This window comes from Pseudomonas sp. A1230 (assembly GCF_044218825.1).
Taxonomy (GTDB): domain Bacteria; phylum Pseudomonadota; class Gammaproteobacteria; order Pseudomonadales; family Pseudomonadaceae; genus Aquipseudomonas; species Aquipseudomonas iridis.
The window spans coordinates 1589879-1646855 of record NZ_CP162582.1 but is presented as its reverse complement, the minus strand read 5'-3'; the positions used below and the strand labels follow the sequence as shown (position 1 = coordinate 1646855).

The window sequence follows — 56977 nt, the reverse complement described above, 5'->3', positions numbered from 1 at the left end:
GGCTGAGGATCCGGCGGTGTCGCGACATTGGCGGCAATGCCTTGCAGAAAACCCAAAAAGTCTTCTGGCGTGGCCACCGGAAAGCCGTCGAACGAGTGCGCCACGATATCGGTGAACTCGCCGTTCGGCAGAGCAAAACGCACTGCCACCCCCTTAGGACTGGCCATTGGATCGCCGTCAGCGGTAGCCGGTACGCCACTGAAGTTGGAGAACCGCAGCACCACCGGCACCGTTTGCCCTTGCAAGTGGGCTGCCCGGCTGATCGAACCGGCGATGCGCGTAGCCGTGAATGTGCCGTTCACCAGCAGACCCTTGGCATGGGTTGCCCTGAATCCGGGGTGACGGCCAAATGTTGCAGTGAGCGCATCGAGCAACGCATCGTACAACCGCTCCTGGGGCATAGCGTTTTTCCTTGTTTCAGTGGCGAACAGGAGCGGGGACGTTGTCAGCGTCCCGGCCAGCACCGCCCCGATCATTAAGCGCTGCAATCGCATCGCGGTCATACCTGGCGCAGACCGGGATTGAGCGCGATGTGTTTGTACTCAATGAAATCGTCCATGGCCGCCACCCCATTGAGCCGCCCCTGCCCCGATTGCTTGAAACCGCCCTCCTCGAACTCGTCGAATACCATGGCCCAGTCGTTGACCCAGACAGTGCCGGCCTCCAGCTCGCGTGCGACTCGCAGGGCGCGATCGACATCACGGGTCCAGACGCTGGCGGCCAGGCCGAACTCGCTGTTGTTGGCCAGTTCAATCGCCTCGGCCTCAGTGTCGAACACCTGCAATGTCAGCACCGGGCCGAAGGTTTCGCGCTGGACAATTGCCATGTGCTGATCACTGACGCGCAACAGCGTCGGCCGATAAAACGCGCCTTTGGCCAGCGGCCCTTCAGTGACCGGCCCGCCGCGCACGATGACTTGCGCACCGGCAGCCATCGCCTCTTCGACCACTTGGTTGACGCGTTGCACATTGGCTTTGTCGATCAACGGTCCCATTTCACTGGTCGGATCCGCCGCCGGCCCCACGCGCACGGCCTCAAGGCGTGCAGCCAGACGTTCGATCAGCGCGGGCGCAATATCGCGCTGGACCAATAGCCGTGAACCGGTCATGCAGAACTGCCCGGCGAACACCGTCAGGGCCTTGAGCAACACCGGCACCGCCACCTCAAGATCGGCATCGTTGAATACCAGCATCGGGGTCTTCCCGCCCAGCTCCAGACCGAAGCGCTTGAGGTGTTGCGCCCCCGCCGCCGAGATCGCCCGGCCAGTGCCGGTGCTGCCGGTAAAGCTGATCACCGGCACCTTGGGGGACTCGACCAGATGGATGGAACCCGCCGCCCCCAGTTCGCTGTACAGATTGATGACCCCGCGAGGCAAAGACCGCGCCTCGCTCATGATCCGTGCCAGTAGCGCGTTGGTCTGAGCGGTCTGCCCCGGCATTTTGACGACCGTGGTGCAACCGGCGGCCAGCGCCGGCGCCAACGATCGAATCATCAATACCACCGGTGAATTCCACGGCACGATGATGCCCGCCACACCCACGGCCTGACGCAGCACCATGGAAATCCTGCCGGGTTTCGGCTCTGCCGCTCGGCCATACTCGGCACGCGTCATTGCCGCGTAATAGCGCAATTTGGACGGCACCATCCGCACTTCAAATTCGGCTTCAGGGCGGATCTTGCCGTTTTCCAGCGCCAACGTGTCGATCAGTTCTTCGGCATTACGCTCGAAAGCTTCCGCCAACTCCAACAGCACCGTGGCGCGCAGGGTGCGATCATCTTTCCACGGTGTTTGGGCGAACGAGCGTAACGCCGCTTCAATGCCCTGCTGCGCTTCATGGGCCCCGCCCTCGGCGTATCGCCCGATTCGCTCAGACGTCGCAGGGTCGATGGAGTCTTTGTAAACACCCGAATCGAGCCACAGGCCATCGATCCAGTTCAAAACCGGTGTGTTGTTCATAGTCATTAAAAACCTCAAGTCAGGCGTAGAGCGCGGCGATTTTTTCCGCAACGGCAATCACAGTGATGTTGGTGGCGACCGATGGCACATCCGGGAAGATTGATGCGTCGACCACGCGAATCCCTTGCAGGCCAATGACACGAGCCTGCAAATCGACCACTGCGCCGGTATCACCCGGCTTGCCCATGGGCGCGGTTGAGGTCGGGTGGTGATAAGTGTCCAGGCTCGCCCGCACGCTCGCCAACAGCGCTTCATCCGACTCATTGCCCGCCCCCGGATTGAGCTCGGAGTGGATAAACGCGTTCAACGGCGCTGTGGCGCCGATTTTGCGCGCCAGGCGAATACCCTCCAGCAGACGCAGGCGATCCTCAGGTTCGGCGAGAAAGTTCAGGTCAATATTGGGCGCCACCAGCGGATCACGACTCGCCAGCGTGACGCTGCCGCGCGATTGTGGCCGGGTGAGTGCGACCGCGAGCACGAAGCCGACACCAGTCGGACTCTGCTCGTGAGGAAACAGGTGCGTGGCGGTGATATGCAGATCAAGCTCACCTTTGTCGGCGCTGCGGCTGTGTGTCCACAGCTTGGCCCCGATGGCCGGTGATTGCCGACCGATCACATCCGCACGGGCGGCATAGGCGTTGTAGTAGAACGGGTGATCCACCAAACGGCGACCCACCGGCAGATCCGCAACCAGCGGAATCTGCAAAGCGTCCAGATCAGCGGCCGGGCCAATGCCGGAGCGCAGCAGAATCGCCGCACTGCCATAACTGCCTGCGCACAGGATCACCTCACCGGCCAACAGTTGCGTGCCATCACTCATTTGTACGCCTATGGCACGCTGGCCATCGAACAGCACTTTGTCGACCAGACGGCTCGCCTGGATCTGCAGGTTGCTGCGCGCTCGCACCTGTTCAGTGAGATAGGCCATGCCGGTGTTGATGCGCACGCCGTCGACGATATTCATCGGATAGGGGCCGACGCCGTTGGCATCAGCGCCGTCAAAGTCATCAATGATCTTGTAACCGTAAGCAAACGTGGCCTGAATAAACGCCCGCTGCATCGGTGTGACGTCCAGATTGCTCAGTTGCTTGACCGGCAGTGGCCCATCATGGCCGTGCAAGTCGCTTGCACCACGGCTATGGCTCTCCAGTTTCTTGAAAGCGGGCAGCACGTCTTCATAACTCCACCCTGGCAGATCCCAGCGCTGGAAATCACTGGCACGGGCGCGGATCGCTACGGCGCCATTGATCGCCGAACTGCCCCCCAATACCTTGCCGCGCAAGGCACCGATGGGATGGTCGATGTAGCCGGGGCGGGTTTTGTAACCCCATTCGAACGCTGGATCAGCGTTGGCTCCGACAATGTCGCTGCTGGCCACGAAGTCCGGATACTCGTTGGGTAAAAAGCTTTTGCCTGCCTCCAGCAGCAACACTTGACGCTGGTTGTTCTCACTGAGTCGGCGCGCCAGTACCGCGCCAGCCGAACCGCCGCCGACTATCACCACGTCGACTTTATCAAGGGTGTTGTTCATGCATGTCTTCCTTGTCAGGCGCTCGAGATGGCGCCTTTCAGGGAAAGCTTAAGGAACGGCAAGAAGGCCCATAAGCAGGCAAAAAGCGAATCGGCGTTTCGTGAATTACGAACGACTCAGCCCGCTTGTCGCGCGTGCGTGGCAAGCATCTGCTCCCACTCTGGCGGACTGCCGATCTGCTCAGTCAGAAAGCTCACCAAGGCTTGCAGCTTGGGCGAAGCGCGCAGTGATTGCCGGTACACCGCCGAGATATTGCCACCGCGCGGAGCATAAGGCGCCAGCACCTCCTGCAACTCGCCGGAAACAATCGATTGCGCGGCCAGAAACGTTGGCAGAATCGCCAGGCCCATGCCTGCCTTGGCCGCTTCCATGAGTTGGTGAGCATTGTTGGTACGCAGTCGACAACGGACACGAAACGATTCCAGCGCATTGTTCACGGGCAACGTCCACATGCCGTGCGGTTCGCGGTTCACGTAAAGCATCGCAAAGTGTCGCGACAGTTCCTGAGGGGTTTGCGGCGTGCCATGCGCCGCCAGATAGTCAGGACTGGCGCAAATGATGTGGCGATTGGGCGTGATGGTTTTCGCCACCAGCGAGGAGTCTGGCAGTTCACCGATCCGGATGGCCGCGTCGTAGCGCTCTTCGTGCAGATTGACATGGCGGTCGTCAAAATCGACGTCCAGTTGCAACTGCGGATAACGCACCGCGAACGACGACAGAATCGGCGTCAGATAACGAATACTGAACGCCATCGGCGCGGCGATTCGCAGGCTCCCGTGCAGGCTCGACTGCAGCGTCTGAACGGCGCCTTCGGCGTCGTCGACCTCCGCCAGGATACGCACACAGTACCGATAGAACACCTCGCCCGATTCGGTCAGGCGCGCATGCCGGCCGCGCTCCAGCAAAATACTGCCCAACCGCTTTTCCAGTTGCTGGAGACGTTGACTGACCATCGATTTGGCAACCCCCATGCGCCGCGCGGCTTCGGAAATACTGCCGGTGTCGACCACCGTCACGAAAGAATGCATCTCACAGAGTTTGTTCACGTTATAGATCCAGAGAAACAGCAAAAACTGCGCAGCCAGTGCGCAGGGCTGACGGTTCAGGCGGATGCCGGGGCGGTCATTCAACAGCCGCAATCTAAAGCCCCGGTTGGCGGGCGCGGTAGTCGCAAAAAACGGGTTGCTGATTCCCATACAAGGGACGATCAGCCTTGTATAGTTGGCGCCTTCTGACTGAATGGAATTCGACTGTGCTGGATCTCAATGACCTTCAGTACTTCGTTATGGTGGTGGACCACGGCGGTTTCGCGCCGACCGCACGTGCGCTGGGTATTCCCAAATCCAACCTGAGCCGGCGCATCGCGCAGCTCGAAGAACGGCTGGGTGTGCGCCTGATCATCCGTAACACCCGAAACTTCTCGGTGACGGAACTGGGGCAAAGCTATTACGACCATTGCCGCGCCATGCTCAAGGAGGCCGAAGCCGCAGAAGCGGCGATCGCCATGACCCACACCGAGCCGGGCGGCGTGCTGCGTGTTACCTGCCCGACTGCGCTGCTGGAGGAATGCGTTGGCGCAATCATCACGCGATTCATGGCCATGCACCCGCGCATGGAAGTGCATCTGGAAGCCAGTGATCGCCAGGTCGATGTGGTTGCCGAGGGCGTCGACCTGGCGTTGAGGGTTCGCCCCATGCCGCTTCAGGACTCCAATCTGGTCAGCCGCGTCATGTCGCAACGGCCACAATGCCTGGTTGCCAGTCCAGCACTTTTGAACCGTTTGGGCACACCCGATGGACCGGAAGATCTAGCGCGCTATCCCAGCGTTCATCACGGCAGCCCACAACGCGATTACAGCTGGACGCTATTCAATGAAGATGGCCGCGAATTCACCCTGCAACATCGACCGCAGCTCATTACCAAGGGCCTGCCGATGTTGCGTTGCGCGGCTATCGACAGCATCGGCGTCGCACAAATGCCCATGTCACTGGTACACGACTACATCGAGCGCGGCGAACTGGCCGTGGTTTTGCCGGACTGGAAACCCCGAACAGAAATGATTCATGCGGTATTTGCGACACGGCAAGGGATGCTGCCGTCAACGCGGTTACTGCTCGATTTCATGCTTGAGCAGTTTCGTCTGCTGGATGATCCGCTGCGAGGCATGAGAAACAGGCCGCTTGCCTGAAGTACCGTTCATTCACAGCCTCTGAAAAAAATCGAACGCTCGCCGCAGTCCCTCCTCCAATGGTTACACCCACGGAGGTCAACGATATGAACAGCAACGACAGCAAAACCCCGAACGCCCCGCCTACCGATACGTCCGGTAAACCGGTCAATGTGGTCGAGCGCGATCTTGCGGACAGGGACGATGACACCAAGGCTGTGGACGAGGTCATCACGCCTTCTTCCACCCGCGTCAAAGAGCAGGACGCCGAGACGTTGCAGCGCAAGGTCGATGAGATTGAGCGCAAGGTCGCGGATGGCAATTGAGTTTGTGTAGTGTCAGCGGGATTTACCCCCTCACCCCGACCCTCCCGAAACGTCGGACCGCCCCCAAGGGCGCGAGGGGGAAAGGGAGCAGATAATCCCGGCTCTGGACTCAACACTTTGCTCCCGCCAGTTTCCAGCCTCAACGCACGTTGCGGTAGAGCATAATCCTGGCGCTTTCGTGCAAGCCTCGGGTCAGTTCCACCAACCGCTGATATTCCTGCGGATTTTGCTCGGCGACGTTTTCCAGTGGGGTTAGCGAGCGCAGGTCGTGCAGGGTCGGATTGCTCCCGTCGTGCTGCATTTGCAGCAGATGATGGCGGGTCACGCCACCGATCAGCGGGAATGTGCCCTCGCGCAATACCAGCGGCACCACACGCTCACCTTCTGGTGGCGGTTGCTGAATATCGCGCCCCATCGCGCCATTGGTGAACGGGATGCCGGCCATGCCCGCAACGGTGGGCAGCAGGTCCGCCAACCCCACGGCCTGGTCGATCACCTTGGGTTTGAGCACCCCCGGGGCGTGAATGAGCATCGGCACATGATTGCTCTCCAGCCCCAGCTGCTCGAAGGCCGGCGGCATGTGCGGGATCTGGCTGATGCGGGTGTTGTGGTCACCAAAGAACACAAAAATCGTGTTGTCGTAGTAGCCGCCGGCCTTGGCCAGCTCCATCAATTTGCCGATGTTGAAGTCCAGCAGCCGCACGGCGTTGTATTGCTCGACGCTACGTGACCCGGCGGCCTGCACCTGTTCCAGCGACAGGTTACTGACCTGAAAACCGTCGTTGTTCTTGGGAATGGTGAACGGCCGGTGGTTGCCCGAAGTTTGCACGTAAGCGAAGAACGGCTGATCCCTAGGCAGATCGCGAAGTATCCGGTCGCTTTCCTTGAACAGATCCAGATCGGAAATGCCCCACACATCCACCAGCGGCGCGCGCCAGTCGCTTTCCTGATACAGACGCACGCCCTCGATGCTTTGCTGGATCAGCGCATTGATGTTGGCCCACCCCGCGTTGCCACCAATCATGTAGAGCTTGCGGTAATCGGTGAAGGCATTGATCAGCGTGTGTTGGCGGGTGATCAGCGGATGGCGGGTTGCCGTTTCCTGACGGGTGACGTCGGGAACCCCGGTGATGCTCGCCCATACGGTTTTCGCGGTGCCGGTGACCGGGACGTAGAAGTGCTTGAAGAACCAGCTCTGGGTCGCCAGTTGATCGAGATTAGGCGTCGGGTTGAGCGGGTTGCCGTAAGCCCCGACTGCGCTGGTGCCAAGGGACTCGAGCATGACGAACATCACGTTCGGCGTACCTGCGACCCGGTACGGCTGCACGCCCTGCTGGCGATCAAAGGTCAGCCTTTGTGCGTCCGGACGATCCACGCCCAGATAGCGCGCAACCGCCGGGTAATGCTCGCGTACCTGAGCCTCGTCAAACTGCGCCTGCCCTGCCTTGAGCGTGTCGTACAGAAACAACACCGGATTGAGCCCTAACGCCGCCGTCTGCGCGTTACCGGAGAAAAATGCATCGCTCCAGCGCAACGGCACCGGGTTTTCCAGGTTGAGATTTTCCACTCGTCCGAGCAGTGCCAGCAGCACGACGATCAATCCGGCCCCGGTGCCGATGGCGAGCGAGGTGCGTCCGATGGCCCGAGGCTCACGCGTCAATGTCAGCTTTTCAAGACGCAAGAATCCGCAGAACCACAGGCCCAGCACCGTCAGCCAGCCTAGGGCAATCCACAGCACCGGATAGGTTTCCCGAACCATCTGCTGCGAGATCTGCGCATCCTCCAGATAACGCAAGATCGTGGCGTTGATCCGCACCCCGAGGTAGGCGTAATGGCCAAAATCGATGATGTACACCAGGCCAACAATGCCCAGCGCCAGCAGCCAATAACCTCGAGCAACAGCACGCAACAACGGCACTCGTATCAGGTTCCAGCGTGGCAGCCAGGCGAGCACGGCCAGTGGCAACATCAGCAACACGGCCAGCCGCAGATCAAAACGCAGGCCGATGCCGAGGGTCTCGCGCAGCTGCGGATTATCGACAAACTCGCTGAGCGCAATGCCGGAAAAACCCAGCACAAACACCAGCCTGAGCAGAGCGAACAGCAAAAATGTCAAACCTGCCGCACCCACGCCGTAGCGCAGGCGTCGCGATTGCAAGCAGCCCATCGTTAACCCCTGAGTCATTCGTTTAGATAGAAGATGCCGCGACAGCTGACGTGCGGCGTAAACGCAGCCAGATCGATTTGAGGCAAAGCATCGCGCCGGCCACCAGGCAGTAGCCAACCAGCAGCGGATCGATCAGGTAATCCCAGTAGTTTTCCGAAGCCTTGAGCCTCAGCGCAAAGGCCAGCGTGCCAAGCGCGAGCATCCACACCGCCAAGCCATTGCGCAGCCATACCAACGCCAGCGTCAGCAGGCCGATGCAGACGATCATCGGCTGCGGATTGAAACCCCAGCGGTAAGGGTCGACATAAGTCAGGCCCATTGTCGCCGGGTACAACACCGCGGCCAGCAGGCCAAACACCAGCAACATTTGCATGCGCACCACAGGTTTCACCGGCTGGACGACGCCCAGGCGCAACAGGCTCGCCCAGCCCAACAACACCAGCGTGGTGATCGCCAGATCATCGGTAAAACTGCGTACATACGCGGCCAGCGGCAGGTGATTGACCGGGATGAAACTGACCAGCGCCAATAGCGGCAACAGCCACGGGCGCCAGCGCCGGGTGCCGCGCAATGACCCCAACAGGACAAAACCCAGCAGGATAAAACTCAAATGGGCTTGCCATGGAAAAAGCATCACAGGCGCTCCTCCAGCCAGGCTTCATTGAAACTGACATGTTTGATGAAGGTGTTATTCCACGAATACACCAGGTGATAGAGGCCGTCGGTGCCACGGCTGAAATAGGGGTATTCGTATTCGAAATCACAGCCTTGCGGCTTGCACACGCGGTAATCCAGATTGCTCAGGAAACGTTGTTCCAATGGCAGCCGGCGCGCGCCGCTGGAGGCGCGAAAACCTTCGCCAATGATCGCCTTATAAGCTTCGGGCGAGAACGGCTGACCGAGCGGATCCGGTGACTGGTCAAGTTCGATGACGCTGCGCCAGTCTTTGAAACTGGCATCAGTGCCGTACAGGCTCAGCTTGAACCGACCATCGCGCAGATCGTTCAATGCCACCAGCAGACCATCGTCAGCGGTGCCCACGGCGGCCAGCGAAGAGTTGGGGTTGGCCGGTTCCAGCGGATACGGCTCGCTCCATGTTTGCCCGGCGTCTTCGGTGCGGCTGGCGAGTACACGATGATGGGTGTCACCGGCATAACGCAGCATCGCCACGGCGCGGCGGGCGTCCAGGGGCACGATGGTGGGTTGCAGCGAGTTTTTGCCGCGGCTGATGCGGAATTTATCGATGACCGCGCCGTCTGCGCTCAGGTACAGGTATTCGGCAAATTTGCCCATGAATTCGTGATACACCGGCAAACCGATTGAGCCGTCGGCATGGAACACCGGCGCGGCGCGCACCAGCGTGCTGATGTTGAAGAATGGCGAGGTGATCAACTGCCGTGGCGCCGTCCAGTTACGCCCCATGTCATTGGAGACCATCACGTTGATCGCGCTGGTGGCCCAGCCGCCCACGGACACTGAAACGTAGAACATCCACAGACGTTGATCCGGCGCCAGGGCAATCACCGGGTTGCCGAGTTTGCGGATATATCGACGCGTGCCGTCGCGGGTCGATTCACGGGTGGCCAGCACGTGTTCGGCGCCCCACTCCGCGCTGTCGGCGTCATAGCGCGCGGTGCGGATCTGCACATCAGCGGCGCCTTCGCGCGAGCCGGCAAACCACACAGCCATCAGATCCCCGCCGGGCAACGCCGTGACCGAGGAGGAATGCACAAAGTCTTTCAGTTCAGAGGAAACGAAACGGCTGCTGTACTTCGGTTCGGGGGCTGGCAGCGCGGCGTCGACCGGGGCTGTTGCGACCGCGAACGGCGCCAGAACATGGGTTGGATGGCTGCGCCAAGCAGCCAGAAAAACAAGGCACACGGCCAGACTGGCAAGTATAAATTTCAGGCGTAGAGATAACGCACGCATAGTCAACTCGCGGCAAAGGCAGGATGGGTGGCAATCGGCAAAAAATCCTTGTCAGCGCGTCGAATCGTCCGGCAATCGGCGACGCCGTCCGGTGAGCATCGACAACGGCAAGTTGTCGCGAACCTGAAAGCTTTCAAACACGGCGGCGGCGATGTGGATGCAAACCAACACCAGCAGGCCATCGGCTGCGGTTTCATGAACCCGAAGTGGCCAATCGGCGCCCCACAAGGCATCAATCTCTTCCATGGCCCAACCGCTGAGGCCGACAGTCAACAGCGCCAGCAGCATCAGAATCATCACCAGCGCACCCAGCGGCGAATGCCCAAGGCGATGTTCGGGTCGCCCGGCCAGCAATGAACGCGCGTGGCTGGCAAGTCGCGACGGCGTCGGCCAGAAGTCCGCCCAACGCGCACTGCGTGGCCCAATGAATCCCCACACCATTCGCACCAGCAGCCAGGCTACGGCGTAGTAGCCGAGCCAGACATGCCAGTCATCGCCGGCCTCATTGAAGAAGTAGTTGGCGACGAAGACACCCGCGATGGACAGATGAAACAGCCGTACCACGGGATCCCACAGGCGCAGGGACTCGCTCGGCATCAGCCCTTGATCTCGGTCTTGATCGCTTTGCCGCTGACCGGATCGTGGTAGATCTCGACCTTGCGCTTGTCTTTGTCAAAGCCGTAGATCTCATAGCAATTGCCATCAGTGACTTTGAACTTGCTGATCTCGTAGCCCTGGCCTTTCAGTTTCTCCTGAAACGCCTTCTCGTCTTGCCATTGCGAACGCTCAGCGGTGGTGCATTGCGGGCCGGCAAGCGCCATCGGGCTGGCGACAATCAGGGACAACAGCAGAAGTTTACGCATGGAAACACTCTCGCTCGATGAGGAAGGCCTCACTGTGCAAAAGCAACCTTAGTGAAAGCTTAGTTGGCAACGAGTCGTTACATCTTTCCCGTCGGCCGGACTGCCACGGCTGGCCGTACAGCGGCATGATGCCGCCGATCAAACGCCCTATTTCCTACAGAGAACCGTCCATGCGCCTACTTCTGGTCGAAGATGATCGCGCCCTCGGGCAAGGCATTCGCGTTGCGTTGAGCAACGAAGGCTACACCCTCGACTGGTTGCAGGATGGCATCAGCGCCTTGCATGCATTGCGCAGTGAAAGCTTCGATCTGCTGTTGCTCGACCTCGGCCTGCCACGGCTCGACGGTCTGGCGCTGCTGCAACAACTGCGCGGCGGGCAGCAGGACTTGCCGGTCTTGATCCTCACCGCCCGCGACGGCACCGCCGAGCGCATTGCCGGGCTGGATGCCGGCGCCGATGACTACCTGATCAAGCCGTTCGATGTCGACGAGTTGAAGGCACGCATCCGTGCCTTGCTGCGCCGCAGCCAGGGGCGTGCGCAACCGGTGCTGGAGCATGCGGGCGTGTGCCTCGATCCGGTCAGCCAACAGGTGACCTGGCACGGTAACGACGTCGTGGTGACACCGATGGAATACCAGTTGCTCCATCAGCTGTTGGTCCGCCCCGGCAAAGTCGTCACTCGCGAGCGCTTGTCCCGGGCTCTTTACGGTTGGCAGGAGCGGGTCGAGAGCAACACCCTTGAGGTGCTGATCCACAACCTGCGTAAAAAGCTCTCCACGGAGTTGATCCGCACCGTGCGCGGCGTCGGTTATGTCGTGGAGCTCAACCCATGATTTCCATACGCGCGCGGATTCTGGTGCCGGTGCTGATTCTGGTACTGATGGGCGATGTGCTGATCAGCTGGCTGGTGCTGCGCGACAGTCACCATGAAATCGAAGAGGTCTACGACGCACAACTGGCGCAGAGTGCGCGCTTGTTGCAAGGCGTGCTGGCCCAGCGCGCACCGGGCGACAATGACTGGGATCGGCTCCATCATGCTTTCGATCAGGCCATGAGCCGGGTTGGCGATGGCGAAGCCGCACACCCCTATGAAACCCGACTGACGTTTCAGGTCTGGCGCAGCGACGGCCAATTGCTGATGCGTTCCGCCGAAGCACCGGAACTCAAGGCGCCACCAACGACCCTGGGCTCGCACGACTTGATAGACAACGGCCGCGACTGGTGCGCCTTCCTGCTCAAGGATACGCAGCAGGGGCTATTGATCTGGGTTGGTGAACGTGACGACATTCGTCAGGACCTGATCGAGCGTATCGTCGGTCATACGTTGTGGCCGAGTGTGATCGGTGTGCCGCTGTTGGCCCTGCTGATCTGGCTGACCATCGGCTGGGGCCTGCAACCGCTGCGGGCCATGGCCCAAAGCATTCGTGGGCGCAATACCGAAACGCTGAAACCGCTCAACCTCAGCCCCCTGCCCCACGACCTCGAACCGATGCAAACCGCGCTCAACCGGCTGTTGCAGCAGATTGACAATCTGCTGGGTCGCGAGCGACGTTTCATCGCCGACGCGGCACATGAGCTGCGCACGCCGCTGGCGATTTTGCGCATCCACGCGCAAAACGCGCAATTGGCCGGCACGCCGCAACAACGCGAAGAGGCGCTGGAGTTTCTGCTCAGCGGTGTCGACCGCGCCACGCGCATCGCCAGTCAGTTGCTGACCATGGCGCGCATCGAGCCGCGTCTGGCCAATCCGGAAAAAAGCGCAGTGGAACTGACTGCGCTGGTACGCGAAGAACTGGCGGAACTGGCGCCGCTGGCACTGGAAAGAGACGTAGAGCTGATCCTCGACAGCGACCACCACTGCCCGGCAGATACCGATCCCGTCGCCCTGGCTATCGCTCTGCAAAACCTGGTGACCAATGCATTGAACTTCGCCCCACCCGGCAGCGAGGTGCGGGTTCAGGTGCTGCCGCAAACTTCCGGGGCGGTGTACATCAGCGTCGAAGACGCCGGCCCCGGTATCAACGAACAGGATTACGCACGGTTGTTCGAACGCTTTTACAGTCACGGCCACGCCAACGGTGCCGGGTTGGGGCTGGCCATTGTGCAAATGATCGTCAGCAAGATCGGCAGCACGTTGCAGCTGTACAACCTGCCGCAGGGTGGATTGTGTGCGCAGTTGCGGATCAATGAGGCTCACTGAAATTTATGCCGGATAGTTAAGTCTGGCGGTGACTCTGTGGTGAGGGGATTTAGCGAACCCACCTCACCACAAGTTAATCGTCGCCTTCGAATTAATCGGGGGCTTTGACAAAATTTTCATATTCGCCCGACTAACATCCGCAGCCTCGTTGGGGAGTAGCCTGTTTCCGAGACTTTCGGAAGCGTTCGTATCAACATTCTCGGCAACCTGCCGTGGTACGAACACCTTTTGGTTGGTGAGACCGACGACACATTCATGCCTAAAGTCGGGCGTGTGATTGTGTCGTTGACTCATAGCCCGACTGGAAGTGTTGCCGTGAATCCCGTTTCCCTCATATTTCTCGCCCTCGCCATGTCCACGGATGCGTTCGCCGCCGCCATCGGCAAAGGCTCCAGCCTGCACAAGCCGCGTCTGACCGAAGCCCTGCGCACCGGTCTGATCTTCGGTGTCATCGAAGCCATCACTCCCGTTATCGGTTGGCTGATCGGTCAGGCCGCGACCCGTTGGGTTGCCGAATGGGACCACTGGATCGCCTTTACTCTGCTGGTGATTCTGGGCCTACACATGATCTATAACGGCCTGAAACACGACGATGAGGAAGAAGAGAAATCCGGCCAGCACTCGTTCCTGATTCTGGCCGTCACCGCGTTCGCTACCAGCATCGATGCGCTTGCCGTTGGCGTGGGCCTGGCGTTTGTCGACGTGAATATCTGGGTGGCCGCCGGCGCTATCGGCTTGGCGACAATGACCATGGTGACCCTCGGCGTAATGCTCGGCCGTGTGCTGGGTGCGGTGGTTGGCAAGCGTGCGGAGATCGTCGGTGGCGTGGTGTTAATGATCGTCGGTTCGACGATTTTGTATGAGCACCTGTCTGTCTGACTCAGAGAACAAGGCAGTGGCGATGCCGGCCAGCGACTTGTTGATGGCCGGCGGACGATAGAACGAGCTGTTGATTTCCATGCTATTCAATCGCACGGCGAAGCGCTGCAGGTGCGTGCCTTGCGCCGGGAATGAAGGCCAATGCTCGCGCCCCAGACTTCACCCTGCATAGCTGATGAAAACCAACAGCCCCCCGCTCGGTTATTTTTTGCCGGGCAATACCGAGCTCAGTACTTGTTTGGCGGCTTGCACGATGATCCCCGCCTCATCCGGATCGCCCTTGAGCAGCGTCGTGGCGAATTTCTTCGCCTGTTCAAGCTTGATATGCGGTGGCAATGGCGGCACGTTCGGGTCGGTCTTGAACTCGATCAGTACCGGCACGTCCGAGGCCAGTGCCTGTTCCCAGGCCGCCGCCACGTCTTCTTCGCGGTCGACGAAAATACCTTTCAGGCCGATGGAAATGGCGAACAAGTGATAAGGCACATCGGGGATGCTCTGCGACGCCTCGAATTTCGGATCGCCCTCCATCACCCGCTGTTCCCAGGTGACCTGATTGAGGTCTTCGTTGTTGAAGACGGCGCAGATCCATTTCGGGCTCGCCCATTGGCGCCAGTATTTGGCGACGGTGATCAGTTCGGCCATGTTGTTCATCTGCATCGCACCGTCGCCCACCAGCGCGATGACCGAGCGCTCGGGATAAGCGAATTTGGCCGCGATGGCGTAAGGCACGGCGGCGCCCATTGAGGCCAGGCCGCCAGACAGAGAGCACTTCATGCCCCGACGAATCTTCAAATCGCGGGCGTACCAGTTGGCACATGAACCCGAGTCGCTGGTGATGATTGCCTGATCCGGCAGGCGCGGCGACAACTCGTACACCACCCGTTGCGGATTAATCGGTTTGGCTTTGACCATGGCACGCTTTTCCAGGGTTTTCTCCCAAGTGCCGCGCCACCCTTCGACTTTCTTGCGCCATTTGCCCGAGCTTTTCTGTTCGAGCAGCGGCAGCAACGCGGCCAGTGTTTCTGCTGCATCGCCCTGCAGATTGACCTCCATCGGATAGCGCAGGCTGAGCATGTCGGGCTGCAAATCGATCTGCACGCCGCGCGCCTGGCCTTCCTTAGGGAGGAATTCTGAATACGGGAAACCCGAGCCGATCATCAGCAAGGTGTCGCACTCGGCCATCAACTTGTAGCTGGGTTCGGTGCCGAGCAGGCCAATGCTACCTGTGACCCACGGCAAATCGTCGGGCAGCACGGCTTTGCCGAGCAGTGCTTTGGCGACACCGGCGCCGAGTTTTTCGGCCACGGCGATGACTTCGTCAGTTGCTTCCAGCGCACCGGCGCCGACCAGGATCGCGACCTTTCCCCCGGCATTCAGCACGTCTGCCGCACGCTGCAAATCTGCCTCGTAAGGCATGATTTTCGGCTTGCTGTAGCCGACACCGGAATGCGCGGTGCCATGCGCACGGGCCGGTGCCTCATAGGCCAGATCCTGCAAATCATTGGGCAGGATGATCGCGGTGACGCGGCGTTCGCCAATCGCCGTGCGCACCGCGCGGTCAAGCAGATGGCGGACCTGCGAGGGCGCCGATGCCTGCTGCACAAACGCGCCAGCGACGTCCTTGAACATCGAGACCAGATCCAGTTCCTGCTGGTAATGACTGCCCAGTGCAGTGCGCGCCTGCTGACCGACAATTGCCAGCACCGGCATGTGATCCATCCGCGCATCGTAGAGGCCGGTGATCAGGTGCGAAGCGCCGGGACCCGAAGTGGCGATACAAACCCCCAGCTCACCGGTGAACTTGGCATGCGCCGAAGCCATGAACGCGGCCATTTCTTCATGGCGTGCCTGTATGAATTCGATCTTTCCGTTGGCTCGGTCGAGCGCGCCAAATACGCCATTGATGCCGTCACCCGGATAACCAAAGATCCGCGTGACGCCCCATTGGCTGAGCCGCTCAACCAGAAAATCTCCTACTGTCATCGTCATCGTGTGCCTCGCCTTTCACCGGTGCATGGAGCTTTCCGGCAGCGCATCCGCCGGAAGTTGTAAGGGTCTGGACAGTCGGGTTGGTAGCGAAGTTTCGACTTTCTGGTGGTCGGTGCCTATCAGCCTGGGAAACGCGCCGACATCTGTCGGGACGCGCCGAACCGGGACGAATGAACCTCACCGATGCGGATGCACCGTCCACGCCACCAGTTTGATCACGATGGGCCGAACGAAGAGGATGCACAGGAATGCCACCGGCATCGCCAGCTTGTAAGCGTGGAGCGCATTACTCAGGTAGTCGTTATCAATGCCGGAATTGGCGGCGGTGATCACCAGAGACATCAGAAACGCCATGATCGTCGCCATGTACAACGCAAACACATAGGGTGTGGCACGCGCTGACAGCTTGCGGCGACTGACATACAGGGCATCGGAGCTTGTTCTTTGATTCATATGGCTTTTGCATCCATTGACAGGGAGCGGGCACCTTAGCAAAGCCCTTTGCCTCCAACTAGACGGCCAATCACAGGTACTTTATAAAGCATTACTTACGAATCCTCTTCCCGGCAGGCCATGGATGAATCTGTTAGCGGCGATTGCCAGTTTTATCAAAGTGGTCGAATCGGGCTCCATTGTCGGTGCAGCCAAAACCCTGGGCGTCAGTGCAGCGGCGGTGAGCCAGACGATCAATCGTCTGGAGGCGCATCTCGGCGTGCGCTTGCTGCAACGCACGACGCGGAGCATGGCGCTGACTGAAAACGGCGCGGTGTACTACGAAAAGGTCAAGCGCATCGCGGCGGATCTGGAGTCGGCGCAAAGCTCAATCAGCAATGAAGAAACCGAACTGCTGGGGCGACTGAGCATTGCCTCGACCTCTGCATTCGGCCGGCATGTGCTCGCACCGCTGATCGCCGGTTTCGCCGCACAGCATCCGCGCCTGCTGCTTGAGCTGTCGACCACCGACGGCAAGATCAGCCACATTCAGGATGGCATTGATCTGAGCCTGCGGATCAAACCGCAACTGGAAGAAGGCATTGTCGCGCGCAAGATCGTGTCGCTGCCCTTCATCCTGTGCGCCGCCCCCGCCTATCTCGAACGCGCAGGCGTGCCGCAATCACCGCACGACCTGCAAAACCATGCATGCCTGGCGTTTCGTTATCCTCTTGATGGGCGATTTCTGCGCTGGAGTTTTCTGCGCGACGGCCAGCGTTACGAGGCCAATATCAACGCCACAGCGATCAGCGACGACATCGACGCACTGGCGCAGATGGCAATCAGCGGCGCCGGCATCACGCGTCTGGCGGAGTTTGTAGCAGCGCCTTACATCGCCAGCGGTCAACTGCTGCCACTGTTCGAAACCCGTCACGGCGCACAACACGCCGTTGTCGAACCCATGGAGATTTACGCCTGCGTGCAGGAGCGCGCGGCAATGACGCCGAAGGTCAAAGCGTTCATGGACTATTTAATCGAACACTTGGCGCTGCGCTGGCCGATGGAACAGCTGTCATCGGGGCGCTAAAAGATACTCGCTGAAACATGCGGATTAAGGCAAAGTCCACATCGCCAATCGAGGCTCATCATGGACGATAAAAACAATGAAAAAGGCTTTGCGCGCCCTGCTTCTGCTATGCCTGACCACCCACGCATTCGCTGACGACACGCCTATCGGTTTCCAGCGTTCAACACTGCCCGACACGGACAACATCCGTCCGTTGGAAATGGTCGTTTGGTACCCTTCCCGTGCAACCACCAGTGCCCCCAAGTTGATCGCCGACAATCCGGCATTTGTCGGTGTCCTGTCTGTCGAAAACGCAGCACCGGCTGAAGGCGAACACCCATTGGTGGTGCTTTCCCACGGGTATCGCGGCAATTGGACTAACCAGGCATGGCTGGCCAGCGCGCTGACGCATCAGGGTTACATCGTTGCGGCGGTCAATCATCCCGGTAGCACCACGCATGACCGTAGCCCACAAGCAGCCGCGCAGCTATGGCAGCGTCCCGCAGACATTGGCCGGGCCATTGATGCGGTGACGGCTCAGCCGGCAAAATTTGGTGCAGTCGCGACGCGGCGTATTGCCGTTATCGGTCATTCACTTGGCGGCTGGACAGCAATGGAAATCGCCGGCGCGCGTTTCGACACGGATCTGTTTGCCCGCGACTGCAGCGTTCATCAGAAGTTAGCCAGTTGCGGCGTTTACCAAACCATGAATCCCGCGAGCAACCCGGCATCAAAGGCCCGACTCGCAGCCGATTTACGCGATAAGCGCGTCACTGCCGTGGTGGCATTGGACCTGGGTTTGTCCCGCGGCTTCACGGATGCCAGCCTTGCAACGCTGCCGGTGCCAGTGTTGGTGATCGCAGCGGGCGTGCCGTCTGAAGATCTGCCGGCCGAGTTGGAGTCCGCCGACCTGGCCAAGCGTCTACCCAAACCGTCGAGCCAGTACGTTGAAATTGGCGATGCCAGCCATTTCAGCTTTCTGTCGCTGTGCAAACCGGGCGCGATAGCCATGCTCGAAGAGGACGTGCCCGGTGATGGCATCATCTGCACCGATGGCCAGGGTGGACGTCCGCGTGAGGTGCTCCAACAGCAGGTTATTACGCTGATCAGCGAGTTTTTGGATCAGCCTGCAGGTCATTGAAGAAACAGACCAGAAACATACCGCTCTCTCTTTCGGGAAAATCATGCCGATGAACATTTCGAAAAAAGCCGCATTACCTGCGGTAGCCATCGCTGCCGCTGCTGTGGCCGCGCTGCAACTGTTTATGTACGACAGCGAAATAATCATCGCTCAGGCGACATTGGGCAGTATCCCGGTTGAGTTAATCGCTGAAATACTCATTACCATCACATTGCATGCGTTCTTCGTCTTGATGATCCCGCTGATATTGATCGCACGGCACAACATCACGGCTGGCTACGCGGCACTCGCGTTATCCCTTGCAGCCTACGTCCAGCTGACAACAGATTTGAGTTTGATCGGGATGGCAGTCACCGCCATCGCCTTTTCAATTCTGGCTGTCTGGGCTATCAGCAAAGCACTTGAATGGGTCCGCTATCTGCGCGCCAGATGAATGTGCGCAGGGTTGCTCGTATCACGATCAGGGAAACACTCCACACAGGGCATTTCCCTCATAACCATGCACGATCGGCCCTAACACCATGAGAGGACCACAAGCGTAAAGGGGAGATGCCATGGCTGCATGTCGAGGTAATGTCCAAAGCATCCTGGTATGACATTCAGGATCACTGGCCACAGTGCCAATCCTGACACATTGAATGGAACGAGATTTTTCCCTACGGTGTCCCTCTATTCTCAGCCAGCAACGATGAGGTCTTTTTCATGAGCAATGCGCCCTACGTTCCGCCCAAGGTCTGGAAAAACGAAGCAGCGTCCGGCGGCCAGTTTGCCAGCATCAACCGTCCGACTGCCGGGCCGACGCACGAGAAAACGCTGCCGGTTGGCAAGCATCCGTTGCAGCTTTACTCGTTGGCCACGCCCAACGGGGTGAAGGTGACCATCCTGCTCGAAGAGTTGCTGGCACTGGGGCACAGCGCCGCCGAATACGATGCGTGGCTGATCCGCATTGGCGAGGGCGATCAGTTCTCCAGCGGTTTTGTCGAGATCAATCCGAACTCGAAAATCCCAGCCCTGCTCGACCGCAGTGTCGAGCCACCGATTCGCGTATTCGAGTCGGGCTCGATCCTGCTGTATCTCGCGGAAAAGTTCGGCGCCTTCCTGCCTGAAGATCCGGCTGGGCGCACCGAAACCCTGAACTGGCTGTTCTGGCAGATGGGCTCGGCGCCTTATTTGGGCGGCGGGTTCGGGCACTTCTATGCCTATGCGCCGGAGAAACTGGAGTACCCGATCAATCGCTTCACCATGGAAGCCAAGCGACAACTGGATGTGCTCGATCGGCGCCTGGCCGAGAGCCCGTATCTGGCCGGCGACAGCTACACCATCGCCGACATCGCGGTCTGGCCGTGGTACGGCCAACTGGTGCGCAACAACGTTTATTCGGCGGCTGAGTTTCTCGCGGCCCATGAATACACTCACGTGCAGCGCTGGGCAGAGGAGATCGCCAAACGGCCTGCCGTCATCCGTGGACAGCGCGTCAACCGCACGTGGGGCGATGAGGCGAGCCAGGTACCCGAGCGGCATCAGGCTGAAGATTTGAGCTGATATTCTCGCAACGCTCCCTTGGTTTAAAAACGGCCGATCAAAATCAAATTGATCGGCCTTTTTTTTCAATCCCAACCTTCATCCAATCACCGGCGGTGACCGTTCAGTCGTAAGCCAGATGTGAAAAATTTGTTAACTAACTGACTCGTACGGCTTTCTCCGAGCGGATCAATCTGACAGACTAATGCGAATAATTCCTACACGCATGTGCATCAGATTCGTCTTTAGTATTCTTGGGGAAGCAGATTGATGTCGTTTCATACCGGTTTTCGCCGTTCGAACCTTTCGCCTAACTTATTGGCAATGGCCATTTGCATGGCCGGCGTCGCGCCAGCGCTGGCCGATGAAGCAACACCAGCCACGCCAGAAAACACCGCGGCGCCCGCCACGCTGGAGCTGGGTGCGACCGAAATTGGCGCCACGCAGATGAGCAGCACAACGGAAGGTTCAGAGTCCTACACCACAGGCCCGATGCAGACCGCGACCAAACTGTCGCTGACCATGCGCGAAACGCCGCAGGCGGTGACCGTCATCACCCGTCAGCGCATGGATGATCAGGGCATGACCAGCATTAACGATGTGGTGCGGGGCACGCCGGGGTTGTTCCTCAATCAATCCAGCGGCCCGGGTCGGCAAAATTACAGCGCCCGTGGTTTCGACATCGACAACATCATGTACGACGGCCTGCCGAGCTCTTACCAGCCGTACTCGATGGCAGTGCAGCCGAATCTGGCGATGTTCGACCGGGTTGAAATCGTCCGTGGTGCGACCGGCCTGGTGACCGGTGCCGGCAACCCTTCGGCAGCGATCAACATGGTGCGCAAACGCCCGACAGCCACCCCGCAAGTGACGCTCACCGGTGCAGCCGGCAGTTGGGATGATTACCGCGGCGAGATTGACGCCTCCGGCGCGCTCAACGAAAGCGGCACCTTGCGTGGCCGTGTAGTGGGTTCCTATCAGGGCGCCGACAGTTTCCGCGACAAAGAGCAAAATGATCACGGTCTGTTCTACGCCATCGGTGAAGCCGACCTCAGCGACGCCACGACGTCAACGCTGGGCTTCTCTCGTCAAAATGAGCAGACCAACTATTTCTGGGGCGGTTTACCGATCGGCACCAACGGCCACCACCTCGACCTGCCCCGCTCCACCTACCCGGGCACGGATTGGGAAAACAAGAAACTGCAGATCGACACCGTTTTCGGTGACATCGAGCATCGCTTCGACAACGACTGGAAACTGCACGTAGCCGGCTCCTCCTCAACGCTGAACGGCGAATTCTCTGGTTCGTACCTGTCGCGTTACGCCGGCCCGCTGGAAACCACCGCCTATCAGTCGCACAACACCGATAAGCAGCACGCTTTCGACGGTTTTGCCAGTGGCCCGTTCGAAGCCTTCGGCCGTACCCACGAGCTGGTCGTCGGCGCCAGCAATCGCGTCTACGATGCAACTACCAAGGAATATGATCCCTACACCACGGCCTGGCCGATCGGTGCACCCAAGCCCAACTTCGTGCGTGATGGCAAGACGCGCAGCGTCACCACTCAGGATGCGGTTTACCTGACCACCCGTTTGAGCCTGGCCGATCCGCTGACGCTGATCCTCGGCAGCCGCCTCGACTGGTATGACTACGATGACCGCACCACCGACGGCGACTACAAAATCACCCGCAACCTGACGCGTTATGCCGGGCTGATCTACAAGTTTGACGGCCACCACTCCGTTTATGCCAGCTACACCGACATCTTCACCCCACAAACCAGCAAAGACCTTTCCGGCAAAGTGCTGGAGCCAATCGTCGGCGAAAACTACGAGGTCGGCATCAAGGGTGAATATTTCAACGGCGCGCTCAACGCCAGCCTGGCCGTGTTTCAGATGGACCAGACCGGCCGCTCTACCACGGCGGACAACCAGTTGGGTTGCCCGGTGATGACCTGCTACAACGCGTCCGGCAAAGTCCGCAGCCAAGGCATCGACATGGAGCTGCAAGGCGCGCTGACCGAAAACTGGCAGCTCGGCGCTGGCTACACTTACACCCGCGCGCATTACATCAAGGACGACAACCCGGCCAACAATAATCAGAAATTCGACAGCGACACGCCCGAGCACTTGTTCAAGGTCTCAACGATGTATCGCCTGCAAGGCTCACTGGAAAAACTCCGCGTCGGTGGCAGCGTTTACTGGCAGAGCCGCATGTATAACGACATCGCACTCGCCAATGGCAACAGCTATCGTCTTGAGCAGGGAAGCTACGCGACCGCCGACCTGATGGCCGGTTACGAAGTCAGCAAACACCTCGACCTGCAGGTCAACGCGAACAACATCTTCGACCGCGTTTACTACTCCGCCATCGGCAGTAACGTCACCTGGGGTTCCAACGACAACTACGGCACTCCGCGCAGCTACATGCTGACAGCCAAATACAAGTTCTGAGTCGTGTAACCCTCACCTCGGCACACGCAAGGGCGCCTGGACAAGCCATGGCGCCCTTTTTTCGGACGGGCCAATTAGCCAAGACTGGCAATAAGAGATAGTCTTTCGACGACATTATTTCGAAGCGCCGCCATGACCGATCCTCAGTTCACATCAGACATTGAAGCCATCCGCAGCATTGATGCGGTGCCTGTCATCCTGAGCATGGTCAAGCACATCACCGGCATGCGTTTCGCGGCGGTGGCCCGGGTTACCGAAAATAACTGGGTAGCCTGCGCGGTCGACGACTCGATCGATTTCGGCCTCAAACCCGGCGACGAACTGGTACTCGAATCGACCATTTGCCACGAGATCCGCCAGCATAAACAGCCTGTCATCTTCGGCCATGCCAGCCTGCATCCGATCTTTTCATTGCATCACACGCCGAGAACCTATGGACTGGAGAGCTACATTTCCATTCCTATCGTCAAAGCCGATGGCGAATTTTTTGGCACGCTGTGTGCGATCGACTCCGTACCGGCCAAGCTCGACGAACCCGCCATCGCCAAGACGCTTACGCTATTCGCGCAACTGATCGCCATGAGCCTCGACACCCAGACGCGTCTGCACGCCGCCAAAGTCGAACTGGACACTGCCAATGAGCTGGGTCGGTTGCGCGAGCAGTTCATCGCGGTGTTGGGGCATGACTTGCGCACGCCGCTGAGCGCCATTCGCATGAGTGCCGATTTGCTCGAAACCAAAGTCGAAGACAAGCGTTCGCTCAATTTTATCGCGGCGATCCGCAACAGTTCTGTGCGCATGGGTGTGTTGATCGAAAACATCCTCGACTTTGCCCGCGGACGCCTCGGCGGCGGCATTCCAGTGCAGCGAAAACTGGTCGACGATTTGCAGCGCACGCTGCGGATGACGCTTGAAGAGGTTCAGGTGTCCCACCCGCAGGCAACGTTCATTCATACGCTGGACGTGCCGACAGGTGTCTATTGCGACGCGTTGCGCATCAGCCAATTGCTCTCCAATCTGCTGGGCAATGCGGTCACCCACGGTTCAATCAGTGAACCGATTGTCCTCAACGCCTGGGCTGAGAACGACGAATTTGTGATCTCGCTGACCAACCAGGGCACACCGATCGCCCCCCATTTGATTCCGCTGTTGTTTGAGCCCTTCTCCCGCTCCGAAGCCGGGCAGCGCTGCGAAGGACTGGGGCTGGGCCTTTACATCGCTTCGCAGATTGCGACGGCGCATAACGGCAGTCTGAGCGTCACCTCAGACAGCGAATCGGGAACCTGTTTCGTGGCGAGATTCCCGGCGCAGTTCAAATGGGTCTGAGCACGTGCCGCCCGAACATGCCTGACGTGACGGGTCACAGGTCAGCGAGAATGCCACACTGCGCCGTAAAGAAGCCTGGGGCAATGTTGGCCGGCATGACCTGGCGCAACGCTTCGTCGGCACTGGACATGCAATAGCTGGCCTGAGCCGGTTGCCGCACTAGGGTCGCACTCATCATTGCAGGCTCTCGCGGGTTGGACCGCGAAAATGCACCTCGTTGATGTGGCAGCTGCGCGGCTGGGTCAGCACGAATCGCATGGTCTCCCAGATGGACCGCCCATTGAGCAGTTTGCTCTGGGGATCGACCCTTTCATCCAGACCGGTGATTTCAAAATCCGGCGGATAAAAACCGGTGACCCGAATCTGCTCGCCGGCCAGCCGATCAGCCATGTTCTGGCAGAAACCACTCATGCCGTGCTTGGCGGCAAAAAACGCTGGATGGGCGACGGAGTTGGTGAAATTCGCCACCCCGCACACCGATACCATTGCGACGATGTCAGCTGCACCTGAGCGGCGCAGGCTTGGCAGCAATGCCCGGGTAAGGACAATCGACCCCGTCAGACCGGAGTCAATGGTCGAGCAGATTTCCTCGTCGCTATCGTCCTCTGCCAGCGGCCCTTCAAGCCACTGCGCCGCACTGAGCACGAGGATGTCGACCGGGCGATCATCCTCCAGCAGGTGTTCGGCGAAAGCACGCACAGACGCCGCACTGGCGATGTCGCATTGATAGGCACGGGCGGTACCGCCCTCGCGCTGAATAATCTCGCAAGTGGCCTGCGCACTGGTCAACTGTCGCGCGCACAAGTCGACGTGGGCGCCTTCGCGGGCCAGCCAGACCGACACCGCCTGGCCGAAATCGCGCCCTCCTCCGGTAACAACAACACGTTTGTTTTTAAGCATGATCAACGTACCTTTCAATAAGCAGACTGTTACAGCCCAGGATGCGCAACGGTGCAGCTACCGGAGATCTTGCCCTGGTTCGTCGGCGTCGGCGTCGACCGCGAGCTGGCAGCCATAGACCTTGTGTCCCCGTGCTCTGCCAGCGCATGACTCAGGGCTTGGCCTAAACCGCGGCTGACGCCGGTAATGGCGATCCTGAGCGACTTCCTTGTATTCATGATGAAAACTCCTCCTTGATGTGTCGGCTGCCAGTGCCGAAATGTATAAGCAGATTGTCGGGCCGTAAGTCAGGTACCTCACCGCACAGTAATTGGCGGGCCAAGCAAAATCCAGGCAAAAAAACCCCGCAACCCAATTAAGGGGCGGGGTAAAAAATTGGTTGGTTGCGGCCAACCAAAGGAGCTCTGTGAGATACGGTTAACGGGCGAAATCAGATGCACTCCTGGGCTACCCGTTCAAAACTTGATGGCAGGAAGTTCGAGGCCAGCAGGTGGCGCTCGTAAAGGAACACCTTGCCGCCGCTGCCGGCCTTGTAGGCTTCCAGCACGTTGTCCGCCGAGACCTTGCTCGGCACCACGATCCGGTAACTGCGCTGGGTCTGCGAGACGGTCGGGTTAAGCGCAATGCCCTGCAACTTGGGCACGACGCAATCGGCGTATTGCGCTGGTGTCTTGCTGGTCTGCAAGGTCAGGGTCGGGTCGTTCGGTGCAGAGGCGCAGCCGGCAAGCAGCAAGGAAGCGACAACCAAGGCAGAAACAAATAAAGGACGCATCGGTGTAATCCTGAAAATAGAGTTTCGGTTCAACCGGCAACGGTTCGGCTTAACGCTGCCGCCATTGCCGCTGGTATTTGCGATGTCAGCTTGCCGAGACCAACGCCTTGAGCGAGCTGTCGAACTGCTTCAATGCGTTGAGTTGCAAGTCACGTTGCTTGTCGATCTGCGCAGCGATTTGCGGCGCCGCCTGGTTATGCACCCAGACCGACGGCATCTGCTTTTCCACCGCGCCTTCCGCCTTGCCGATGTATTGCAGGTCGGCGTCATAGAACCGCGCGGTAAAACGCGCTTCGACCAGATTGTTGCGTTGGGTCAGCAGACGATTGAACGTGTCGAGTTTCACCACCACATCGGGATGGGCCTGCACCAGTTCGTCGAGGCTGCCGTAGACAGTCACTGACAAGAACTGCTGTTGTAACGAACTCATCAACCAGTCGATGGCCAGTTCCGGGTCGGAACTGGCGACGAAAGCGTCGCGAATCCGCGAGTCGAGCGCATCTTTCGCGCCGTTGAGGGCCATGTCGTGGTAACGCTCAAGGTATTGCAGGTTGTCCAGGGTGTTTTCGCTGTACAGCACGCCAACAGTCTGCGAATGCTGCAACGTGGCGCTGCTGCCGGTGATGGATTGAAAATGACACGACCGGGCATTGTCGGCGTAGGTCGGCGCAGCGACAGCGCCCATCAGCAGGGCCGCCAGAGCCAATCGAGTCAGAATGTTCATCGCGCAAATTCCTTGAGCTGCGTGTTCGATGGAGCGATTTTCCGCCCATCGGCGACAAAGCAGAACTTGCGTTTGGTGATGGTCACTATTACTTCTAGCGATAGTTGCGCAATGTGCAGACTGATTACACACTCGATCACAACTAGAACAAGATGAATGAGGAATTCTCCTTGAGAACATTTGACCTGATCCGCGACGCCGTCCTATCCGAATATCGCGAGCGCGTGGCTGAATACCTGGTCCAGTACGAAAGTGTCCTGCTGAGCAAGGATGACGCTGACCAGCAGCTCATTCGGGACACCGCCAATCAGTTGCGCGGCTACCTGCGCGGGCTGAACACCACGCGGGTTTTGGGCATGGCGTATTGGGAAGAGCTGGATCGACGGGTTGTCGACACGTGGCTCACGTCCGAAGAATGACCGTACATTCAAGCGCGGCGGCCGTAACCGTATTCGCCTGACCGGGCTCACTACTTCAGGATGACCACACCCATGTCCAACCTCGATACCCCACTGCAAGACAGCGCCGCCCCCGAAGGCGTTTGCTACGGCTGCGGCGGCAGCAACCCCCATGGCCTGCACATCAAGAGCCATTGGCATGAAGACGCAGTGCACGTCATCGCCGAGCATCTGCCGGATGCCAAGTACTGCGGCTGGCCAGACCTGGTCTACGGTGGGCTGATCGCCATGCTGGTGGACTGCCATTCCAACTGGACGGCGATGGCCTATCACTACCGCGCAGAAAACCGCGAAGCCGGGACCCTGCCCCGCATCGATTGCGTTACCGGCAATCTCGGTATCAAGTTCATCAAACCCACGCCGATGGGCGTAACGTTGACCTTGCGGGCGAAAGTCGAGGGTGAAGTCGGGCGTAAAACCCGGGTGATTTGCGAGGTGTTTGCGGGCGACGTGCTGACAGCGGTGGGTGATTCGGTTTTTGTGCGAGTTGATACCGGGCAGTTGGCGGATGCTGCGCATAAGCGCTAACTTCGGAAAACTGTGGCAAGGGTGCAAGCTCCCTCGCCACAGGTGATCATTTCAAAATCACACCGCGACGCTGGCCCGCGCCGAATGCAGCTTCTTATAGCTCTCGATCAAGCGCAAATGCCGATCAAGGCCTTCCAGCTTCATGCTCGTCGGCGTCAAGCCATAGAAGCGCACGCTGCCATTCACAGACCCAATCGCTGCGTCCATGCGCTCGTTGCCAAACATGCGGCGGAAGTTGGCTTCGTAGTCGGCCAGTTCCAGATCTTCGTCCAGTTCCATTTCCAGTACCACGTTTACCGCTTGGTAGAACAAGCCGCGTTCGACGGTGTTGTCGTTGTATTGCAGGAAGGCTTCGACGAGGTCTTTCGCCTGATCAAACTTTTGCAGCGCGAGGTAGATCAGCAGGCGCAGTTCGAGGATGGTCAGCTTGCCCCACGGCGTGTTGTCGTCGAACTCGATGCCGATCAGGGTGGTGATGTCGGTGTAATCGTCCAGCTCGCTTTGTTCCAGACCTTGCGCCAGGTTGCGCAGGCCGACTTTGCTCAGGCTGTGCAGGTTGAGGATGTCGGCGCGAAATTGCAGGGCCTTGTTGGTGTTGTCCCAGATCAGGTCTTCGACCGGATAGATTTCCGAGTAGCCCGGCACCAGAATCCGGCAGGCCTTGGCGCCGATGTGCTCGTAGACCGCCATGTAGACTTCTTTGCCCATGTCTTCGAGGATGCCGAACAGCGTTGCGGCTTCTTCGGCATTGGAGTTTTCTCCGTGGCCGGAGAAGTCCCACTCGACGAACTCGAAATCAGCCTTGGCACTGAAGAAGCGCCACGACACCACACCGCTGGAGTCGATGAAGTGCTCGACGAAGTTGTTCGGCTCGGTCACTGCCTGCCCCGAAAAGGTCGGTTGCGGCAGATCGTTCAGGCCTTCAAAGCTGCGGCCCTGCAACAACTCGGTCAGGCTGCGCTCCAGCGCGACTTCCAGGCTTGGGTGCGCGCCAAATGAGGCAAACACGCCGCCCGTGCGCGGGTTCATCAGGGTCACGCACATCACCGGGAATTCACCACCCAGCGACGCATCCTTGACCAACACCGGGAAGCCTTGTTCTTCCAGGCCCTTGATGCCAGCGAGAATGCTTGGGTATTTCTCCAGCACTTCCTGCGGCACATCCGGCAGCGCCATTTCACCTTCGAGGATTTCACGTTTGACCGCGCGCTCGAAGATTTCCGACAGGCACTGCACCTGCGCTTCGGCCAACGTGTTGCCAGCGCTCATGCCGTTGCTGAGGAACAGGTTTTCGATCAGGTTGGACGGGAAGTACACCACTTCATTATCGGACTGGCGCACAAACGGCAGCGAGCAGATGCCACGCTGAGTGTTGCCGGAGTTGGTGTCATAGAGGTTCGAGCCACGCAACTCGCCATCGCGGTTGTAAATCTCAAGACAGTATTCGTCGAGGATCTCGCTCGGCAACTCGTCCTTCGGGCCAGGCTGGAACCAGCGCTCGTCCGGGTAATGCACAAACTCTGCGCTGGCGATGTCCTCGCCCCAGAACTGATCGTTGTAGAAGAAGTTGCAGTTCAGTCGCTCGATGAACTCACCCAGAGCAGACGCCAGTGCACCTTCCTTGGTCGCGCCCTTGCCGTTGGTGAAGCACATCGGCGAGTGCGCGTCACGGATATGCAGCGACCACACATTGGGCACGATATTGCGCCACGAAGCGATTTCGATCTTCATGCCCAGGTCGGCGAGAATTGCCGACATGTTGGCGATGGTCTGCTCCAGCGGCAGGTCCTTGCCGGCAATGTAGGTGCCCGCCGCCGAGCCCGAGTGCGGCATCAGCAAGGCCTGGGCATCGGCATCGAGGTTTTCGACTTCTTCGATGATGAATTCCGGGCCGGTCTGCACGACTTTCTTCACCGTGCAGCGGTCGATCGAGCGCAGGATGCCCAGGCGATCCTTTTCAGAGATGTCCGCCGGCAATTCGACCTGGATCTTGAAGATCTGGTTGTAGCGGTTTTCCGGGTCGACAATGTTGTTCTGCGACAGGCGAATGTTTTCCGTGGGGATATTGCGCGTGTCGCAGTACAACTTCACAAAGTAAGCCGCACACAAGGCCGACGATGCCAGGAAGTAGTCGAACGGTCCCGGTGCCGAGCCATCGCCCTTGTAGCGGATGGGCTGATCGGCGATCACCGTGAAGTCGTCGAACTTGGCTTCAAGTCGAAGGTTGTCGAGAAAGTTGACCTTGATTTCCATGCGGGATTACCAGAATACGGCTAAACGAATGGCGGCCATTATCCGGTTTTTGAGCGGGAAGTCTTGTGCTTTCGGGAATAGCTGCTGACCGGGTCGACGCCGTCTTCGGCGCGCAAACCCATATCCGGCGCGGCTTGGGCGGGTCAGTCGTCACTTGTTGCAAACTGGCGAAAGCAAAGTCTCCCGGTGTTCACTACGCTTCTACAGACTCCGATCAGCATGATCCTGAAGAAGAATCTGAACATTGCACCAGCGGCACTGTTCTAGATTCAGAAGACAGCGGATCAAGGACGAGCGAATGGACATTTCCACTTACGCAGCACCGCTTCCCCCTCGGCAGAGCGTCGTCACCCGGCGCCTGGCAGTCGCCGTGGGTGCGCTATTTGTCACTGGCGTGATTGCTGCGGCCGTTGCCTTGCTCGGCATCGCCAACAGACTGGATAAGGAGGAAGTCCGCAAGACCGAGTTCTACTCGGTTCGCGCCCTCGAAAATCGCATCACTGCCTCGAAAAACTACATCACCAGTTACGCCTACTGGACCACGGCCTATGAGCGCCTGAGCGATCAGGTCGACACCCAATGGGCCTATACCGAGCAAAACCTGGGTAACACGCTGTTCACCGCCGACGGCTATGACGGCGTGTTCGTGCTGGATCGCGAGCGCACCAAATACGCTGTGGTTCGCGGCCAAATGCTCGATACGGATATCGCGGCGTTCGTGGAGGTCAGCGCGGCTTCACTGCTGGATCAGGTGCAAGGCCAAAACGACTTGACCCACCCCGTCAGCCGCTACTCACTGTTCGAAGGCTGGCCGGCGCTGGTGTCGGCAGCGGCCATTTTGCCTAACGATGAGCGGCCGCAGAAGACTGCGCAGCAAACCTCTGTGCTGGTGTTCGTCGACAAACTCACCCCGACCAAACTGCGCAAGATCGGCAGCGCTTACGGCTTGAAAAATCTGACCCTTGCCCCGAATGAAACCCTGGACCCGGCACGCCCGCGAGTGCCACTGGACAGCACCGGTTTTAGCCTGGTATCCGATCTTGAGCGGCCGGGGCAACAGTTATTGTGGTCATTGCTGCCCACCCTCGGCGCGACGATGGTGGTATTGATGCTACTGACCGCCTACTTCTTCCGCCACGCTTTGCGTTCGTCGCGGTATGTCGACGAAAGCTTTGCGGTGATGCAGTCCTACAACCTTGCACTGGAAGCCGCCAACTTCGGCCTGGAAGCCAGTGAGGAGCGTTTTCGTGCGGTGGCGGAAGCCGCTTCGGACTGGATCTGGGAGACCGACCGGCATCTGTCGCTGACCTATTTGTCAGCGCGATTCAGCGAAGTGACCGGCTACCCACAAACCCTTTGGCAGGGCCAGGACATCGGTCAACTGCTGTTCTGCAACACCACCCCACTGGAACTGTGGCTGAAGAAACTGAACGAAGAAGGTCACGCCAGCGATCTGCGTTGCACCTACCGCGACCATTCCGGGCAGCAACGTCATTGTCGTCTTTCGGCTCGCCCGATCTTCGACAAGCAAGTCGTCATCGGTTATCGCGGCACCGCCAGCGATATCACCGACGAGGTCGCCGCCCATGCTCAAATCCAGCACTTGTCCATGCACGATGCCCTGACCGGGCTGCCCAATCGCAACAAACTCGCGCGTTATCTGGATGAAGCGCTGTTGCTCAGGGAGCACGCGCCGGCGCTGTCGCTGCTGATGATCGATCTGGACAACTTCAAACCGATCAATGATTCGCTCGGACATCCGGCCGGTGATGCAGTGCTGCAGGAAGTCGCCGCCCGTTTGCGTGAATGCACCCGCGACGATGACATCGTTGCCAGGCTTGGCGGGGACGAATTTGTCGTGGTGCTCAATGGCATGGACGCACCTAACGAAATCGACAAGTTCTGCACCCGATTGATCGGCAGCCTTCATCAACCGGTGATCTTCGAGCATCACCCGTTGCACATTGGCGCCAGCATCGGCATCGCCCTGAGCCGACGCCATGGATTCACCCCCAGCGAACTGATCCGCTACGCCGATATTGCGCTTTACCAGGCTAAGTCCGAGGGCAAGAACACCTGGTGTTATTTCGAAGCGCACATGAGCGACCAGATCCAGACACGCCGGCAACTGGAAGACGACCTGCGACATGCGCTCAAGCACAACGAGTTTATCCTGCACTACCAGCCACGCTATAAAGTTGATGGCAAGCAGATCGTTTCAGTCGAGGCACTGGTGCGCTGGCAGCATCCGACCAAGGGTTTGCTTGGGCCCGACCTGTTTATTCCGTTGGCGGAGCAGACTGACCTGATCGTCCCGCTCGGGCGCTGGGTGTTGCGTGAGGCTTGCGAAACGGCGCTGACGTGGCCGGAAGACATCTTGCTATCGGTCAATCTGTCGCCTGCGCAATTCGCCGTGACCGATGTGGTCGAGGATGTCCGCGAAGTGCTGGTCGACACCCGCTTCCCGGCCAGTCGACTGGAGCTTGAGATCACTGAAAACGTCATGCTCAACGATACCGACGGCGCGCTGACCACCATGAACGCCCTTAAAGAGCTAGGCGTGCGCCTGAACATGGACGACTTCGGCACCGGATACTCATCGCTCGGTTACCTGCGTGCGTATCCGTTCGATGGCATCAAGATCGACAAGCGCTTCATCGCCTCGATCAGCAGCGGCGCCAATGATCGGGCGGTTGTGCAGGCGATCATCGGGCTGGGCAAAGCCATGGGCCTGACCGTCACTGCCGAAGGCGTCGAAACCGCGGAGCAACTGGATATTCTGGGGGCTGATCAATGCAATGAAGTACAGGGTTACTTCATGAGTCGTCCGGTCGACAAAACCGAATTTATGGGTCTGCTGCAAACATCGAGAAGTGGCCAGGCAGCGCAGCCGAAGGCAAAAAAAGTCAGCGTCAGGAGTGGCCTGAATCTGGAGGGTTTGTGAGTCCCCCCAGAACATGAAGACTAACTTCGTTCGGTTTCAGCCAAGTGTCTAAGTCATATCGCTGGTAAACACGCTCCCCGCATCCCGCACCAACTGTCGCCATTCGGCACTGGTAATGATTCCCTGCGCCTCCATTTCATCGGCAGCCTTGAGCAGTTCGTCGTACTGCTGCTCCGGATCCATCTGCAATTGCGACTGGGTCGCCAGGTTGCGCCATGCCGCCAGTAATTCTTTCTTGCGCTGATCGAACATAGGGTTTAACTCATGGGGGACTTCCCCTATAGAAAGAGGCGCAGGTGCGGTTGTTCAGCGCAGTCGACGGGTGGAAGGCTGATTCATGATCCTGCCGATTCCAGCACAGGTTCGAGCACATACCTCTAACGCCGAGAGCGAGCCGTCAGAACTTGTCTGCAACACGTTTGTACTGATAATCCGGTTCGCGGTACTTGCCCGGTTTCTGCCGCTTGGGCAGCGTGACCGGCTCATGTGCGACTTCTTCATAAGGAATGCGGCTCAACAGATCAGTGATGATGTTGAGTCGCGCCCGGCGTTTGTCGTTGGAGTCGGCAACCAGCCAGGGGGCGTGGTTAGTGTCGGTATGCTTGAACATCTCGTCACGTGCGCGTGAGTAGTCATACCAACGGCTGTAGGACTTGAGATCCATCCCCGTCAGCTTCCAGGTTTTGCGGCCGTCGTTGATACGCGCTTCCAGTCGACGGGTCTGCTCCTGCGGGCTGACCTCCAGCCAGTATTTGATCAGGATCACCCCTGACTCGACGATTGCGCGTTCGACCAGCGGTGTAGATTTGAGGAACTTGTCGGCCTGCTCCTCGGTGCAGAAACCCATCACCCGTTCGACGCCCGCGCGGTTGTACCAACTGCGATCAAAGATCACCACTTCGCCCGCCGCGGGTAAATGTGGCAGGTAGCGCTGGACGTACATCTGGCTTTTCTCGCGTTCTGTTGGCGCCGGCAGCGCCACCACGCGAAAGATCCGTGGGCTGACCCGTTCGGTGATCGCTTTGATTGTCCCGCCCTTGCCCGCACCATCGCGCCCCTCGAAGACGATACAAACCTTCACGCCCTTGGCGATGACCCACTCCTGCAGCTTGACCAGCTCGACATGCAGCGTGCGCAACTCCTCAAGGTAAGCCTTGTTTTTCAACCGGGGAGTTTCGGACGTCTTTGCGGCTTTCTTCTTGTCTTTTGCCATGATCGAGCCCTCACGGATTGGAATTTCGCTGTGAACCAGACTCGTGAGATTAGTTTATGGCGCGTTGTTTTCCATTGCCGGACAATAAGCAAAATCGCGATGTGTTTCTTTCGTTCTTTCTAACGTCGCACTGTTCATTGCCCGTGCCTGTCTTGTCTGGAGTTTTCTCGATGCCTTCGCCCAATTCCCTGCCCACCGCGTTGTTGGGGCTGGCCCTCGTGTGCCCGACCATGGCTCAGGCTCAAGGTATGGAGTTGGGGCAGGTGCTGATTTCCGCCGAGGATCGCAGCGGTACCGACGCGGCTGTCGACGACGCCAAGGTACGTCTGGCCGCTGTGCCCGGCGGTACCAATGTTGTCGACATGCGCCAGCCATTGCAGGGCCGCGTGGCGAGTAATCAGGATGTGCTGGCCTATCAGCCGGGGGTTTATGCGCAGTCGGCGGGCAATGAAGGCGTGAAGATTTCGATTCGCGGCTCGGGCATCAATCGTGCGCCGGGCGCTCATGCTTCGGGGCTTTATACAATGCTCGACGGCCTGCCGCTGACCGGCCCCGGCGGCACGCCTTACGAATTGCTCGAACCGTTGTGGGTCGACCATGTTGAGGTGCTGCGCGGCGCCAACGGCTTCGATCGCGGCTCGCTGGCCCTAGGTGGTGCCATCGATTACGTCAGCCATACCGGCTACGACGCGCCGAAACTGCAAGTCCGCTATGCCACCGGCAGCCATGGTTACCAGCAGCGTCAGGTCAGTTCCGGGCAAGTGCTCGGCGACTTCGATTACTACGTGTCGTTGACCGACTCGAACGCCGACGGCTATCAGGATCACACTGCCAGCGAAAGCAAAGGCCTGATTGCCAACTTCGGTTATCGCTTCAACCCGAACCTGGAAACCCGCTTCTACATCCGTTACCGCGAAACCGACAACGACCTCGCCGGACGCGTGACCAAGCACTCCATCGAACACAACCCACGGGCAGCCAACCCGGCGTACGTATCACGCGATGACAGCCGCAAGCAGCCGGGCAGCACCTTCATCGGCAACAAGACCACCTTCTACATCGACGACGATTCCAGCATCCAGACCGGCCTCGTTTACCACGACTACCCAATGGATCTGCGCGAAGGCCCGAATCGTCTGAAGGTCGCCTATACCGACGTCAGCGGCACCTTCGACTACAAGCGCCGCGACACGCTGTGGGGCATGGAAAGTCGCAGCAATATGGGCCTGCGTGTGACAAAACATCTGCCCAACGATGGCGCCAGTGAGTTTGTGCGCATTCCCACCGCGCCCAACACCGCAGCCTATGTACCGGGCACGCGCAGGCGCAATTTCACCTATCAGGGTTCGGACACCGTTCTGCACTTTGGTAATGATCTGGAAATTGCCGATGACCTGTGGCTGACCACCGGCCTCGCCGCCATCTACACCCGCCGCGAAAGCGCCGTCACCTATCCGCAGAGCGGAGGCAAAACCAGCATGAACGACTGGGACTACGCGCCCCGCCTCGGCCTGCGCTACCAGGTGACACCGGACCTGCAAGTGTTCGGCAATCTCAGCCGCTCGGTCGAAGCGCCGCATCCGTGGTCGCTGATCTACAGCTCCAACGTGCGTTTCCCGACTGGGAGCGGCGCGGCCACCGGCACACAGCGCGACCCGATCAAACTGCAAAATCAGACAGCTACCACGCTGGAACTCGGCGGTCGTGGTGTAAGCGCGCTCGGTGAATGGAGCCTGGCCTGGTATTACGCGCAAGTGCGCCACGAGTTGCTTTCGGTGCTGCCAGACGCCACCGCAGTCACGCCGTATGAGCTCAACGCCAGCCCCACCGTGCACCAGGGTGTCGAAGCCAGCCTGAACAGCAAACTCTGGTCTTCCGTCGACGGGCAGCAGTTAAGTTTGCGTCAGGCGTACACCTTCAGCGATTTCCACTACCGCGATGACGATCGCTTCGGTGACAACCGCTTGCCGGGATTGCCGATGCATTACTACCAGGGTGAATTGCGCTACGACTGGCCGCAGGGTTTCTTCGCCGCTTTGAACACGCAACTGGTGTCGAAAGTTGCAGTGGACTACGCCAATAGTTACTACGCCGATCCGTATGCGCTGTTCGGCGCGACGTTGGGGTACAACGCGCCGAAAGGTGACTGGCAGACCTGGGTGGACATGCGCAATTTGACCAACAAACACTACGCGGCGACGGTCACGCCGGGGTATGACGACAAGGGACTGGATGCGGCGCGGTCGACGCCGGGTGAAGGGATGGGCGTTTATGTCGGGGTTTCGTGGAGTTTGCTCTGAGGCCACGACAGGATAGGTAAATACGCCGCCATTGAGGACGTCCCTCCCCGCTGGAGCAAGGGACGTTCGAAAGGCAGCGCTTCGGGGCTTCAATGCCCGGCGACCACCGTTCGTCCATGTCCACGCGTCCCCGGCTTGAAACCATGCCCGCGCGCCCGCCAGACAATGGCAAACCCGACAGCCACCAGCAGCGTCATCGCCCACGGAAAAGACGCGACGCCCCACTTGTCCAGCAATACGCCACCGACAACGCCGCTGCCCGCAATTGCGCTATTCCATGCCACCACATTCAGTGACAACGCCACGTCTGCGCCATCGCCGGCCGCATCCGCCAGCGCGGTTTGCAACAACGTCGCCGCGCCGCCAAAGCTCAATCCCCACACCGCTACTGCAATGTAGATCACTTGCGGTACGTGCCCTGAGAAACCCAGCACCACGCATACCGCCGCAAATGCCGCGAGGCTGACGAGTGTGGTTTTTCGCAACAGCGGCTCAACCAATTTCGCCGTCAACCAGATCCCCACCAACGCAGCGACCCCGAAGACCAGTAAGACCAGATCCACCCTACTCTCCAACCCCGCCGACGCCACGAACGGTGCAATGTAGGTGTAGAGAATGTTGTGCGCGAGCATCCAGCTGATCACCACCGCCAGTACCGGCCGCACACCCGGCGTGGTCAGCACGCTGCGCAGCGACATGCGTTGATGCGCAGGCTGCGGTGGGTAGTCAGGCACTTTCACCAATACCCAAACTATCAGAATCAACGTCAGGCCCGACATGATGCCAAACGCGGTGCGCCAACTCACCAGACCACCCAGCCATGTACCGAGTGGCACCCCCAGCGAAAGCGCAATGGGTGTGCCGACCATGGCCAGCGCCAACGCCTTGCCCTGCTGCTCGGGCTCGACCATGCGGCGGGCATAACCGGCCAACAAACTCCACGCCAACCCGGCCGATACGCCGGCAAAGAAGCGCGCCACCAACGTCACGCCATAGTGAGAGGACAGCGCCGTGATGGAATTGAACAGCAGGAAACCGACGATAGTCAGCAGCAGCACATTACGCCGGCGCCAGCCACGGGTCGCGATGGTCATCGGGATGACCGCCAGCACCGAGCCTAACGCATAGGCCGTGACCATCTGGCCAGCCATCGACGGCGAGATCGCCAGTCCTTCGCTGATCAACGGCAGCAAGCCGGCAGGTAGGGTTTCGGTGACTATGCAGATAAAACCTGTCATGGCCAACGCCAGCAAGGCGCCGATTGGCAGGCTTTTCGGCGTTGCCGATAAAGTGAGTGAAGGCGTCACGGGAAGTCCTTGAGTAGTGATTTTGAGAATTAAATACCGATCGATATAAAATACTGACGGCAGCGACCACTCGTTGTCAACGACTTATGTATCGTCTAGTATTTAAATCATCTCACCGAGGAATCCTGAAATGGCAAGAACGGGCCGCCCCCGCAATTTCGACCGCGACGACGCCGTCGAGCAAGCCATGCAATTGTTCTGGCAACACGGCTATGACTCCACCTCCCTCGCTCTGCTGAAAGCACAATTGGGCGGCGGAATTTCCGCGCCGAGCTTTTACGCTGCGTTCGGCTCAAAGGAAGCCCTGTTTGACGAATGCGTGCAGCGTTACCTGGAGACCTTTGCTCAGGTTACCCAATGCCTGTGGGACGAAAATCTGCCTCCGCGCCAGGCTATTGAAACCGCGTTGCGCCAGTCGGCGCGCATGCAGTGCGAGGATGGCCACCCCAAGGGTTGCATGGTTACTCTCGGCGTAATGAGCGCACCCAGCCCTGAAAACGTCCGAGTGGTTGAAGCCCTCACCCAGTCCCGCGCACGGACTCGCGCGGGGATCTTGGCGTGCGTCAAGCGGGGAATGAGTGCTGGTGAGTTACCGGCCAATACGGCGGCCCCCGCCCTGGCGACGGTTTTTGACAGTTTTCTGCAGGGGATTTCCATCCTCGCTCGGGATGACACCACGATTGAGCTGATTGATGCGGCAATCACTCAGGTATTGATGACGTGGGACATTGCGGCCGCCACGTCTGGCAAAGATTGATCAGTGAGAGCGCGTTATAAAAAGCGCTGAAGCGGAAATTCGCTGCCTGTTGTGAACGAGCTATGTAAATTGAACCTAGATACCAACCGGACTGTGTCGACAAATACTGTATTAACTTTCCTGCGGGCAAAACAAAACCCCAACTGCTTTCGCAATTGGGGTTTCGGAATTTAATCTTGACGATGACCTACTCTCACATGGGGAAACCCCACACTACCATCGGCGATGCATCGTTTCACTGCTGAGTTCGGGATGGGATCAGGTGGTTCCAACGCTCTATGGTCGTCAAGAAATTCGGGTACTGAGTCGTGACCAGTTGGCCTCGCTTCAGCAAATTGGGTATGTGATAGCTTTCGGTGTTTGTGAACATCGAACTTTCGGTTCGTTTCGTCTTCACACACCGCAATCTGATGCTCTTTCGAGTAGTCAAATTGCTTGGGTGTTATATGGTCAAGCCTCACGGGCAATTAGTATTGGTTAGCTCAACGCCTCACAGCGCTTACACACCCAACCTATCAACGTCGTAGTCTTCGACGGCCCTTCAGGGAACTCAAGGTTCCAGTGAGATCTCATCTTGAGGCAAGTTTCCCGCTTAGATGCTTTCAGCGGTTATCTTTCCCGAACATAGCTACCCGGCAATGCCACTGGCGTGACAACCGGAACACCAGAGGTTCGTCCACTCCGGTCCTCTCGTACTAGGAGCAGCCCCTCTCAAATCTCAAACGTCCACGGCAGATAGGGACCGAACTGTCTCACGACGTTCTAAACCCAGCTCGCGTACCACTTTAAATGGCGAACAGCCATACCCTTGGGACCGGCTTCAGCCCCAGGATGTGATGAGCCGACATCGAGGTGCCAAACACCGCCGTCGATATGAACTCTTGGGCGGTATCAGCCTGTTATCCCCGGAGTACCTTTTATCCGTTGAGCGATGGCCCTTCCATACAGAACCACCGGATCACTAAGACCTACTTTCGTACCTGCTCGACGTGTCTGTCTCGCAGTCAAGCGCGCTTTTGCCTTTATACTCTACGACCGATTTCCGACCGGTCTGAGCGCACCTTCGTACTCCTCCGTTACTCTTTAGGAGGAGACCGCCCCAGTCAAACTACCCACCATACACTGTCCTCGATCCGGATAACGGACCTGAGTTAGAACCTCAAAGTTGCCAGGGTGGTATTTCAAGGTTGGCTCCACGCGAACTGGCGTCCACGCTTCAAAGCCTCCCACCTATCCTACACAAGCAAATTCAAAGTCCAGTGCAAAGCTATAGTAAAGGTTCACGGGGTCTTTCCGTCTAGCCGCGGATACACTGCATCTTCACAGCGATTTCAATTTCACTGAGTCTCGGGTGGAGACAGCGCCGCCATCGTTACGCCATTCGTGCAGGTCGGAACTTACCCGACAAGGAATTTCGCTACCTTAGGACCGTTATAGTTACGGCCGCCGTTTACCGGGGCTTCGATCAAGAGCTTCGCGTTAGCTAACCCCATCAATTAACCTTCCGGCACCGGGCAGGCGTCACACCCTATACGTCCACTTTCGTGTTTGCAGAGTGCTGTGTTTTTAATAAACAGTCGCAGCGGCCTGGTATCTTCGACCGGCATGAGCTTACGGAGCAAGTCCTTCACTCTCACCGGCGCACCTTCTCCCGAAGTTACGGTGCCATTTTGCCTAGTTCCTTCACCCGAGTTCTCTCAAGCGCCTTGGTATTCTCTACCCAACCACCTGTGTCGGTTTGGGGTACGGTTCCTGGTTACCTGAAGCTTAGAAGCTTTTCTTGGAAGCATGGCATCAACCACTTCGTCATCTAAAAGATGACTCGTCATCAGCTCTCGGCCTTAGAATCCCGGATTTACCTAAGATTCCAGCCTACCACCTTAAACTTGGACAACCAACGCCAAGCTGGCCTAGCCTTCTCCGTCCCTCCATCGCAATAACCAGAAGTACAGGAATATTAACCTGTTTTCCATCGACTACGCTTTTCAGCCTCGCCTTAGGGACCGACTAACCCTGCGTCGATTAACGTTGCGCAGGAAACCTTGGTCTTTCGGCGTGGGTGTTTTTCACACCCATTGTCGTTACTCATGTCAGCATTCGCACTTCTGATACCTCCAGCAAGCTTCTCAACTCACCTTCACAGGCTTACAGAACGCTCCTCTACCGCATCATCCTAAGATGATACCCGTAGCTTCGGTGTATGGTTTGAGCCCCGTTACATCTTCCGCGCAGGCCGACTCGACTAGTGAGCTATTACGCTTTCTTTAAAGGGTGGCTGCTTCTAAGCCAACCTCCTAGCTGTCTAAGCCTTCCCACATCGTTTCCCACTTAACCATAACTTTGGGACCTTAGCTGACGGTCTGGGTTGTTTCCCTTTTCACGACGGACGTTAGCACCCGCCGTGTGTCTCCCATGCTCGGCACTTGTAGGTATTCGGAGTTTGCATCGGTTTGGTAAGTCGGGATGACCCCCTAGCCGAAACAGTGCTCTACCCCCTACAGTGATACATGAGGCGCTACCTAAATAGCTTTCGAGGAGAACCAGCTATCTCCGAGCTTGATTAGCCTTTCACTCCGATCCACAGGTCATCCGCTAACTTTTCAACGGTAGTCGGTTCGGTCCTCCAGTTAGTGTTACCCAACCTTCAACCTGCCCATGGATAGATCGCCCGGTTTCGGGTCTATTCCCAGCGACTAGACGCCCTATTAAGACTCGCTTTCGCTACGCCTCCCCTATTCGGTTAAGCTCGCCACTGAAAATAAGTCGCTGACCCATTATACAAAAGGTACGCAGTCACAGAACAAAGTCTGCTCCCACTGCTTGTACGCATACGGTTTCAGGATCTATTTCACTCCCCTCTCCGGGGTTCTTTTCGCCTTTCCCTCACGGTACTAGTTCACTATCGGTCAGTCAGTAGTATTTAGCCTTGGAGGATGGTCCCCCCATATTCAGACAAAGTTTCTCGTGCTCCGTCCTACTCGATTTCATGACTAAGAGATTTTCGCGTACAGGGCTATCACCCACTATGGCCGCACTTTCCAGAGCGTTCCGCTAATCTCAAAGCCACTTAAGGGCTAGTCCCCGTTCGCTCGCCACTACTAAGGGAATCTCGGTTGATTTCTTTTCCTCAGGGTACTTAGATGTTTCAGTTCCCCTGGTTCGCCTCTTGCACCTATGTATTCAGTACAAGATAACCATCTTATGATGGCTGGGTTCCCCCATTCAGACATCTCCGGATCAAAGTCTGTTTGCCGACTCCCCGAAGCTTTTCGCAGGCTACCACGTCTTTCATCGCCTCTGACTGCCAAGGCATCCACCGTATGCGCTTCTTCACTTGACCATATAACCCCAAGCAATCTGGTTATACTGTGAAGACGACATTCGCCGAAAATTCGATAATACTCAATTCAGAGTAACTCACAAATTTTACCTTAGCCTGATCCGTTACCAGTGAAAGTAACGTTCAGTCTATCTTTCTATCACATACCCAAATTTTTAAAGAACGATCTAATCAAAAGACTAGAAATCAATATTCAGTGCGAATATTCATTTCTAAACTCTCAAACTTACGAAGCAGTTTATGGTGGAGCCAAGCGGGATCGAACCGCTGACCTCCTGCGTGCAAGGCAGGCGCTCTCCCAGCTGAGCTATGGCCCCATAACAAAATTGGTGGGTCTGGGCAGATTCGAACTGCCGACCTCACCCTTATCAGGGGTGCGCTCTAACCAACTGAGCTACAGACCCAATTTCGAGCTTGTAACTGTTAGCTCAGAGCTATCAGCTTGGAGCTTAAAGCTGCTTCTATCGTCTTATTCAATGAATCAAGCAATTCGTGTGGGAGCTCATGGAGCAGCTGATGTCGTCGATTAAGGAGGTGATCCAGCCGCAGGTTCCCCTACGGCTACCTTGTTACGACTTCACCCCAGTCATGAATCACACCGTGGTAACCGTCCTCCCGAAGGTTAGACTAGCTACTTCTGGTGCAACCCACTCCCATGGTGTGACGGGCGGTGTGTACAAGGCCCGGGAACGTATTCACCGTGACATTCTGATTCACGATTACTAGCGATTCCGACTTCACGCAGTCGAGTTGCAGACTGCGATCCGGACTACGATCGGTTTTATGGGATTAGCTCCACCTCGCGGCTTGGCAACCCTTTGTACCGACCATTGTAGCACGTGTGTAGCCCAGGCCGTAAGGGCCATGATGACTTGACGTCATCCCCACCTTCCTCCGGTTTGTCACCGGCAGTCTCCTTAGAGTGCCCACCATTACGTGCTGGTAACTAAGGACAAGGGTTGCGCTCGTTACGGGACTTAACCCAACATCTCACGACACGAGCTGACGACAGCCATGCAGCACCTGTCTCAATGTTCCCGAAGGCACCAATCCATCTCTGGAAAGTTCATTGGATGTCAAGGCCTGGTAAGGTTCTTCGCGTTGCTTCGAATTAAACCACATGCTCCACCGCTTGTGCGGGCCCCCGTCAATTCATTTGAGTTTTAACCTTGCGGCCGTACTCCCCAGGCGGTCAACTTAATGCGTTAGCTGCGCCACTAAGAGCTCAAGGCTCCCAACGGCTAGTTGACATCGTTTACGGCGTGGACTACCAGGGTATCTAATCCTGTTTGCTCCCCACGCTTTCGCACCTCAGTGTCAGTATCAGTCCAGGTGGTCGCCTTCGCCACTGGTGTTCCTTCCTATATCTACGCATTTCACCGCTACACAGGAAATTCCACCACCCTCTACCATACTCTAGCTTGTCAGTTTTGAATGCAGTTCCCAGGTTGAGCCCGGGGATTTCACATCCAACTTAACAAACCACCTACGCGCGCTTTACGCCCAGTAATTCCGATTAACGCTTGCACCCTCTGTATTACCGCGGCTGCTGGCACAGAGTTAGCCGGTGCTTATTCTGTCGGTAACGTCAAAACACTAACGTATTAGGTTAATGCCCTTCCTCCCAACTTAAAGTGCTTTACAATCCGAAGACCTTCTTCACACACGCGGCATGGCTGGATCAGGCTTTCGCCCATTGTCCAATATTCCCCACTGCTGCCTCCCGTAGGAGTCTGGACCGTGTCTCAGTTCCAGTGTGACTGATCATCCTCTCAGACCAGTTACGGATCGTCGCCTTGGTGAGCCATTACCTCACCAACTAGCTAATCCGACCTAGGCTCATCTGATAGCGCAAGGCCCGAAGGTCCCCTGCTTTCTCCCGTAGGACGTATGCGGTATTAGCGTTCCTTTCGAAACGTTGTCCCCCACTACCAGGCAGATTCCTAGGCATTACTCACCCGTCCGCCGCTGAATTCAGGAGCAAGCTCCTGTCATCCGCTCGACTTGCATGTGTTAGGCCTGCCGCCAGCGTTCAATCTGAGCCATGATCAAACTCTTCAGTTCAAACATCTTTGGGTTTTTAAGAAACCCTAAACTTGGCTCAGCAATCGTTGGTTAAATCTTTGATTTCTCGCGGAGTAACTTGTGATGCTGATAATCTTGTTGACTATCAGTCTGACTCCACAAGCACCCACACGAATTGCTTGATTCAGTTGTTAAAGAGCGGTTGGTTAAGATCTTTCGTCTCAACCGAGGCGCGCATTCTACAGCAGCCTCACTTGCTGTCAAGTGATTATTTTCATTTAAAATCAATCACTTACACCCGCTAGAAGCAATCTGCTGTCTGGCGGGAGGTGAATAATACAGGACTAAAACTTATGGTCAACCCCTCTTGGAAAATTCTTTTCCAGACAGAAATCAACCGGTTGCAGCTCAGTCTGCACCAACCGTCATAATCCTGTTATCTGCGACTGCTAACCTCCACCGCCAAACGAAGTCCCCACCTCCAAGCGCCCCCGATCAAGCAACGACCCAAGGTGTGACCAACCCCATCCGCACTGCCGGCACCATCATCTTCAACCACACCACCGAGTCCATCGGCGTTTCGCAGAGCGGGCTGGCGATCATGTTCCATTCGAGTGGAACGGGGCTGCGGTCTTTTGATCTTCTCCCCAGCATGAGGATCAGGATCAAAAGATCGCAGCGCTCTGCAGTTTCTATCGGGATTTGCGTCAGTGATTAGCGATCACCTGAATGTGTGTGATCCCCACCCGCTCGGCCTGCTGCAGAATTTCCTGAGGCGTCGAGTCTGCGGTGGGCATGATCAGGCCGTTTTCGGCATCGCCCAGATGCAGTTCCAGCAGATGCATGGCGGCCTCGTGATCGCCCAATTGAGGCTCCTTGAGCTCGAAGGTGTGAGTGCGAGGCTCGCCGTTGAACAGGTATTTCAGAAGATAAGTGTGCATGGTTTCATCCAGGGTTGTAGGAAGAAGCAACTGATCATCCTGACTCAACAGTCAATTTTTAGTTCAACTGCATTTCGCCTCGCGCATGAACGGATAAATGTCTTCACTCAATGCAAACTTTTCGCGCCACCGGGCGTCCTTTTCTTACACTCCCAAACAGCTGACCACAGCTAAGGACTGGCGATGACCTTCTTTATATTCCTTCTGGCCTGCGCGGCCGCCGCGACCACTGGCGTCATGTTCAAACCGGGCGAGTGGTATGAGTCACTGGCCAAACCCGGCTTCACGCCACCCAACTGGGCGTTCCCGGTGGCCTGGACAGTCATCTATGTGTTGCTGGCATGGGCGGGTTACCGCTTGAGCCTTATTCCCGGGAGTCAGACGGTGCTGGCTTTGTGGGCCGCGCAGATAGCCCTGAATACACTGTGGACTCCGGTGTTCTTCGGCGCACATCAAGTTCTCGCCGCCATGGTGATCCTGACGTTGCTCTGGCTAGTGGTTGCGACAATGGTGGTACTGGCCGTGCAGCTTGATCTCGTCACTGGTTTAATCCTGTTTCCTTACCTGGCGTGGCTATGCGTTGCCGCTGCGTTGAATTTCTCCATTCTGATCAAGAACCGCTGATGAACACATTCACCCGAAAAGCGCCGTGGCCGGAGGGCGAGCGTGAGTTGGCGCAAGTGCACGCCTTCAACAGAAAACTCGCCTGGTTGCCGCGCTTTAAAATTCGCAATCGCGTGCTGCCGAGGATGATTCAAACGCTGCTGCGCGCCAGTCAGGTCGGCGGCGCGAGAAAATTGCTCAAGCATGGCCTTACGGCTGAAAGCAGGGTGATTGATAGCGGCGGAGTACCGGTGGCCGTGCGGATCATTCGGCCCAAAGGTCGAGCAAAAGGCGTTGTGCTGGATTATCACGGTGGCGGCTGGGTGATCGGCAATGCGCAGATGAATGACAACTTCAATGTCGCCATCGTTAATACGTGCGATGTGACTGTCGTCTCGGTGGATTACCGGCTTGCGGTATCGACCCCCATCGAAGGGGTGATGCAAGACTGCCTGGCCGCGGCTCGATGGTTACTGACTGACGATGAGTTTGCCGGCCTGCCGGTGATTGTCGTGGGCGAGTCGGCCGGCGGTCATCTGGCGGCAGCTACTTTGTTGGGCCTCAAGCAATCGCCCGATTTGCTGCAACGGGTAAGCGGCGCGCTGTTGTATTACGGCGTATACGACTTGACCGGCACACCGAGCGTCCGCACCGCACCGCCGCAAACCCTGGTGCTGGACGGTCCGGGCATAGTTGAAGCGTTGCGCATGCTCACGCCAGACCTGAGTGACGAGGAACGCCGACAGCCTCCGTTGTCACCTCTATATGGCGACTTCAGTGATTTCCCGCCTGCGCTGATGTTTGCCGGCGAACTGGATCCGTTACGCGACGACACCCTCGACATCGCCGAGCGCTGGATGCAATCGGCGCCTGTCGAAATACACCTGCTGCCCTCCTCGCCCCACGGTTTCATTCATTTTCCAACGGCTATTGCTGACAGCGTATTGACCTACAGCCGTGAATGGATTTGCGCTCGGGTCAGCGGGCAAATGAACGCTTCAGCCTTGGAATTGGGCAACACGCCCTCATAACAATGACTACACACATCATTTCCCGAGGGGAAGGACAGACCATGACCAGCCAAACCGAAACTGCCATCCTCGCCGGCGGGTGCTTCTGGGGGATGCAGGACTTGCTGCGGCGCTACCCCGGTGTCTTGCAGACGCGGGTCGGCTATACCGGCGGCGATGTCCCCAATGCGACTTATCGCAACCATGGCAATCATGCCGAAGCGATCGAAATCGTGTTCGATCCAGCCGTGATCAGTTACCGGCAGATCCTCGAGTTCTTCTTCCAGATACACGATCCGAGCACACCCAATCGCCAGGGCAATGACCTGGGCCCCAGCTATCGCTCGGCGATCTACTACCTCAGCGAAGAGCAACGCGATGTTGCCGAAGACACTGCTGCTGACGTTGACGCCTCAAAGTTGTGGCCGGGCCGCGTGGTCACCGAAATCGAACCGGCCGGCCCCTTCTGGGAAGCAGAGCCTGAGCACCAGGATTACCTGGAGCGAATTCCAAACGGCTACACCTGCCACTTTATTCGGCCGAACTGGAAGTTGCCCAAGCGCAACGGATAGCCAAGTAAGTTCGAAGCTCTCCGACATCAGCCCCCGATACCTCTCTTTAAAGGTACGGGGGCTGTTCGGCTTTACGCGTCAGCCTTTAGCAAACTCCGGCCCCTCAATGTGGTAGACCGTCGGCTCTTGCGAAAAGTAATCCTGCAAGCCCAGCATGAACCTCTGATGGTCATCACTCGCTTCAAAACCCGGCGTGTGATCCTCGAGTGTTTGCCATTGCACGATCAAGTTGAAGACCTCACGACTTTCAATCCCCTGCGCGAGAGTGTGACCGCGGTAACCCTTTGCCCGAGTAAGTAAAGGCGCGACTTCGGCGAACGCATGGCGGAACTGCTCTACTTGTTCTTTATGGACGGGAAGCAAAGCGATTTCATAAATCATGGCGTGTCTCCAAATTGAGTTTCAACGGTTGAAAGTGCACTTAGCCAATGAGGCTGTCTTCGATGGCAATCGCGATTTTTCCCTGGATTCCATTGTTGGGACTCTCCAACCGGGCATGCGCGAGGGGAATGTCGGCAAGTGAATAGACGGCCCCCACGTGCGGGCGCAGCTGACCACGCTCAATCAACGCGCTCAGCTCATCAAGCTTGCCGCGGTTTTGTCGGGTGAAAACGAAGTGATAACTGGCGTTCTTGCCCCAGGCCTGGACAAGATTTTGTGGCATTGAAATGTCGACAATCGAAACTACGCGACCCAGTTGAGCAAGCGCATCGGGGCTGCGTGACAACGTGTTGCCGCCAATGGTGTCGAACACCACATCGACTCCACGCCCAGCGGTTTCTCGCAGGATGGCTTCGACGTAATCCTCCTTTTCGTAATCGATGACCACATCGGCCCCCATACTGCGTGCGAACTCACTGTTCGCTTCACGCACCGTCGTGAACACCTTGGCGCCAATGGCTTTTGCCAGTTGAATCGCCACATGCCCGACGCCCCCGGCACCACCGTGTATCAGAATGGTTTCGCCCACTCTGAGCGCCGCACGCACGACCAATGCTTCCCACGCCGTCCCGCCCACCAACGTCAGGCTTGCTGCCTCCAGATGGCTCAGCGCGGCAGGCTTCTTGCCGACAATGCTTTCGGCGGCCACGTGGTACTCGGCGTAACTGCCTTGGCCGTCAAATATCTGCGGGGTGTACCAGACCTCGTCTCCGGGAACGAAGCTCGTCACGCCCGGCCCCACCGCTTCGACAACGCCCGATACGTCATGCCCGGTTATGGCCGGCAGTTGCACCAGGTCGGAATAATCGCCGCGTCGAACCTGGAAATCCAACGGGTTGATCGAAGTCGCGTGAACCCGGACCAGAACCTGTCCCGCTTGAGGCACGGGCTTGGGCACGTCGCAAAGTTCGAATGCTTGCGGGCCGCCAAATGATTTAAGTATCAGAGCTTTCATCGTATATCCTCATTTCGATAAAAAGGGATATCGAGATTTATCGATATCTTCAGGTAAAAAGACAGCTCAAAACTACAGGTCCTTCCCGATGATCTCGGCAAGAACGCTGATGGTTGCTTCATTGCGCTTGTAGTAGGTCCACTGACCGATACGCCTGACTTCAACCAGACCCACGCGTTGCAGCGTTGCGAGATAAGAAGACACCGTCGACTGCGACAGCCCGACACCTTCCTGGATACTGCTCACACAAACGCCCACCGTATGAACGTCACCTTCATCCTGCGGCGGGAAGTTCTTTTCGGGGTCTTTCAAACCCTTGAGGATTTCAAGTCGGGTCTGGTTTGAAAGTGCTTTGAATATTTCGAGTAAGTCCATGCCGCGAGGATATCGACATTTTTCGATATGTCAATGCGAGAATCCAGTACTTTTCAGTCGGCCGGGAGCATTGCGATATGATCCGCAGCAACCGATTCCGATGGACTCACGCTCATGCCAGCCGCGCAGACCCGCCCTACCCCCGCGCCATTGCTCAAACCCGGTGAAACCGTGGTGCTGTTCGACGGTGTGTGCAAGCTATGCAATCGCTGGGCGCGTTTTTTGATTCGGCATGATCATCAACGGCGCGTGCGACTGGCGGCAGTGCAGTCACCCGAAGGGCAGGCGCTGCTGGCGTGGGCGGGGTTGCCGATGGACCAGTTCGACACCATGGCGGTGATTCGCGACCAAAATTATTGGGAGCGATCAGATGCCTTTTTCGAAGTCGTCGGTCAGTTGCCCGGCCGCTGGCAGCCCTTGCGCTTGCTGCGCGTTTTCCCGCGTGGGCTGCGGAACTGGGCTTATGACCGCATCGCGTTGAATCGCTATCGGCTGTTCGGCAAGTACGACAGCTGCCTGCTGCCAAACCCTGATCACGAACAGCGCTTTCTGAAAATGCCTGCGCCATCGGTGGCCGGATCAGAAAGCTGACCAGGACTGCCGTCAGAAAATTGCACGCAGAGGCTCAGGTTGGCCGGATCGTTGATCGCAGCCAGGTATTCGTCAACGCTGATTTCGCCGACGCAGAGCCGGGCACCCGGTTGCGGCACATGACCTCCGGCCATTTTCGCGGCCAGTGCGACGGCTGCGCAGCTGGGGATTTGCGGGCCTTTGTCGTTAAAAGCGGTCAGTTGTGCGGTCATGGTCAGCGGTTGCCCTTCAACGCCTGCGCCCTGAACGTCGATGTACATCGCACTTTTGCCATCGCCGAATCGCTCGAATCGACAGCCCAGCCGATGCAGTCTGGCGGCCCAGGGGAGATGGTCGCGAACCAGCCCGATCTTGACTGCCTGCGCTAACAAAGCGTTGGCAACACCGGCGAGTTTCAACCCCGCACCTGCCTTGAAGCTGAGCGTGTGTGCACCATAGCGGCCGGCGAAGATATCCATGTCCGGTACGTCGACATTGGCCAGCAAGCGAGTGCCCAGTTGCGGAATTTTGCGCAAGGTCAGATCCTGCCAACCCGACACTTCATGCAACTTGCCGTTTTTCAGTTGTTTGATCGGCTTGCCGGCGTAAGCCAGCACACCTTCGATTGTCGACAATCCCGGCATCTTCGTCGAAGCGCTAACGCCATGTTCGATCGCGTCAATACGCAAGAACCGGTGACGCTGCTGATCAATGATCGCTGACGAAAGCGTCGGCACCGAACTGCAACCACTGAGGATCGCCACGCCTGCCGTTTTCGCCCGTGCATCGAGAATACCCACGCCGTTGACGAAGGTTCGGCAGTCCGCCAGGTCGCAGTAATTCACTTGAGCAGCGATGCAATTCTCGGCGACTGCATAGGATTGCCCCTGAAACGGCCCGCCGGTGTGGATCACCAACCGGATATTCAGCGAGCGCAAAGCGGCGCTGAACGCAGGACCCATGGCATCACCGCACCAACCTTGGACGACAGCAGCCGATTGGCTGTTCAGCTCATCGACCTTGCACTGCAACTTATGCGGGTCGCGTCCCGAGAGCAGCAGTTCTACACCCGGCATGACCGCCAAATGCCCGCAAACGATGCTACCGAAATTACCGTAGCCACCGACCACCATCACCCTGAACGGCATTCAATTCTTCCCTAATTGAAAGGCTGTTCTCAGCCACTATTCGACGCACATAAACAGCCGTGAAGAATATAGACCCGGGCACCCGCAAGCCACTCAACAATTGCGCGATGCCGTCAGCTCGATACCTGTTCAAGAAAGATCAGTTGCAAGGGCTCCTCAAGCAGGTCATCCGCCGTAGCGGCGAAACGCTGGAAATACGGCATGGCGAAATGCGCATCCAGTGCCGCTTGATCCTTGAACGCCTCGCGCATGTAGAACGTACCGCGCTCATCGCGCAGTTCAAACAACACATAATCGAGATTGCCCGGCTCTGCCCGGGTCGGTTCGACCAGTGCCAGAAGCCCTTCTTTCAAGGCCTGTTCCTGACCCTTTTTGGCCTTGAGTACGGCAATCGAAACCAACACTTCAGTGGACGCATTCATCATCAGTTCTCCGAAAAATAAACAGGTTTTAGCGCGTAGGCGCAGGCGCCGCGTCGATTTTCAGACGCAGCAGGCTGTAGGGTTTCTGTCGTTGATCCTGCCCGCCGCGAAACGCCGCCTGGCGGTGCAACTGGTTGGCGATGAAATACAGATAGCCGTCGGGGCCGATCGACAACGTGTCAGGCCAGAGCAACCGTGGGTCGTGCACCAGCGTCTGCCATTGGCCATCCGGCAGCCGCTTGCGGATCGAGTTGTGTTCGTAGTCCCCGGCATAGACGGCGCCGTCGGCGTCAGCATCCATGCCATCGGAGGCACCTTTTTCGCCCAGATCCTGCACGGCGGCAGCCAGTTGTTGCTCGCTGACGCTGGCATCGCGCAGCAGCGCAGTGGACACGGCATACAGGTGTCGACTGGACAGTGGCGTGAAGTACAGCGTCTGGCCATCGGCTGACAGGGCAATACCGTCCGACGCCACACCCAGCGGTTTGGGTTTGCCGCCGGCGCCTTCGACCATCACTGGCAAACCTTCAACGACCGGGACGAAAGCCGGATCAACCGACGTTGCCGGCACGCCGCTCAAACGACGCATGGCACGCCCGCTGGCAATGTCCATGACAATGATCGCGCCCGGGCCTCGCAGCGAGGAGTCGGTGAGGTACACGGTGCCCTCGGCGCCGTTGCGAAAGTCGAAACGCATGTCGTTGACATACGTGCTGGGCAACATCACGTTGTCCGGGAACACCAGCCGCTTGACGACTTTGTTGCTGGCAAGGTCTATCGCAACCAGTTTCGCTCCTCGCGGCTTGGGGTCGGCGAAGCCCGGCGCTGCTGTGTCAAGCAGCCAGACACGCCCCTGACCATCAGCCACCACGCTTTGCACACTGATTAACCCGTCGCTTGGGTCGTTGGGGTTTTCCTTGTTGATCGCGGCGTTCGGATAGGCCACCACTTTGCCGTCGCGGATCTCGCCCACGGTGAACGGCACGTTGTCGCCCCAGCGCGGAAAGTTGACGAAGATCCGTCCGGTCTCGCTGACGGTCACACCGGTGGGCATCGCATCGTAGAACGCATGCACTTGTTCAAGCTTGCCGAAGGATCGATCCGCGGGTGCATCCGCCGGCAAGGCGACAGCGTTGATGGCGTGGGCGAACGGCGCACCAAACGCGGCAGCCGATAACAAGGCGATGACGGCGGGAAGGGTTTTCATACGCATAAAGTGCTCCTGACGGGCCCTTTATGGCGCCCGTATGACGGTTCAAGTGACGGTTATCAGAAGCCTTCGAGAACGATCTTGCCCCGAGCCTTGCCACTCTCGACCACTGCATGAGCGCGGCGCATGTTTGCCGCGTTGATCGCACCGAAGTGCTCGCCGACGGTGGTCTGCAAAACCCCCAGATCAATCAGGTCCGAGACCCGGTCAAGCAGGTGATGCTGCTCGATCATGTCCTCCGTTTCGTACAACGAACGGGTGAACATCAACTCCCAATGCAGCGACAACGACTTGCGCTTGAGCGGCATGACATCGAGGCTCTCGGGATCATCAATCACCGCTAGCCGACCCTGCGGTCGCAGCACTTCGATCAGCTGTAAAAAGTGCTGTTCGGTGTGGGTCAGGCTGGCGACGTAATCGACCTCGGCAATACCGAGTGCCTGCAACTGAGCGAGCAGTGGCTGGCTGTGATCGATGACGTGATGGGCGCCCAACTGCTTCACCCAATCAGCGGTCTCCGGGCGCGAGGCGGTGCCAATCACCGTGAGTCGGGTCAACTGCCGAGCCAGTTGCACCAGCATCGAACCGACGCCACCCGCCGCGCCGGTAATCAACAGGCATTTGCCCTCCCCGCTGGCCTCGGCGACACCGAGACGGTCGAACAATAATTCCCACGCTGTGATCGACGTTAGCGGCAATGCCGCCGCCTCGGCAGCACTCAACGAACGTGGCTTGTGCCCGACAATCCGCTCATCGACCAAATGCAATTCGCTGTAGCTACCGCTGCGAATAATCGAGCCGGCGTAAAACACTTCGTCGCCCGGTTGAAACAGAGTCACTTGCGAACCGACTTCGCGGACGATGCCGGCCGCATCCCAACCGAGAATTTTCGGTTCTTTTGTGAAAGTACCGGCGCGCACCTTGGTGTCGACCGGGTTGACTGAAACAGCCCGTACCTCGACCAGCAGATCACGCGGACCGGGCACTGGCGCAGCCATCTCGATGTCTTGCAGGGATTGCGGATCTTCAATGGGCAGGGCGTGGTGTACAAAGGTGATGGCTTTCATGGGGGCTCGCTGTCTAAAGGGTTGAAGCATTCACTTGCCACCATCTTCGGCTTCCCACGGAGAAAGAAAAACCTGCAGAATGCGCCAACACTTTCACTGCAGAAGAGAAAATGATCCGCATCGATGACCTCGCCCTGTTCACCCGCAGCGCAGCGCTGGGCAGCTTTACCGCCGCGGCGCTGGAGGCCGATTTGTTGCCGGGGCAAGTCGCCGCCGCCATCAAACGGCTGGAGCGCGAACTGGATGTGCGCCTGTTCGCGCGAACCACCCGCAGCCTGCGTTTGACTGCCGAAGGTGAGCAATACCTGCCCACCGCCCACGCCGTGCTCGAAACCCTGAAACAAGGCGAGGACAACCTGAGGGGTGAAAACGCCACGCTGCGCGGCGTGCTGCAAGTCACTGCGCCGTCTGATCTGGGGCGCAATATTCTGCTGCCGTGGCTAACGATGTTCCGTCGTCAGCATCCGGAACTGACCCTGCGCTTTGTGCTGTCGGACCAGATGGCCGACCTGTTTCGCGACCCGGTCGACGTCGCCATTCGATACGGTACCAACGAAGACGCCAACTACGTGGCTCTGCCACTCGCGCCTTGGAATAAACGGGTGCTGGTCGCATCCAAGGACTACGTGCAACGCCACGGGCAGCCAAAAACGCCGGAGGACTTGTTGAATCATCCATGCCTGCTCTACCTGCAGAATGGTCGGGTCTTCGATAAATGGAGCCTGGCCGGTCAGACGATTCAAGTCTCTGGCCCGCTGTTCAGCGACGACGCCGATGTGGTTCGGCGCTGGGCACTGGACGGTGAAGGTATCGCCAACAAATCATGGCTGGATGTCAGCGCTGACGTGAGCGCAGGACGCTTGCTTGTGCTGCTGCCGGACTTTCCCGGAGAAGCCTCACCGTTGAGTCTGGTGTGCCCGCATCGCAAACAAATTTCCCCCGCGGTATCGCAACTGTATGCGTGGTTGAGCAACCAGTTTGCCGCCCTGCAGCCGGGCTGAACTGAGCATCCGATAATGGCCGCGGCGTTGACGAACGGTCTTTCGAGTGTTCAGATGCCGTCCAGTTTCAGGTGTCCCATGCCGCCGTGCATGGGGTGAAACGGGAAACCGGTACGTTCTTTTTGAACAAGTCCGGTGCTGCCCCCGCAACGGTATGCGCGTGATGCTTTCGACACACCACTGTGGCCAGACGGCCATGGGAAGGTGAAAGCATCGATACGCGCGAGCCCGGAGACCGGCCCGAAATTTCTGTTTGGCAAAATCCTGCGGTGGGCGGGCATGGGCCGGTGTCGGCGTGTGCGCGATGCCTTCTCCTGCATGCTCTTCTGCGAAGATCCTTTTCGAGAAGACAATGATTCGACCTTTCAACTCCTCTGCTCCATCCCTGCTATTCGGTTGCCTGTTCAGTCCGCTGCTGCTGGCCGACGAAGCGCCTCTGGAACTCAATCAGCAAATCATTTGCGCACCGTCGGTGGAGTCCACGACCGTCGCCGACATGGCGTATTACGGCAGCAAAGTGGACATCGTCAGCCGCGAACAGATCGAGCGCGCCGGCCCCGGAGCGGATGTCAGCCGCGTCATGCAGATGTTCATTCCCGGCCTCTATGTCGCCCCGAAAAACGGCCCGTTCGACTACGGCACTTATTCCCTGCTGGGCGGGCGCAACGACGATACGCTGATCCTGCTCGACGGCGTGCGCTTGAACAACCGCTTGTACGGCGGCTTGTACCTGGACACCTTGCCGGCGAACGCCATCGAACGCATCGAAGTGCTCAAGGGTGGGCAGAGTCTGTTGTTCGGCACGCAAGCGGTGTCGGGGGTGATCAACATCGTCACTCGCTCGCCACAGCGTCGAAAGGCCTCGGGCGAGGTGAACATGGGCCTCGATACCTTCGGCGGCACCACTGGCGATGCCCGGGTCGAGAATATCTTCAGCAACGGTTTCGGCGATCTGGGCTTGCTGGCGTATGTCAGCCACAACGTCTCCGACGGTTACCAGCCGTTTCGCAACCGCGACATGAAAAACGTCACCGAGAAAAAACGCGCCTATGAAGTCACCACGTTCGGTGGCAAGGCGATTCAGTCGTTCGGCGACGACTCGCGGCTGGAACTGTTCTACCAATACGCCGACGCCAACCTCGATTTCGCCCGTCCGGTCGGCAACCACAAAACCACCAACGACCGCGTGCAACAGATCGCCACAGCGACCTTCGAGCAAAACCTCAATGAGCGTCTGAGCTACTTCGTCAAAGGCCATGTCAACGATTGGGACACGCGCTACACACGCATCAATAACGTCGAGGGCGGCGCCACCAGAGTCATCAACCGCAACGACTACTGGGGCTTCACCGATTGGGGCATACAGACCGAAGGCAAGGCTGAATCGTCCGACGGTCATGTGCTGGTGTTTGGCACCGACAACCAGTGGTTCAAGGGCCAGGACGATGTCCTGATCATCGACAACGACAAGGCCGAAGCCCACGCGATTTACACCCAGTTGCGTCCGCGAATCGACGCCCTGCCCGACTGGCACCCGAGCATCGGCGTTCGCCACGAAGCCATGGGTGGCGGCGACAGCGCCACGGTCGGCATGCTCACTTCGCTCTACGATCTCAACGACAACTGGGCCGTGCGCGGTCAGTACGGCAGCGCCTACAAACTGCCGAACGCCGAACAATTGTTCGTCAACGAACCGGGCGACGAGATCGGCAACCGCAACCTCAAACCGGAAAAAAGTCGCAACGCCGAACTGGGCCTCGACTACAAGGGGCTGCTGCTTGATCGCGCGTTCAGCGCCAGCGTCACCGTGTTCAAACGCAAAATCGACGACCTGATCACCCTCGACGATAGTCGCTGGGTCAACGGCGAGGGCCAGGTGCGCATGCGCGGTTTCGAGGCCGACGCGAAACTGGCGCTCAACGCGCAGTGGAGCCTGCAAGCGGACATGACCCGCAACCTCACCGAATCGCGCAGCGGCGTGACCATCAATGACATCCCGAGTTTCTTCGCCCGTTCGCGCATAGGCTTCGAGTCGGAAAACCTTCTTTGGGGTGCCGGCGGTGCGATCCGCTATATCCGCGATGTAACCAGCTCGAAACAGGTCGAGTACGGTCACTATTCAGTGATCGATGCCGACGCTTATCGCTACCTCGACAATGCCCGTCAACACCGCGTCAGCCTGCTGGTAGAGAACCTGTTCGACCGCGATTACGTCACCAGCCGTGCCAGCAACGTCGACAACCTCGGACGGCCGTTCACCTCAGAAGTACGCTACACGTACCGTTTCTGATGGCTGAATTCAAAACGGTCGACGGCGTCGACACGCACCCGGACTGGTCGCACGTTCCCGAACATGCGCGCCACGTGTTCCTCTGCACCGGCCCGCGCTGCACCCAGCGCGGCGCCTTGCAGTTATGGAAAACCCTGCGCCGGCACCTGCTGGCGCACGACCGCATCGAAACCCCGGGCGGCGTGTTACTGACACGCACGCATTGTCAGTTCCCGTGCAATCTGGGGCCGATTCTGACGGTGTATCCCGAGACCTGCTGGTATGGCGTACACAGCGACGCCGACGTGCAACGGCTGGTCGAGGTGCACCTGGTCGGTGGTGAGGTGGTCGAGGATTTGCTGATCAAGGAGCGCTCATGAGAACACTTGGGTTATGCCTGACGGCCCTGCTTTGCACGGCACCGGCACTCGCTGACGATTATCGAAACTGCGGCGAAACCTGGAGCGCTGCACAATTGCCGCCATCGCGCATCGTCGCACTCAATCAACACGCGGCTGATCTGCTGATCGCCCTGGATGCAGGGCCGAGTCTGGTTGGCGTCGCCTATCTGGACGACACCCATGCTGGGGATCGAAAGACCGAGTACGCAGGCGTTCCGGTGATCGCGCCGCGCTACCCATCCAGCGAAGTGCTGTACGCGCAGAAACCGGATCTGGTGGTCGGCGGCTTTGCCACGGCGTTCGGCGACGGCGTCACTTCACGCTCGGGTCTGGCGCGCAACGCCGTCGCTTCCTATTTACTGGAGTCGGCCTGTGCGGGGCATTCGCTGGATTATTTCGGGCATGTGCGCAATGACCTGCTGACCCTCGGTGCGCTGCTGCACAAACAGTCAAAAGCGCAGCAACTGAGCGCCGCCATGGATGCCGATCTGGCCCGCGCCCGCGCACTGATCGGCAGCGAAAAGCC

General features: G+C 58.2%; 51 protein-coding genes, 2 tRNA genes, 3 rRNA genes, 1 pseudogene and 2 riboswitches (2 of these 59 cut by a window edge). Of the genes and pseudogenes, 24 read left to right on the top strand and 33 right to left on the bottom strand.

Going from position 1 to position 56977, the window contains the following annotated elements:
- The 4 genes from AB4P97_RS07825 to AB4P97_RS07810 all read right to left on the bottom strand — a co-directional run.
- A protein-coding gene (locus tag AB4P97_RS07825) for a catalase family peroxidase (protein ID WP_395602357.1) crosses the window boundary here: on the bottom strand, positions 1-401 show its 5' portion. The gene continues 529 nt to the left of window position 1, outside the view; the window shows 401 of its 930 coding nt (coding positions 1-401); the start codon lies at positions 399-401; its stop codon lies beyond the left edge, outside the window.
- 98 nt (positions 402-499) lie between these two features.
- On the bottom strand, positions 500-1957 hold the full coding sequence (locus AB4P97_RS07820) for an aldehyde dehydrogenase family protein (RefSeq protein WP_395602917.1): 1458 nt from the start codon (positions 1955-1957) through the stop codon (positions 500-502).
- A 19-nt stretch (positions 1958-1976) separates the two neighbouring features.
- Positions 1977-3488 carry a GMC family oxidoreductase gene (locus tag AB4P97_RS07815; protein ID WP_395602356.1) on the bottom strand — a complete coding sequence of 504 codons (1512 nt, stop codon included), beginning with the start codon at positions 3486-3488 and terminating at the stop codon, positions 1977-1979.
- A gap of 116 nt (positions 3489-3604) precedes the next feature.
- The gene (locus AB4P97_RS07810; RefSeq protein WP_395602916.1) at positions 3605-4534 is read right to left on the bottom strand and encodes a LysR substrate-binding domain-containing protein; all 930 of its coding nucleotides are present in this window, start codon (positions 4532-4534) and stop codon (positions 3605-3607) included.
- 206 nt (positions 4535-4740) lie between these two features.
- Here AB4P97_RS07810 and AB4P97_RS07805 point away from each other — a divergent pair, with 206 nt between their 5' ends.
- Entirely contained in the window at positions 4741-5676 is a 936-nt protein-coding gene (locus AB4P97_RS07805) for a LysR substrate-binding domain-containing protein (RefSeq protein WP_047302118.1), read from the top strand.
- Positions 5677-5762: 86 nt separating this feature from the next.
- A complete protein-coding gene (locus tag AB4P97_RS07800; RefSeq protein WP_042558903.1) occupies positions 5763-5981 on the top strand; it encodes a hypothetical protein in 219 nt (72 codons plus the stop codon).
- A gap of 139 nt (positions 5982-6120) precedes the next feature.
- Here AB4P97_RS07800 and AB4P97_RS07795 read toward each other — a convergent pair whose 3' ends face one another.
- Genes AB4P97_RS07795 through AB4P97_RS07775 form a run of 5 tightly spaced genes read right to left on the bottom strand, consistent with a single transcriptional unit; the run spans position 6121 to position 10940 of the window.
- Positions 6121-8148 (bottom strand): LTA synthase family protein, encoded by a 2028-nt coding sequence (locus AB4P97_RS07795; protein ID WP_395602355.1) that lies wholly within the window; start codon positions 8146-8148, stop codon positions 6121-6123.
- Positions 8149-8170: 22 nt separating this feature from the next.
- A complete protein-coding gene (locus AB4P97_RS07790) occupies positions 8171-8782 on the bottom strand; it encodes a hypothetical protein (RefSeq protein WP_395602354.1) in 612 nt (203 codons plus the stop codon).
- Positions 8782-10077 (bottom strand): exo-alpha-sialidase, encoded by a 1296-nt coding sequence (locus AB4P97_RS07785; RefSeq protein WP_042558900.1) that lies wholly within the window; start codon positions 10075-10077, stop codon positions 8782-8784. The genes AB4P97_RS07790 and AB4P97_RS07785 overlap by 1 nt, the downstream gene beginning before the upstream one ends.
- A 51-nt stretch (positions 10078-10128) precedes the next feature.
- On the bottom strand, positions 10129-10674 hold the full coding sequence (locus AB4P97_RS07780) for a cytochrome b/b6 domain-containing protein (protein WP_395602353.1): 546 nt from the start codon (positions 10672-10674) through the stop codon (positions 10129-10131).
- A complete protein-coding gene (locus tag AB4P97_RS07775) occupies positions 10674-10940 on the bottom strand; it encodes a PepSY domain-containing protein (protein WP_042558898.1) in 267 nt (88 codons plus the stop codon). The genes AB4P97_RS07780 and AB4P97_RS07775 overlap by 1 nt, the downstream gene beginning before the upstream one ends.
- Positions 10941-11110: 170 nt before the next feature.
- Here AB4P97_RS07775 and AB4P97_RS07770 point away from each other — a divergent pair, with 170 nt between their 5' ends.
- The 3 genes from AB4P97_RS07770 (at position 11111) to mntP (ending at position 14019) form a co-directional block, all read left to right on the top strand.
- On the top strand, positions 11111-11773 hold the full coding sequence (locus AB4P97_RS07770) for a response regulator (protein WP_115147975.1): 663 nt from the start codon (positions 11111-11113) through the stop codon (positions 11771-11773).
- Positions 11770-13140, top strand: a complete 1371-nt coding sequence (locus AB4P97_RS07765) for an ATP-binding protein (RefSeq protein WP_042558896.1) — start codon at positions 11770-11772, stop codon at positions 13138-13140. The genes AB4P97_RS07770 and AB4P97_RS07765 overlap by 4 nt, the downstream gene beginning before the upstream one ends.
- 138 nt (positions 13141-13278) lie before the next feature.
- Positions 13279-13449, top strand: a riboswitch (yybP-ykoY riboswitch).
- 6 nt (positions 13450-13455) lie between these two features.
- Positions 13456-14019: a manganese efflux pump MntP gene (gene mntP / locus AB4P97_RS07760; protein ID WP_042558895.1), complete on the top strand. Its 564-nt coding sequence runs from the start codon at positions 13456-13458 to the stop codon at positions 14017-14019.
- A gap of 51 nt (positions 14020-14070) precedes the next feature.
- Here the strand turns inward: mntP and AB4P97_RS07755 are convergent.
- From AB4P97_RS07755 to AB4P97_RS07745, 3 genes and pseudogenes are all read right to left on the bottom strand, one after another.
- Positions 14071-14175, bottom strand: a pseudogene (locus AB4P97_RS07755) (DUF72 domain-containing protein); the annotation flags it as partial.
- Positions 14176-14220: 45 nt separating this feature from the next.
- Entirely contained in the window at positions 14221-16008 is a 1788-nt protein-coding gene (locus tag AB4P97_RS07750; protein ID WP_395602352.1) for a thiamine pyrophosphate-requiring protein, read from the bottom strand.
- A 177-nt stretch (positions 16009-16185) separates the two neighbouring features.
- Positions 16186-16461 (bottom strand): DUF2798 domain-containing protein, encoded by a 276-nt coding sequence (locus tag AB4P97_RS07745; RefSeq protein ID WP_047302133.1) that lies wholly within the window; start codon positions 16459-16461, stop codon positions 16186-16188.
- A gap of 124 nt (positions 16462-16585) precedes the next feature.
- Here AB4P97_RS07745 and AB4P97_RS07740 point away from each other — a divergent pair, with 124 nt between their 5' ends.
- The 6 genes from AB4P97_RS07740 to AB4P97_RS07715 all read left to right on the top strand — a co-directional run bounded on the left by AB4P97_RS07740 (position 16586) and on the right by AB4P97_RS07715 (position 23945).
- On the top strand, positions 16586-17527 hold the full coding sequence (locus AB4P97_RS07740; protein ID WP_047302134.1) for a LysR family transcriptional regulator: 942 nt from the start codon (positions 16586-16588) through the stop codon (positions 17525-17527).
- 76 nt (positions 17528-17603) lie between these two features.
- Positions 17604-18647, top strand: coding sequence for an alpha/beta hydrolase family protein (locus AB4P97_RS07735; protein ID WP_395602351.1), 1044 nt, complete (start codon positions 17604-17606; stop codon positions 18645-18647).
- 43 nt (positions 18648-18690) lie between these two features.
- On the top strand, positions 18691-19080 hold the full coding sequence (locus tag AB4P97_RS07730) for a hypothetical protein (protein WP_042558890.1): 390 nt from the start codon (positions 18691-18693) through the stop codon (positions 19078-19080).
- A gap of 269 nt (positions 19081-19349) precedes the next feature.
- Positions 19350-20189: a glutathione-dependent disulfide-bond oxidoreductase gene (gene yghU, locus AB4P97_RS07725; RefSeq protein WP_042558889.1), complete on the top strand. Its 840-nt coding sequence runs from the start codon at positions 19350-19352 to the stop codon at positions 20187-20189.
- Between the two features lie 249 nt (positions 20190-20438).
- Positions 20439-22619 carry a TonB-dependent siderophore receptor gene (locus AB4P97_RS07720; RefSeq protein WP_395602350.1) on the top strand — a complete coding sequence of 727 codons (2181 nt, stop codon included), beginning with the start codon at positions 20439-20441 and terminating at the stop codon, positions 22617-22619.
- A gap of 132 nt (positions 22620-22751) precedes the next feature.
- Positions 22752-23945 carry a GAF domain-containing sensor histidine kinase gene (locus tag AB4P97_RS07715; protein ID WP_042558887.1) on the top strand — a complete coding sequence of 398 codons (1194 nt, stop codon included), beginning with the start codon at positions 22752-22754 and terminating at the stop codon, positions 23943-23945.
- 34 nt (positions 23946-23979) lie between these two features.
- On the opposite strand, the gene AB4P97_RS07710 is transcribed toward AB4P97_RS07715, so the two are convergent.
- The 4 genes from AB4P97_RS07710 to AB4P97_RS07695 form a co-directional block, all read right to left on the bottom strand.
- Positions 23980-24120, bottom strand: a complete 141-nt coding sequence (locus tag AB4P97_RS07710; protein WP_155401117.1) for a hypothetical protein — start codon at positions 24118-24120, stop codon at positions 23980-23982.
- Positions 24120-24845 carry an SDR family oxidoreductase gene (locus AB4P97_RS07705; protein WP_273878520.1) on the bottom strand — a complete coding sequence of 242 codons (726 nt, stop codon included), beginning with the start codon at positions 24843-24845 and terminating at the stop codon, positions 24120-24122. Before AB4P97_RS07705 ends, AB4P97_RS07710 begins: the two co-directional genes overlap by 1 nt.
- 430 nt (positions 24846-25275) lie before the next feature.
- Positions 25276-25617, bottom strand: a complete 342-nt coding sequence (locus tag AB4P97_RS07700) for a hypothetical protein (protein WP_115147985.1) — start codon at positions 25615-25617, stop codon at positions 25276-25278.
- Positions 25618-25702: 85 nt separating this feature from the next.
- Entirely contained in the window at positions 25703-26341 is a 639-nt protein-coding gene (locus tag AB4P97_RS07695; protein WP_395602349.1) for an ATPase, read from the bottom strand.
- 170 nt (positions 26342-26511) lie between these two features.
- On the opposite strand from AB4P97_RS07695, the gene AB4P97_RS07690 reads away from it, so the two are divergent.
- Together AB4P97_RS07690 and AB4P97_RS07685 are read left to right on the top strand one after the other, a co-directional pair.
- Positions 26512-26760: a hypothetical protein gene (locus tag AB4P97_RS07690; RefSeq protein ID WP_042562040.1), complete on the top strand. Its 249-nt coding sequence runs from the start codon at positions 26512-26514 to the stop codon at positions 26758-26760.
- 72 nt (positions 26761-26832) lie between these two features.
- Positions 26833-27327, top strand: coding sequence for a PaaI family thioesterase (locus AB4P97_RS07685; protein ID WP_042558882.1), 495 nt, complete (start codon positions 26833-26835; stop codon positions 27325-27327).
- A 57-nt stretch (positions 27328-27384) separates the two neighbouring features.
- On the opposite strand, the gene AB4P97_RS07680 is transcribed toward AB4P97_RS07685, so the two are convergent.
- Positions 27385-29580, bottom strand: coding sequence for an OsmC domain/YcaO domain-containing protein (locus tag AB4P97_RS07680; RefSeq protein WP_395602348.1), 2196 nt, complete (start codon positions 29578-29580; stop codon positions 27385-27387).
- A 298-nt stretch (positions 29581-29878) separates the two neighbouring features.
- On the opposite strand from AB4P97_RS07680, the gene AB4P97_RS07675 reads away from it, so the two are divergent.
- Positions 29879-32524 (top strand): EAL domain-containing protein, encoded by a 2646-nt coding sequence (locus tag AB4P97_RS07675; RefSeq protein ID WP_395602347.1) that lies wholly within the window; start codon positions 29879-29881, stop codon positions 32522-32524.
- Between the two features lie 48 nt (positions 32525-32572).
- Here the strand turns inward: AB4P97_RS07675 and AB4P97_RS07670 are convergent, their stop codons facing one another.
- Positions 32573-32776, bottom strand: coding sequence for a hypothetical protein (locus AB4P97_RS07670; protein WP_042558879.1), 204 nt, complete (start codon positions 32774-32776; stop codon positions 32573-32575).
- Positions 32777-32921: 145 nt separating this feature from the next.
- Positions 32922-33737 carry a polyphosphate kinase 2 gene (gene ppk2, locus AB4P97_RS07665; RefSeq protein ID WP_042558878.1) on the bottom strand — a complete coding sequence of 272 codons (816 nt, stop codon included), beginning with the start codon at positions 33735-33737 and terminating at the stop codon, positions 32922-32924.
- Positions 33738-33907: 170 nt separating this feature from the next.
- On the opposite strand from ppk2, the gene AB4P97_RS07660 reads away from it, so the two are divergent.
- A complete protein-coding gene (locus tag AB4P97_RS07660; protein WP_395602346.1) occupies positions 33908-36037 on the top strand; it encodes a TonB-dependent receptor family protein in 2130 nt (709 codons plus the stop codon).
- An 89-nt stretch (positions 36038-36126) separates the two neighbouring features.
- On the opposite strand, the gene AB4P97_RS07655 is transcribed toward AB4P97_RS07660, so the two are convergent.
- Positions 36127-37344 carry an MFS transporter gene (locus AB4P97_RS07655; RefSeq protein WP_395602345.1) on the bottom strand — a complete coding sequence of 406 codons (1218 nt, stop codon included), beginning with the start codon at positions 37342-37344 and terminating at the stop codon, positions 36127-36129.
- Between the two features lie 130 nt (positions 37345-37474).
- Here AB4P97_RS07655 and AB4P97_RS07650 point away from each other — a divergent pair, with 130 nt between their 5' ends.
- A complete protein-coding gene (locus AB4P97_RS07650; protein ID WP_395602344.1) occupies positions 37475-38101 on the top strand; it encodes a TetR/AcrR family transcriptional regulator in 627 nt (208 codons plus the stop codon).
- A gap of 174 nt (positions 38102-38275) precedes the next feature.
- Here the strand turns inward: AB4P97_RS07650 and rrf are convergent.
- From rrf to AB4P97_RS07620, 6 genes are all read right to left on the bottom strand, one after another.
- Positions 38276-38391, bottom strand: a 5S ribosomal RNA gene (rrf, locus tag AB4P97_RS07645).
- Positions 38392-38547: 156 nt separating this feature from the next.
- A 23S ribosomal RNA gene (locus AB4P97_RS07640) occupies positions 38548-41441 on the bottom strand.
- 241 nt (positions 41442-41682) lie between these two features.
- Positions 41683-41758, bottom strand: a tRNA-Ala gene (locus AB4P97_RS07635).
- 10 nt (positions 41759-41768) lie between these two features.
- Positions 41769-41845 (bottom strand) — tRNA-Ile (locus AB4P97_RS07630).
- 123 nt (positions 41846-41968) lie between these two features.
- Positions 41969-43505: ribosomal RNA gene (locus AB4P97_RS07625) — 16S ribosomal RNA — on the bottom strand.
- Together the 16S, 23S and 5S rRNA genes with 2 tRNA genes alongside form the textbook arrangement of a ribosomal RNA operon.
- A 668-nt stretch (positions 43506-44173) precedes the next feature.
- Positions 44174-44407, bottom strand: coding sequence for a hypothetical protein (locus AB4P97_RS07620; RefSeq protein ID WP_115146894.1), 234 nt, complete (start codon positions 44405-44407; stop codon positions 44174-44176).
- 183 nt (positions 44408-44590) lie between these two features.
- On the opposite strand from AB4P97_RS07620, the gene AB4P97_RS07615 reads away from it, so the two are divergent.
- Genes AB4P97_RS07615 through msrA form a run of 3 tightly spaced genes read left to right on the top strand, consistent with a single transcriptional unit; the run spans position 44591 to position 46592 of the window.
- Positions 44591-45031: a TspO/MBR family protein gene (locus tag AB4P97_RS07615; protein WP_395602343.1), complete on the top strand. Its 441-nt coding sequence runs from the start codon at positions 44591-44593 to the stop codon at positions 45029-45031.
- Entirely contained in the window at positions 45031-46041 is a 1011-nt protein-coding gene (locus AB4P97_RS07610; protein ID WP_395602342.1) for an alpha/beta hydrolase, read from the top strand. Before AB4P97_RS07615 ends, AB4P97_RS07610 begins: the two co-directional genes overlap by 1 nt.
- Before the next feature lie 41 nt (positions 46042-46082).
- On the top strand, positions 46083-46592 hold the full coding sequence (gene msrA, locus AB4P97_RS07605) for a peptide-methionine (S)-S-oxide reductase MsrA (protein ID WP_047300836.1): 510 nt from the start codon (positions 46083-46085) through the stop codon (positions 46590-46592).
- Positions 46593-46670: 78 nt separating this feature from the next.
- On the opposite strand, the gene AB4P97_RS07600 is transcribed toward msrA, so the two are convergent.
- From AB4P97_RS07600 to AB4P97_RS07590, 3 genes are all read right to left on the bottom strand, one after another.
- Positions 46671-46973, bottom strand: a complete 303-nt coding sequence (locus AB4P97_RS07600; RefSeq protein WP_395602341.1) for an antibiotic biosynthesis monooxygenase family protein — start codon at positions 46971-46973, stop codon at positions 46671-46673.
- A 40-nt stretch (positions 46974-47013) separates the two neighbouring features.
- On the bottom strand, positions 47014-47988 hold the full coding sequence (locus AB4P97_RS07595; protein ID WP_042558869.1) for a zinc-dependent alcohol dehydrogenase family protein: 975 nt from the start codon (positions 47986-47988) through the stop codon (positions 47014-47016).
- 72 nt (positions 47989-48060) lie between these two features.
- Positions 48061-48363 carry a helix-turn-helix transcriptional regulator gene (locus AB4P97_RS07590; RefSeq protein ID WP_047300830.1) on the bottom strand — a complete coding sequence of 101 codons (303 nt, stop codon included), beginning with the start codon at positions 48361-48363 and terminating at the stop codon, positions 48061-48063.
- Positions 48364-48477: 114 nt separating this feature from the next.
- Here AB4P97_RS07590 and AB4P97_RS07585 point away from each other — a divergent pair, with 114 nt between their 5' ends.
- Complete coding sequence (locus AB4P97_RS07585; RefSeq protein ID WP_042558867.1) at positions 48478-48954, top strand: thiol-disulfide oxidoreductase DCC family protein; 477 nt, start codon at positions 48478-48480, stop codon at positions 48952-48954.
- On the opposite strand, the gene AB4P97_RS07580 is transcribed toward AB4P97_RS07585, so the two are convergent.
- The 4 genes from AB4P97_RS07580 to AB4P97_RS07565 all read right to left on the bottom strand — a co-directional run bounded on the left by AB4P97_RS07580 (position 48897) and on the right by AB4P97_RS07565 (position 52780).
- Positions 48897-50081, bottom strand: coding sequence for a saccharopine dehydrogenase family protein (locus tag AB4P97_RS07580; protein WP_395602340.1), 1185 nt, complete (start codon positions 50079-50081; stop codon positions 48897-48899). The two genes, AB4P97_RS07585 and AB4P97_RS07580, sit on opposite strands and share 58 nt — an antisense overlap.
- 113 nt (positions 50082-50194) lie before the next feature.
- Positions 50195-50503, bottom strand: a complete 309-nt coding sequence (locus AB4P97_RS07575) for a putative quinol monooxygenase (RefSeq protein ID WP_042562039.1) — start codon at positions 50501-50503, stop codon at positions 50195-50197.
- 28 nt (positions 50504-50531) lie between these two features.
- Positions 50532-51716, bottom strand: a complete 1185-nt coding sequence (locus tag AB4P97_RS07570) for an L-dopachrome tautomerase-related protein (RefSeq protein WP_395602339.1) — start codon at positions 51714-51716, stop codon at positions 50532-50534.
- A gap of 56 nt (positions 51717-51772) precedes the next feature.
- Positions 51773-52780, bottom strand: a complete 1008-nt coding sequence (locus tag AB4P97_RS07565; protein WP_042558864.1) for a zinc-binding alcohol dehydrogenase family protein — start codon at positions 52778-52780, stop codon at positions 51773-51775.
- Positions 52781-52890: 110 nt separating this feature from the next.
- On the opposite strand from AB4P97_RS07565, the gene AB4P97_RS07560 reads away from it, so the two are divergent.
- From AB4P97_RS07560 to AB4P97_RS07545, 4 genes are all read left to right on the top strand, one after another.
- On the top strand, positions 52891-53781 hold the full coding sequence (locus tag AB4P97_RS07560) for a LysR family transcriptional regulator (protein WP_115146888.1): 891 nt from the start codon (positions 52891-52893) through the stop codon (positions 53779-53781).
- A 52-nt stretch (positions 53782-53833) separates the two neighbouring features.
- Positions 53834-54040, top strand: a riboswitch (cobalamin riboswitch).
- 93 nt (positions 54041-54133) lie between these two features.
- Entirely contained in the window at positions 54134-56071 is a 1938-nt protein-coding gene (locus AB4P97_RS07555) for a TonB-dependent receptor plug domain-containing protein (protein ID WP_395602338.1), read from the top strand.
- Positions 56071-56430: a ferredoxin gene (locus AB4P97_RS07550; RefSeq protein WP_047300818.1), complete on the top strand. Its 360-nt coding sequence runs from the start codon at positions 56071-56073 to the stop codon at positions 56428-56430. The genes AB4P97_RS07555 and AB4P97_RS07550 overlap by 1 nt, the downstream gene beginning before the upstream one ends.
- On the top strand, positions 56427-56977 hold the 5' portion of the coding sequence (locus tag AB4P97_RS07545; protein WP_395602337.1) for an ABC transporter substrate-binding protein. The gene runs 376 nt beyond the window's last position; 551 of the gene's 927 nt are visible here — the first part of the coding sequence; it begins with the start codon at positions 56427-56429; its stop codon lies beyond the right edge, outside the window. Before AB4P97_RS07550 ends, AB4P97_RS07545 begins: the two co-directional genes overlap by 4 nt.

Coding starts and splice junctions, on each gene's coding strand:
- AB4P97_RS07680 (WP_395602348.1), bottom strand. CDS start 29,580: ATGGAAATCAAGGTCAACTTTCTCGACAACCTTCGACTTGAAGCCAAG.
- AB4P97_RS07670 (WP_042558879.1), bottom strand. CDS start 32,776: ATGTTCGATCAGCGCAAGAAAGAATTACTGGCGGCATGGCGCAACCTG.
- AB4P97_RS07740 (WP_047302134.1), top strand. CDS start 16,586: ATGAATCTGTTAGCGGCGATTGCCAGTTTTATCAAAGTGGTCGAATCG.
- AB4P97_RS07795 (WP_395602355.1), bottom strand. CDS start 8,148: ATGGGCTGCTTGCAATCGCGACGCCTGCGCTACGGCGTGGGTGCGGCA.
- AB4P97_RS07675 (WP_395602347.1), top strand. CDS start 29,879: ATGGACATTTCCACTTACGCAGCACCGCTTCCCCCTCGGCAGAGCGTC.
- yghU (WP_042558889.1), top strand. CDS start 19,350: ATGAGCAATGCGCCCTACGTTCCGCCCAAGGTCTGGAAAAACGAAGCA.
- AB4P97_RS07775 (WP_042558898.1), bottom strand. CDS start 10,940: ATGCGTAAACTTCTGCTGTTGTCCCTGATTGTCGCCAGCCCGATGGCG.
- AB4P97_RS07730 (WP_042558890.1), top strand. CDS start 18,691: ATGCCGATGAACATTTCGAAAAAAGCCGCATTACCTGCGGTAGCCATC.
- AB4P97_RS07710 (WP_155401117.1), bottom strand. CDS start 24,120: ATGAGTGCGACCCTAGTGCGGCAACCGGCTCAGGCCAGCTATTGCATG.
- msrA (WP_047300836.1), top strand. CDS start 46,083: ATGACCAGCCAAACCGAAACTGCCATCCTCGCCGGCGGGTGCTTCTGG.
- AB4P97_RS07745 (WP_047302133.1), bottom strand. CDS start 16,461: ATGAATCAAAGAACAAGCTCCGATGCCCTGTATGTCAGTCGCCGCAAG.
- AB4P97_RS07610 (WP_395602342.1), top strand. CDS start 45,031: ATGAACACATTCACCCGAAAAGCGCCGTGGCCGGAGGGCGAGCGTGAG.
- AB4P97_RS07720 (WP_395602350.1), top strand. CDS start 20,439: ATGTCGTTTCATACCGGTTTTCGCCGTTCGAACCTTTCGCCTAACTTA.
- AB4P97_RS07600 (WP_395602341.1), bottom strand. CDS start 46,973: ATGATTTATGAAATCGCTTTGCTTCCCGTCCATAAAGAACAAGTAGAG.
- AB4P97_RS07715 (WP_042558887.1), top strand. CDS start 22,752: ATGACCGATCCTCAGTTCACATCAGACATTGAAGCCATCCGCAGCATT.
- AB4P97_RS07800 (WP_042558903.1), top strand. CDS start 5,763: ATGAACAGCAACGACAGCAAAACCCCGAACGCCCCGCCTACCGATACG.
- AB4P97_RS07685 (WP_042558882.1), top strand. CDS start 26,833: ATGTCCAACCTCGATACCCCACTGCAAGACAGCGCCGCCCCCGAAGGC.
- AB4P97_RS07550 (WP_047300818.1), top strand. CDS start 56,071: ATGGCTGAATTCAAAACGGTCGACGGCGTCGACACGCACCCGGACTGG.
- AB4P97_RS07735 (WP_395602351.1), top strand. CDS start 17,604: ATGAAAAAGGCTTTGCGCGCCCTGCTTCTGCTATGCCTGACCACCCAC.
- AB4P97_RS07615 (WP_395602343.1), top strand. CDS start 44,591: ATGACCTTCTTTATATTCCTTCTGGCCTGCGCGGCCGCCGCGACCACT.
- AB4P97_RS07695 (WP_395602349.1), bottom strand. CDS start 26,341: ATGAACATTCTGACTCGATTGGCTCTGGCGGCCCTGCTGATGGGCGCT.
- ppk2 (WP_042558878.1), bottom strand. CDS start 33,737: ATGGCAAAAGACAAGAAGAAAGCCGCAAAGACGTCCGAAACTCCCCGG.
- AB4P97_RS07585 (WP_042558867.1), top strand. CDS start 48,478: ATGCCAGCCGCGCAGACCCGCCCTACCCCCGCGCCATTGCTCAAACCC.
- AB4P97_RS07820 (WP_395602917.1), bottom strand. CDS start 1,957: ATGAACAACACACCGGTTTTGAACTGGATCGATGGCCTGTGGCTCGAT.
- AB4P97_RS07750 (WP_395602352.1), bottom strand. CDS start 16,008: ATGACGATGACAGTAGGAGATTTTCTGGTTGAGCGGCTCAGCCAATGG.
- AB4P97_RS07620 (WP_115146894.1), bottom strand. CDS start 44,407: ATGCACACTTATCTTCTGAAATACCTGTTCAACGGCGAGCCTCGCACT.
- AB4P97_RS07785 (WP_042558900.1), bottom strand. CDS start 10,077: ATGCGTGCGTTATCTCTACGCCTGAAATTTATACTTGCCAGTCTGGCC.
- AB4P97_RS07770 (WP_115147975.1), top strand. CDS start 11,111: ATGCGCCTACTTCTGGTCGAAGATGATCGCGCCCTCGGGCAAGGCATT.
- AB4P97_RS07780 (WP_395602353.1), bottom strand. CDS start 10,674: ATGCCGAGCGAGTCCCTGCGCCTGTGGGATCCCGTGGTACGGCTGTTT.
- AB4P97_RS07790 (WP_395602354.1), bottom strand. CDS start 8,782: ATGCTTTTTCCATGGCAAGCCCATTTGAGTTTTATCCTGCTGGGTTTT.
- AB4P97_RS07555 (WP_395602338.1), top strand. CDS start 54,134: ATGATTCGACCTTTCAACTCCTCTGCTCCATCCCTGCTATTCGGTTGC.
- AB4P97_RS07560 (WP_115146888.1), top strand. CDS start 52,891: ATGATCCGCATCGATGACCTCGCCCTGTTCACCCGCAGCGCAGCGCTG.
- AB4P97_RS07590 (WP_047300830.1), bottom strand. CDS start 48,363: ATGGACTTACTCGAAATATTCAAAGCACTTTCAAACCAGACCCGACTT.
- AB4P97_RS07580 (WP_395602340.1), bottom strand. CDS start 50,081: ATGCCGTTCAGGGTGATGGTGGTCGGTGGCTACGGTAATTTCGGTAGC.
- AB4P97_RS07570 (WP_395602339.1), bottom strand. CDS start 51,716: ATGCGTATGAAAACCCTTCCCGCCGTCATCGCCTTGTTATCGGCTGCC.
- AB4P97_RS07575 (WP_042562039.1), bottom strand. CDS start 50,503: ATGAATGCGTCCACTGAAGTGTTGGTTTCGATTGCCGTACTCAAGGCC.
- AB4P97_RS07650 (WP_395602344.1), top strand. CDS start 37,475: ATGGCAAGAACGGGCCGCCCCCGCAATTTCGACCGCGACGACGCCGTC.
- AB4P97_RS07700 (WP_115147985.1), bottom strand. CDS start 25,617: ATGCGTCCTTTATTTGTTTCTGCCTTGGTTGTCGCTTCCTTGCTGCTT.
- AB4P97_RS07595 (WP_042558869.1), bottom strand. CDS start 47,988: ATGAAAGCTCTGATACTTAAATCATTTGGCGGCCCGCAAGCATTCGAA.
- AB4P97_RS07815 (WP_395602356.1), bottom strand. CDS start 3,488: ATGAACAACACCCTTGATAAAGTCGACGTGGTGATAGTCGGCGGCGGT.
- AB4P97_RS07765 (WP_042558896.1), top strand. CDS start 11,770: ATGATTTCCATACGCGCGCGGATTCTGGTGCCGGTGCTGATTCTGGTA.
- AB4P97_RS07660 (WP_395602346.1), top strand. CDS start 33,908: ATGCCTTCGCCCAATTCCCTGCCCACCGCGTTGTTGGGGCTGGCCCTC.
- AB4P97_RS07705 (WP_273878520.1), bottom strand. CDS start 24,845: ATGCTTAAAAACAAACGTGTTGTTGTTACCGGAGGAGGGCGCGATTTC.
- AB4P97_RS07565 (WP_042558864.1), bottom strand. CDS start 52,780: ATGAAAGCCATCACCTTTGTACACCACGCCCTGCCCATTGAAGATCCG.